The 43,330-nt window shown below is 72.9% G+C and carries 38 protein-coding genes and 2 pseudogenes (1 of these 40 cut by a window edge); 19 read left to right on the top strand and 21 right to left on the bottom strand.

Going from position 1 to position 43,330, the window contains the following annotated elements:
* Positions 1–129 precede the first annotated feature (129 nt).
* Positions 130–477, bottom strand: coding sequence for a hypothetical protein (locus tag ACGFZK_RS07360; protein WP_393847848.1), 348 nt, complete (start codon positions 475–477; stop codon positions 130–132).
* A 536-nt stretch (positions 478–1,013) separates the two neighbouring features.
* Here ACGFZK_RS07360 and ACGFZK_RS07355 point away from each other — a divergent pair.
* Complete coding sequence (locus ACGFZK_RS07355; RefSeq protein ID WP_393847847.1) at positions 1,014–1,676, top strand: class F sortase; 663 nt, start codon at positions 1,014–1,016, stop codon at positions 1,674–1,676.
* Between the two features lie 57 nt (positions 1,677–1,733).
* Here ACGFZK_RS07355 and ACGFZK_RS07350 read toward each other — a convergent pair whose 3' ends face one another.
* Both ACGFZK_RS07350 and lysX read right to left on the bottom strand, forming a co-directional pair.
* Positions 1,734–2,633: a polysaccharide deacetylase family protein gene (locus ACGFZK_RS07350; RefSeq protein WP_393847846.1), complete on the bottom strand. Its 900-nt coding sequence runs from the start codon at positions 2,631–2,633 to the stop codon at positions 1,734–1,736.
* A 101-nt stretch (positions 2,634–2,734) separates the two neighbouring features.
* The gene (lysX, locus tag ACGFZK_RS07345; protein WP_393847845.1) at positions 2,735–6,037 is read right to left on the bottom strand and encodes a bifunctional lysylphosphatidylglycerol synthetase/lysine--tRNA ligase LysX; all 3,303 of its coding nucleotides are present in this window, start codon (positions 6,035–6,037) and stop codon (positions 2,735–2,737) included.
* A 60-nt stretch (positions 6,038–6,097) separates the two neighbouring features.
* Here lysX and ACGFZK_RS07340 point away from each other — a divergent pair, with 60 nt between their 5' ends.
* Positions 6,098–6,559, top strand: a complete 462-nt coding sequence (locus ACGFZK_RS07340; RefSeq protein ID WP_393847844.1) for a universal stress protein — start codon at positions 6,098–6,100, stop codon at positions 6,557–6,559.
* A 77-nt stretch (positions 6,560–6,636) separates the two neighbouring features.
* On the opposite strand, the gene ACGFZK_RS07335 is transcribed toward ACGFZK_RS07340, so the two are convergent.
* A complete protein-coding gene (locus ACGFZK_RS07335; protein ID WP_393847843.1) occupies positions 6,637–7,836 on the bottom strand; it encodes a CapA family protein in 1,200 nt (399 codons plus the stop codon).
* 307 nt (positions 7,837–8,143) lie between these two features.
* Here ACGFZK_RS07335 and ACGFZK_RS07330 point away from each other — a divergent pair, with 307 nt between their 5' ends.
* The 3 genes from ACGFZK_RS07330 to ACGFZK_RS07320 all read left to right on the top strand — a co-directional run bounded on the left by ACGFZK_RS07330 (position 8,144) and on the right by ACGFZK_RS07320 (position 10,195).
* Positions 8,144–8,683, top strand: a complete 540-nt coding sequence (locus ACGFZK_RS07330) for a sigma-70 family RNA polymerase sigma factor (protein ID WP_393847842.1) — start codon at positions 8,144–8,146, stop codon at positions 8,681–8,683.
* A gap of 241 nt (positions 8,684–8,924) precedes the next feature.
* A complete protein-coding gene (locus tag ACGFZK_RS07325; RefSeq protein WP_393847887.1) occupies positions 8,925–9,389 on the top strand; it encodes a hypothetical protein in 465 nt (154 codons plus the stop codon).
* 98 nt (positions 9,390–9,487) lie between these two features.
* Positions 9,488–10,195, top strand: a complete 708-nt coding sequence (locus ACGFZK_RS07320) for a DUF4913 domain-containing protein (protein WP_393847841.1) — start codon at positions 9,488–9,490, stop codon at positions 10,193–10,195.
* A 19-nt stretch (positions 10,196–10,214) separates the two neighbouring features.
* On the opposite strand, the gene ACGFZK_RS07315 is transcribed toward ACGFZK_RS07320, so the two are convergent.
* From ACGFZK_RS07315 to ACGFZK_RS07285, 7 genes are all read right to left on the bottom strand, one after another.
* Positions 10,215–10,601, bottom strand: coding sequence for a hypothetical protein (locus tag ACGFZK_RS07315; RefSeq protein ID WP_393847840.1), 387 nt, complete (start codon positions 10,599–10,601; stop codon positions 10,215–10,217).
* 25 nt (positions 10,602–10,626) lie between these two features.
* The gene (locus tag ACGFZK_RS07310) at positions 10,627–11,487 is read right to left on the bottom strand and encodes an Fpg/Nei family DNA glycosylase (protein WP_393847839.1); all 861 of its coding nucleotides are present in this window, start codon (positions 11,485–11,487) and stop codon (positions 10,627–10,629) included.
* Between the two features lie 20 nt (positions 11,488–11,507).
* Positions 11,508–12,761, bottom strand: coding sequence for a hypothetical protein (locus ACGFZK_RS07305; protein ID WP_393847838.1), 1,254 nt, complete (start codon positions 12,759–12,761; stop codon positions 11,508–11,510).
* Positions 12,762–12,860: 99 nt separating this feature from the next.
* On the bottom strand, positions 12,861–13,571 hold the full coding sequence (locus ACGFZK_RS07300) for a hypothetical protein (protein ID WP_393847837.1): 711 nt from the start codon (positions 13,569–13,571) through the stop codon (positions 12,861–12,863).
* A gap of 162 nt (positions 13,572–13,733) precedes the next feature.
* A complete protein-coding gene (locus tag ACGFZK_RS07295) occupies positions 13,734–14,390 on the bottom strand; it encodes a class I SAM-dependent methyltransferase (protein ID WP_393847836.1) in 657 nt (218 codons plus the stop codon).
* An 83-nt stretch (positions 14,391–14,473) separates the two neighbouring features.
* Positions 14,474–16,537, bottom strand: coding sequence for a SpoIIE family protein phosphatase (locus ACGFZK_RS07290; protein WP_393847835.1), 2,064 nt, complete (start codon positions 16,535–16,537; stop codon positions 14,474–14,476).
* Between the two features lie 7 nt (positions 16,538–16,544).
* Positions 16,545–17,831, bottom strand: a complete 1,287-nt coding sequence (locus tag ACGFZK_RS07285) for a DUF6777 domain-containing protein (RefSeq protein ID WP_393847834.1) — start codon at positions 17,829–17,831, stop codon at positions 16,545–16,547.
* 167 nt (positions 17,832–17,998) lie between these two features.
* Between ACGFZK_RS07285 and ACGFZK_RS07280 the strand changes: the two genes are divergently transcribed.
* From ACGFZK_RS07280 to ACGFZK_RS07270, 3 genes are read left to right on the top strand one after another with little or no spacing between them, the layout of a single operon-like run.
* On the top strand, positions 17,999–18,943 hold the full coding sequence (locus ACGFZK_RS07280; protein WP_393847833.1) for a YndJ family protein: 945 nt from the start codon (positions 17,999–18,001) through the stop codon (positions 18,941–18,943).
* On the top strand, positions 18,940–19,473 hold the full coding sequence (locus ACGFZK_RS07275; protein WP_393847832.1) for a DUF1990 family protein: 534 nt from the start codon (positions 18,940–18,942) through the stop codon (positions 19,471–19,473). The genes ACGFZK_RS07280 and ACGFZK_RS07275 overlap by 4 nt, the downstream gene beginning before the upstream one ends.
* 20 nt (positions 19,474–19,493) lie before the next feature.
* On the top strand, positions 19,494–20,933 hold the full coding sequence (locus ACGFZK_RS07270; RefSeq protein WP_393847831.1) for a lipase maturation factor family protein: 1,440 nt from the start codon (positions 19,494–19,496) through the stop codon (positions 20,931–20,933).
* Here the strand turns inward: ACGFZK_RS07270 and ACGFZK_RS07265 are convergent.
* Both ACGFZK_RS07265 and ACGFZK_RS07260 read right to left on the bottom strand, forming a co-directional pair.
* Complete coding sequence (locus tag ACGFZK_RS07265) at positions 20,919–21,902, bottom strand: NAD-dependent epimerase/dehydratase family protein (protein ID WP_393847830.1); 984 nt, start codon at positions 21,900–21,902, stop codon at positions 20,919–20,921. The genes ACGFZK_RS07270 and ACGFZK_RS07265 overlap by 15 nt on opposite strands.
* Positions 21,903–22,096: 194 nt before the next feature.
* Positions 22,097–23,149, bottom strand: a complete 1,053-nt coding sequence (locus ACGFZK_RS07260) for an aldo/keto reductase (RefSeq protein ID WP_393847829.1) — start codon at positions 23,147–23,149, stop codon at positions 22,097–22,099.
* A gap of 139 nt (positions 23,150–23,288) precedes the next feature.
* On the opposite strand from ACGFZK_RS07260, the gene ACGFZK_RS07255 reads away from it, so the two are divergent.
* Positions 23,289–23,660, top strand: coding sequence for a MerR family transcriptional regulator (locus ACGFZK_RS07255; RefSeq protein ID WP_393847828.1), 372 nt, complete (start codon positions 23,289–23,291; stop codon positions 23,658–23,660).
* A gap of 365 nt (positions 23,661–24,025) precedes the next feature.
* Here ACGFZK_RS07255 and ACGFZK_RS07250 read toward each other — a convergent pair whose 3' ends face one another.
* Positions 24,026–24,196: a hypothetical protein gene (locus ACGFZK_RS07250; RefSeq protein ID WP_393847889.1), complete on the bottom strand. Its 171-nt coding sequence runs from the start codon at positions 24,194–24,196 to the stop codon at positions 24,026–24,028.
* Positions 24,197–24,539: 343 nt separating this feature from the next.
* Here ACGFZK_RS07250 and ACGFZK_RS07245 point away from each other — a divergent pair, with 343 nt between their 5' ends.
* Positions 24,540–24,995 (top strand): hypothetical protein, encoded by a 456-nt coding sequence (locus tag ACGFZK_RS07245; RefSeq protein WP_393847827.1) that lies wholly within the window; start codon positions 24,540–24,542, stop codon positions 24,993–24,995.
* A 29-nt stretch (positions 24,996–25,024) separates the two neighbouring features.
* Here the strand turns inward: ACGFZK_RS07245 and ACGFZK_RS07240 are convergent, their stop codons facing one another.
* Positions 25,025–26,536 (bottom strand): SDR family NAD(P)-dependent oxidoreductase, encoded by a 1,512-nt coding sequence (locus tag ACGFZK_RS07240; protein WP_393847826.1) that lies wholly within the window; start codon positions 26,534–26,536, stop codon positions 25,025–25,027.
* Between the two features lie 289 nt (positions 26,537–26,825).
* Here ACGFZK_RS07240 and ACGFZK_RS07235 point away from each other — a divergent pair.
* A pseudogene (locus ACGFZK_RS07235) lies at positions 26,826–27,560 on the top strand (DMT family transporter); the annotation flags it as partial.
* A 102-nt stretch (positions 27,561–27,662) separates the two neighbouring features.
* Here the strand turns inward: ACGFZK_RS07235 and ACGFZK_RS07230 are convergent.
* Positions 27,663–28,973: a transglycosylase family protein gene (locus ACGFZK_RS07230; protein ID WP_393847825.1), complete on the bottom strand. Its 1,311-nt coding sequence runs from the start codon at positions 28,971–28,973 to the stop codon at positions 27,663–27,665.
* Between the two features lie 196 nt (positions 28,974–29,169).
* On the opposite strand from ACGFZK_RS07230, the gene gndA reads away from it, so the two are divergent.
* On the top strand, positions 29,170–30,612 hold the full coding sequence (gene gndA / locus ACGFZK_RS07225) for an NADP-dependent phosphogluconate dehydrogenase (RefSeq protein ID WP_393847824.1): 1,443 nt from the start codon (positions 29,170–29,172) through the stop codon (positions 30,610–30,612).
* Positions 30,613–30,843: 231 nt separating this feature from the next.
* On the opposite strand, the gene ACGFZK_RS07220 is transcribed toward gndA, so the two are convergent.
* The 4 genes and pseudogenes from ACGFZK_RS07220 to ACGFZK_RS07205 form a co-directional block, all read right to left on the bottom strand.
* A complete protein-coding gene (locus tag ACGFZK_RS07220) occupies positions 30,844–31,476 on the bottom strand; it encodes an aspartate/glutamate racemase family protein (protein WP_393847886.1) in 633 nt (210 codons plus the stop codon).
* Positions 31,470–31,811 (bottom strand): GNAT family N-acetyltransferase, encoded by a 342-nt coding sequence (locus ACGFZK_RS07215; RefSeq protein ID WP_393847823.1) that lies wholly within the window; start codon positions 31,809–31,811, stop codon positions 31,470–31,472. Before ACGFZK_RS07215 ends, ACGFZK_RS07220 begins: the two co-directional genes overlap by 7 nt.
* 15 nt (positions 31,812–31,826) lie before the next feature.
* Positions 31,827–32,246: an aspartate 1-decarboxylase gene (gene panD / locus ACGFZK_RS07210; protein WP_393847822.1), complete on the bottom strand. Its 420-nt coding sequence runs from the start codon at positions 32,244–32,246 to the stop codon at positions 31,827–31,829.
* Between the two features lie 126 nt (positions 32,247–32,372).
* Positions 32,373–33,614: pseudogene (locus ACGFZK_RS07205) on the bottom strand (PP2C family protein-serine/threonine phosphatase).
* A 275-nt stretch (positions 33,615–33,889) separates the two neighbouring features.
* Here ACGFZK_RS07205 and ACGFZK_RS07200 point away from each other — a divergent pair.
* From ACGFZK_RS07200 to ACGFZK_RS07190, 3 genes are all read left to right on the top strand, one after another.
* Positions 33,890–36,718, top strand: coding sequence for a SpoIIE family protein phosphatase (locus tag ACGFZK_RS07200; protein WP_393847821.1), 2,829 nt, complete (start codon positions 33,890–33,892; stop codon positions 36,716–36,718).
* 122 nt (positions 36,719–36,840) lie between these two features.
* A complete protein-coding gene (locus ACGFZK_RS07195) occupies positions 36,841–37,986 on the top strand; it encodes an ABC transporter substrate-binding protein (RefSeq protein WP_393847820.1) in 1,146 nt (381 codons plus the stop codon).
* A 174-nt stretch (positions 37,987–38,160) separates the two neighbouring features.
* A complete protein-coding gene (locus ACGFZK_RS07190) occupies positions 38,161–38,733 on the top strand; it encodes a TetR/AcrR family transcriptional regulator (RefSeq protein WP_393847819.1) in 573 nt (190 codons plus the stop codon).
* Positions 38,734–38,756: 23 nt separating this feature from the next.
* Here ACGFZK_RS07190 and ACGFZK_RS07185 read toward each other — a convergent pair whose 3' ends face one another.
* On the bottom strand, positions 38,757–39,686 hold the full coding sequence (locus tag ACGFZK_RS07185; protein WP_393847818.1) for an MBL fold metallo-hydrolase: 930 nt from the start codon (positions 39,684–39,686) through the stop codon (positions 38,757–38,759).
* A 150-nt stretch (positions 39,687–39,836) separates the two neighbouring features.
* Between ACGFZK_RS07185 and ACGFZK_RS07180 the strand changes: the two genes are divergently transcribed.
* From ACGFZK_RS07180 to ACGFZK_RS07165, 4 genes are all read left to right on the top strand, one after another.
* Positions 39,837–40,046, top strand: a complete 210-nt coding sequence (locus ACGFZK_RS07180; protein ID WP_393847817.1) for a hypothetical protein — start codon at positions 39,837–39,839, stop codon at positions 40,044–40,046.
* Complete coding sequence (locus ACGFZK_RS07175; RefSeq protein ID WP_393847816.1) at positions 40,033–41,448, top strand: amidase; 1,416 nt, start codon at positions 40,033–40,035, stop codon at positions 41,446–41,448. The genes ACGFZK_RS07180 and ACGFZK_RS07175 overlap by 14 nt, the downstream gene beginning before the upstream one ends.
* A 128-nt stretch (positions 41,449–41,576) precedes the next feature.
* The gene (locus tag ACGFZK_RS07170) at positions 41,577–42,851 is read left to right on the top strand and encodes a pyroglutamyl peptidase (protein WP_393847815.1); all 1,275 of its coding nucleotides are present in this window, start codon (positions 41,577–41,579) and stop codon (positions 42,849–42,851) included.
* Between the two features lie 200 nt (positions 42,852–43,051).
* Positions 43,052–43,330, top strand: partial view of a mechanosensitive ion channel family protein gene (locus ACGFZK_RS07165; protein WP_393847814.1) — the 5' portion only. Its footprint extends 840 nt past the window's final position; the window shows 279 of its 1,119 coding nt (coding positions 1–279); the start codon lies at positions 43,052–43,054; its stop codon lies off the right edge, out of view.

Here is a 43,330-nt window from a genome sequence, read left to right as displayed (position 1 = left end):
CCGGGGGGCCCCCCCCCCCCCCCCCCCCCCCCCCCCCCCCCCCCCCCCCCCCGCGCCCCCCCGCCGGCCCCCCCCCCGGGGGGGCCCCCCCCGGCGGTAGCGGGGGATCTGCGTCCGGGGAGGTCCCCGTCAGACCTGGCTGCGGAGCGGGCGACGACGGCGCAGCACGTGAGCTCCGGCGCCGAGGGCCGAGGCGCCGACGAGGCCCGCGCCGATGGCGGTCTCGGCGGTGGACGGGCCGATGGATCCGCCGATGCCGCCCTGCGAGGGGTTGCCCTCGAGGATCGTGAACCGGTGGGTGGCGACCAGGTTGCTGTCGTTGCACTTGACCGACAGCGTGTGGTGGCCGGGCGAGGCGTGGTTGAAGATGCGGACGGTGGCGAAGCCGATCGAGCCGGCGGACAGGTTGGCGGGCGGAAAGTTACCGTGCGAGGTGACGGTACCGCCGTGACCGCAGCCCGCCGCGCTCACCTGCATCGTTGATCCCTGGTGCACGGAGTACGGGTTGACGGAGATGTTGCTGGGGCCGTTCCCACCCCCATTCCCACCCCGGCCCCCCGGGTCCTGGTTCGCGGAGGCGAACGGGGCACTGAGGCCGATCGCGGCGCAGACTGCCGCCGTCACGGTAAGAGCGCGCAAGACACGCATGGTGGAACCTCCAGCGGGAAGCGCCCCGGAGCGTCGGCCCCGGATGATCGACGAGAACGCCTCCCACGTCGAACCCTCCGGTCGTCCCGCAATCTCCGCATTTCAGGCTTTGGGCCGCCCGGTTGAGCGACACGCCGAAGCGCGGACGACGCAACTGACGGATCCGCAGGTCACGACCCGTCAGGCATTTATGTGACGATTACCTGGATGGGCGCACCCCTTCCGGCCCCCTCCGGGTGGCGGCCACCCGTTCGCCCTTCCCCTCTCGCCGTCCTGCCGGGTCGGCCTTAGCGTGCGTGAAGTAGGGCGTACAGGGGCGGGACAGGCACGCGGGTCGGGACCCCCGCGTCCGGGAAGGGAGAACGATGGGCGAGGACGAGACCGGGCAGTCACGCAAACGCTCACCGTGGGGCGTGCTCGCCCTGGTCATGCTCAGCGGCCTCGCCATGGTGCGAAACGGTGTGACCCTCGACGGCGGGCCGCCCCAGCCCACCGCGGCCTCGGCCGTCGCGGTGACGGCGGACCAGTTGCCGGCGCATCCACCGACGCCGCCGGCGGACATGGAGGTGCTGGAGCACTCTTCGGTGCAGCGCATCCGGATTCCCACGATCAACGTGGACGCGCCGGTGATGACGGTCGGGCTGGACGCGGAGGGCTGGATCGACGCCCCGCCCCCGCAGGACCGCAATCTCGCAGGCTGGTACCTCAACGGCATCTCGCCGGGCCAGCGGGGCTCGGCGGTGATCGTGGGGCACGTGGACAACGCGCAGGGCCCCGCGGTCTTCTACGGCCTGGGCTCGGTCAAGCCGGGCAACCACATCGAGGTGGAGCGCTACGACGGCCGCACGGCGGTGTTCGAGGTCTACGGCGTGGAGGTGTTCTCCAAGGAGGCCTTCCCCGGAGCCCGGGTGTACGGGGACACCGGTCACCCCGAACTCCGGGTGATCACCTGTGGCGGCGGATACTCGAAGGCCCGCGGCTACGACGGCAACGTCGTCGTCTTCGCCCGCATGGTGGAGGCCCGCTGAGCCCGGGAACATCCACCGGGGCCGGCGCCGGGTTCAGCGGGGCGGCAGCGCGGGGGCTCAGCGGGGCGGCAGCGCGGGGAGGGCCGGGAGGGTCATCCGGTAGCCCCGCGCGAGCAGTTGGGGCAGGTACGAGGAGATGGCCTGGACGCTCTGCGACCGGTTGCCGCCCGCGTCGTGCGAGAGGACGATCACGCCGGGGGCGGCGCCGCCCAGGACCCGGGAGATGATCGTCGGGGTCCCCGGCTCCTTCCAGTCCAGGGTGTCCACGGTCCAGGCGAGCGGCTCCATGCCCAGCTCGGCCCCAATCTCGAAGGCGGCGCGGTTCCAGGTCCCGTACGGTGCCCGGAACCACAGCGGCGCCTCGCCGACGGTCTGCTGGACGACCTCGCTCGTGCGGCCGATCTCGGAGGCGAGGGCGGGCCGGCTGAGCGTGGGGATGTGCGGGTGGGTCCATGTGTGGTTGCCGATGACGTGCCCCTCGGCGGCCATCCGGCGCAGCAGGTCCCGGTTCTCGGTGGCCATCTCCCCGCAGACGAAGAACATGGCGCGTACGCCGTACCGGGCGAGGGCGTCGAGGATGGCGGGGGTGTAGCGGGGGTCCGGGCCGTCGTCGAAGGTGAGCACCATGCCGTCCGACACGGCAGCTCCGGCGGGGAGTTCCAGGATGGGCCGGGTCCGTACGGCCGGCTTCACGGCGGCCGGCCGCACCGGCGCCTCGGCGGTCATGGGGCGCAGCCGGTACGACTTCTCGGGCAGCCCCTGCACCCGCACCCCGGGCGCGCCCGCCGCGGGCTGTGCCCCCGGCCCGCCCGGCGCCCCGGGCCCCCCGCCCGCTCCCGGCCCCGGCTCGCCGCCCTCACCACCCACGCCGATCAGTCCGGCCGCGGCGGCGACTCCGAGGAAGACGGCGGTACGCAGGACCGTGCGCCGCCCTACTGTCGGCTCGTCATTTTTCATTATTACTACGTATCAACGACATCGCCGAAGTTGTCGAGAGGCACGGACGCACCCTCTCCCCCTCACCCGGTCGGCCCACGCGGCAGCCGGTGACGCCGTGGTCAGCCGCGGCGGACCAAGGGGAAGGGGAGGGTCTCGCGGATCGTCAGGCCCGTGAGGAACATGACCAGGCGGTCCACCCCGATGCCCAGGCCGCCGGTGGGCGGCATCGCGTACTCCAGGGCGTCCAGGAAGTCGTTGTCGAGCTCCATCGCCTCCGGGTCACCGCCCGCCGCGAGCAGGGACTGGGCGGTGAGGCGGCGGCGCTGTTCCACCGGGTCGGTCAGCTCCGAGTAGGCGGTGCCCAGTTCGGTGCCGAAGGCGACCAGGTCCCAGCGCTCGGCGAGCCGGGGGTCACGGCGGTGCTGGCGGGTGAGCGGGGAGACGTCGGTGGGGAAGTCCTTGTAGAAGGTCGGCAGCTTGGTGCGTTCCTCGACGAGGCGTTCGTACATCTCCAGCACCACGTCGCCGCGGGTGTCCTCGGGGGCGTGCGGGACCGAGGCACGGTCGCACAGCCTGCGCAGCACGTCCTCCTCGGTGTCGGCGTCGACCTCCTCGCCGAGGGCTTCGCTGATGGCCCCGTACATGGTCTTGACCGGCCAGGTTCCGGAGATGTCGTGGACGACGAGCTTCCCGTCCGGTCCCGCCTTGTGCGCGATGGGTGAGCCGAAGGCGGCGGTGGCGGCGCCCTGGATCAGTTCGCGGGTGAGGTCGAGCATCACGTCGTAGTCGGCGAAGGCCTGGTAGGCCTCCAGCATCGTGAACTCGGGGTTGTGCTTGTAGGAGACGCCCTCGTTGCGGAAGGTGCGGCCCATCTCGAAGACCTTCTCCATGCCGCCGACGCAGAGCCGCTTGAGGTAGAGCTCGGGCGCGATGCGCAGGTACAGGTCGAGGTCATAGGCGTTGATGTGGGTGCGGAAGGGCCGGGCGTTGGCTCCGCCGTGGATCTGCTGGAGCATCGGGGTCTCGACCTCGAGGTAGCCGCGGTCGAGCAGTCCCTGGCGCAGGGCCTGGACCGCGCTGGAACGGGCCCGTACCACCTCCCGCGCCTCGGGGCTCGCGACGAGGTCGAGGTAGCGGCGCCGGACCCGGGCCTCCGGGTCGGCGAGGCCCTTGCGCTTGTCGGGCAGGGGGCGCAGGCACTTGCCGGTGAGCTGCCAGGAGCGGACCACGAGGGACAGCTCGCCGGCCTTGCTGGCGCCCACCTCGCCGCTCACGAGCACGTGGTCGCCGAAGTCGACCTGGGAGGTGAAGGAGTCCAGCACGCCGGGCCCCGCCTCGTCGCGGGTGAGCATCAGCTGGATGTCCCCGGACCAGTCGCGCAGGACGGCGAAGACCACGCCGCCGAGGTCGCGTACGAGCATCACGCGCCCGGCGAGGGTGGCTTCCGCGCCGGTCCGGGCGCCGGGCGGGTGGGAGGGGTGGGCCGCTTTCAGCTCCGCGACCGTGTGCGTGCGCGGGCGGATGCCCACCGGATAGGGGTCGGTGCCCGCCGCCCGGATGCGGTCCAGTTTGGCGTGGCGGACGCGGACCTGTTCGGGCAGCCGCTCGGCCGGGGCCCCCGCGGTGTCCTGCTCCACCTGGTCCAGGCCCAGGGAGTCGATGGAGGGCAGTCCCTCGGTGGTGGCGGGGGCAGTGAGGCCCTTGGGGTGGCCGTTGCCCCACAGGGTGCGCAGGCTGGGTACGGAGACGAAGCCCTCGGCGATGCCGGAGGCGAGGCTGACCCGGGCGAGCGAGCCGGCGTCCTGGTAGCAGAGGAACCGCGGGTACCACTCGGGGTTGTACTTGACGTTCGAGCGGTACAGCGCCTCCAGCTGCCACCAGCGGGAGAAGAAGAGCAGCAGCTTGCGCCACAGCTTCAGGACGGGGCCGGCGCCGATCCGGCCGCCCTCCTCGAAGGCGGAGCGGAAGACGGCGAAGTTGAGGGAGATCCGGTGCACGCCGAGGCCGGGGGCCGCGGCGCAGAGCTGGGCGACCATGAACTCCATGACGCCGTTGGGGGCGGTGCCGTCGCGGCGCATCAGGTCGAGGGAGATGCCGTCCTTGCCCCAGGGGACGAAGGAGAGCAGGGCGATCAGCTCTCCCTTGTCGTCGAAGGCCTCGACCAGCAGGCAGTCGCCGTCGGCGCGGTCGCCGAGCCGGTCCAGGGCCATGGAGAAGCCGCGCTCGGTCTCGGTGTCGCGCCACTTGTCGGCGCTCTCCACGATCATCTGCATCTCGTCCTCGGAGAGGGCGGAGTGGCGGCGGATGACGGTGGTGGCTCCGGTGCGCCGGACCCGGTTGACGGCCTGGCGGGTGACGCGCATGTCGCGGCCGTCGAGGTCGAAGCGGGCGACGTGCAGGATGGCCTCGTCGCCGAGCTGCAGGGCGCCGAGTCCGGAGCGGGCGTAGGCGGTGGCGCCGTCCTCGGAGGCTCCCATGACGGCGGGCTGCCAGCCGTAGCGCCAGGCCACGGCCAGCCAGGCGTCGATGGCGGCGCTCCAGGCGGCGGGGTCGCCCACCGGGTCCCCGCTGGCGAGGCAGACGCCGGCCTCGACGCGGTAGGTGACGCCGGCCTTGCCGTTGGGGGCGAAGACGACGGCCTTGTCGCGCCGGGTGGCGAAGTAGCCGAGGGAGTCGTTGCGTCCGTAGGCGCCGAGGAGGGCGCGGATACGGGGCTCCTCGTCCCCGTGCAGGGCGGCCGTCAGGCGCTGGGAGCGGAAGAGGGTCATGGCTGCGTTCAGCAGGGCGGCGGCGCCGAAGAGGCCGAGCAGGAAGGACAGCGGACGGGGCGGGCGGCCGTCGAACTCGCGGGCCGAGAAGAGGCCGCCGAAGACCTCCTTGGCAGCCCAGTCCAGCCACTGGCCCTTGGGCAGGGTGCCGGGGAAGAGCGCGACGAGCGCCCAGCCCGCGAGTACGGCGGCGAGCATGCCGAGGCCGAGCACGAACAGGGCGTGCCACAGGGCCCCGGGCCGGGAGGCGGCGTAGAACTCGTTGCGGGCGGCGATCAGCACGGCCATCGCGGCGACGGCGACGACCATGGAGGGGACGCCGATCCAGTACTCGCCGACGGCCATCTCCAGCACGTCGTCGACGATCAGCAGGGCCAGATAGGTGATGACGATCCACCAGGCGACCTTCTTGCGGGTGCCGAGGGCCGCGGCGAGGAGGAAGAGGAAGACGGCGTAGGCGAGGTTCGCGCTGACCGGGACGACGATCAGGTCGAGAAAGCGCACGATGTGCCGCAGGAGGCGCCGCAGCGTCGGGGAGAGCGCGAGCAGGGCGCACAGCAGGCCGAGCGCTCCGAAGAACGCGCCGAATCCGTCGGGCACCCGGTTCAGGAAGCGGTTCCGGGTTCCGTGCGTCTCCTCCACGGTGGCACTCATGGTTCGCACTGTAGGGAGGGCGGGGCCGGTGCGCGCGCCGAGCCGCCTATCCTCGGCAGGGTGACGGAGCACGTGAACACGGAATTCGAACGCGGTACCGACGGGCCGAAGGTGATCCTGGCCGGGGTGGACGGATCGGAGTCCTCGCTGCGGGCCGCGGCCTACGCGGCGGGGCTCGCCCGGCGGCAGAACGCCCTGCTGGCGCTGGTGTACGTCCAGCCGGTGATCCCGGCCGGGGCGGCGCTGGGCGCGCCGGTGGCGGACACGACCGGGGAGATCGCGGAGGGCCTGGTGGCCGAGATCCGCGCGTCGGCGGAGCGGCTCAAGGGCATCTACGAGGTGCGCTGGCAGTTCCACACCTTCCGCGGCGACCCCTACTCCGGCCTGGTGAGCGCGGCGGACGAGCTGATGGCGGACGCGGTGGTGGTCGGCGCCTCGGAGCAGGCGGGCCACCGCATCGTGGGCTCGGTGGCGATCCGCCTGGTCCGGGCGGGCCGCTGGCCCGTCACCGTGGTTCCCTAGGAAATGTCCTGCCGATCGGGCCGCGAGCCCGGCCTGATCGGAAAGCCCCCCAGGGTGTGTCCGCGAAGGAGCGGCGGCTACTTGGCCATGGTCAGGCCGTCCTTGGCGGCGCCGCGGCTGAGGACGGCCTCGCTGACGGCGTCCCGGGCGCTCTCGTAGTCCTCGCGGCCGGGGTTCTTGGCCAGGGCGTCGGGCAGGTGGACGACCCGGCCCACGGACAGGTCCATCATCTGCGGGACGAACTCGGCCTTGGTGACCTGCCAGCGCTGCCCGGCGGCGGCGGGCGGGGCGAAGGCGAAGCGGCCGATCGATCCGTAGTTGCCGCGCATGTCGCGCGCACCCGTGTGGTTGAACATCTCGCCCGCGACCTGGTCGCCCATGCCGTAGACGATCCAGGTCCCGTTGACCTTCTCGTACGGCTGCGGGATGTGCGCGTGCGTGCCGAGGATCATGTCGATGTCGGGGCGGCCGCCGGTCTGTGAGGCGGTCAGCGCCTTGCCGAGCGAGAGCTGGGTACCGTCCGGTTCGGTCTCCCACTCCGTGCCCCAGTGCAGGCTCACCAGCACCACGTCCGCGCCCGCCCTCCGGGCGGCCCGCGCATCCGCGATGATCTTGTCCTGCTTCATCAGGTTGACCGCCCACGGCTGGCCCTCCGGCAGCGGGTAGCCGTTGGTGTCGTAGGTGTACGCGAGGTGCGCCACCTTGGCGGAGCCCGCGGTGTACGTGGTCACCGTGGCCGCCTCGGCGGCCGTACGGGCGGAGCCGGCGTGCTTCAGGCCGACCTTGTCGAAGCGGTCCAGGGTGCGGCGCAGCCCCGCGCCCCCGTCGTCGAGGGTGTGGTTCGAGGCGGTGGAGCAGCCGTCGTACCCGGCGTCCTTCAGCCCGTCGGCGACCTCCGGCGGGGACTTGAAGGCGGGGTATCCGGAGAAGGGCCCGCCCTCCTCCCCGTAGATGGTCTCCATGTGACAGAGGGCCAGGTCGGCCCCGGAGACCACGGCCTTGACGCCGGAGAACATCGGCCTGAAGTCGTACCCGCCGCCCTCCGCGTCGTTCGACGCGCGCTGGATGACGGAGGTGTGCGGCAGTACGTCGCCGCTCGCAACCAGGGTGAAGCCCTTGGCGGCGGGCGATCCGGCGGCGCTGGAGGGGGCGGCGGGTCCGCCCGAGTCGCCGAGGCGGGCCGGTGCGGAGCCCCCGCCGGCCGAGCATCCGGCGGCGGCGGACAGCAGCAGGGCCGACAGGAGGGCGAGCGCCTGCGGCCGGGTTCGCATGGTCATGTGCCCGACTCCCATTAATACGACTATCTGACTTGTGATCACATGCAATCCATATAACTACACGCCGTAAGTCAAGGAACGGATCCGCCGCACAGGCACGGACCCACCCGATCGGCGGACACGGGCGGCGCCGCCTGCCGTTCGCCGCGCCGTTCGACCGTTCACCGACCCGCACGGCCGCCCGGCGGACGACCCGGGTGCTTGGGCGCAACGCCGGGGCCGGACGGTTCCGGGTCGGCTCCGTGCAGGTCAGGGTGGACGGGTCACCACCTCCACGGCCCCCCACGCACCCCGGAAGGAGCCCCTCGTGCCGCTCTCCCCCACCCTCGCGCGTACGGATCCCGAGGCGCTGGCCGAACTCCAGCGCGACCACGGGCGGGCCCTGTTCGGATTCCTGCTCGGCCTCACCGCCGGGGACGCCCAGCGCGCGGAGGACCTCGTACAGGAGACCCTCGTACGGGTCTGGCAGCACCCGGAGGCCCTGGCCAGCGGGCACGACTCCATGCGGCCCTGGCTGTTCACGGTGGCCCGGCGCCTCGCGATCGACGCCCGGCGGGCCCGGCTGTCACGGCCGCTGGAGGTGGATCCGGAGGGGCTGGAGCAGGCACCCGAGCCGCAGGACGCGGTCGCCGGCTCGGTCACCGCCATCGACGTCCGGCGGGCCGTGGGCTCCCTGGGGCCGGAGCACCGCGAGGTGCTGATGCAGGTCTACTTCCGCGACCGGTCGGTGGCCGAGGCCGCCGCCGAGCTCGGCATCCCGGCCGGGACCGTCAAGTCCCGTACGTACTACGCCCTCCGCGCCCTGAAGAAGGGCCTCCAGGGGTACGGGTACGGCCTCGGAGCCTGAGACTCCGGCACGGACGGGGATCGGGTGTCGAGATCGGGTATCGCCGTGAACAGACGCGGACCGGACATAAAACGCGTCGATTTCGGCATTAGACCGTGCAAGTTGAGTAAACATCCCCCGCTCCGCGAGCCGCTCGGTGAAGGCTCAGGACCGACGACGGGACGCTCGAAGCGCGGGAGAAGGTGGAACGGTGCAGCCCGAGGGTAGTAACGGCACCAGTGACGGCGGGCTCGCGGTGCCCATGGCCTGGCTGTACGCCGAGTACATCGCGGACGAACTGCTGCGCACGGGCCGGCTCATCCCGGTCAGCACGCTGGAGTTCCGGGCCGGACGGGACACGCTCGCCCTGACGATCTACCTCTCGGACGCGGCCGGCGAGCTCTCCGGCATCCGGGTGGTCTCACAGCTCGACGAATGGCTGTCGCTCACGGCGTACGGACACCCGTGGCGGGACTGGGTGCACACCCGGTTCCTCGCGCTCGGCGAGGAGGCCCGGGAGCGCGGCGACGGCGAGGACCCCGACCTGGAACTGGCCCGGGCGGCGTGGCGCTGGCTGGACGGCACCGAACTGTTCGCCACCAACCTCGACCCCGGACGGCCGGATCACACCGACCTCCCGCCCGGACTGGACGAGAACGCGCGCGTATGGACCCCGGCCTGGCAACTAGGCCTGCCTCTGGGCCACTTGGCGATGCACCTGTTCTGAGCCAGGGGCCGTCCGGGGGCTCGTCACCCAGGCACAGGAGGCTGAACTCGTATGATCAGCACACTCCTTACCTGGCGTGAAAGGCATTCATCAGTTCCATGGACAGCAAAGCGATCCAGAACGCGCAGCGGGTGGCGGCGCGGGTGACGGCCGAAGCCGATGGCGACGCCTGGAAGGAACACCACTGGACGGTGGCCCGCTTCCTGGCCGGTTCCCGGTCGGCCGCGGAGGAGGACCACTGGAGGCGCCGGCTGGACGACTGGAGGGAGCGGCTCGTCGCCTCCCTCGCGGCGGACGCCTACGCCGAGGTCGCCGAACTGCAGGAGCTCCTCCTCGGCTGGCTCCTGACGGAGCTCCGGCGCAGCGACGACGCCCTGGGCTCGCTGCTGGCCCTGTACCCGCTGCCCAGGCCGAAGCGCGAGCCGCGTTCCGTCTTCCCCATGCCGGCGTCGGACGTCTACGGTGACGGCCCCGAGTTCTACTTCAGCGACGTCTTCGCCTTCGTCACCGACTATCTGGCGGTCACCATCCGCCGCCCCTTGGACGGCGCGTCCGCGACCTGGTGTCCGCTCTGGTGGGAGCACCCCGAAGCGGGGGCCCGGCTGTCCGCGCTCTGGCTGGCCTGGGAGCACCTGCGGCACGATTCGGCCCTCGGTATGACGACGTGGTGGATCCAGCACGCCGATCCGCACCTCAAGGTCCTGATGGATCCCCGGCAGGGCCCGTTCGCCGACTGCTCGCCCGCGAAGGGGCACACGCAGACACCTCTCGGCCCGCTCCCGGTAGACCCGTACGAGCCGGCGTAGCTCCTGGGTGTCTCGCCGATCAGGCCCGGTCCGCCGGATCCATCACCAAGCCGGTGAAATCGGCCTCGTTGCGCTCCGCCCGGGTGACGTACCACCGGGCGATGAGCCACATCACCGGATACACCAGCAGGCCGAGAGCCACCCAGACCAGCGGCCCCGACGCGTCCCGCGACAGCGTGAACACCAGCGGCAGTGTCCCCACGAGCGACACGAGCGCGGCCAGTGCCCCCAGAGCGGCGCGCAGCTGGCTGCGCATGAGGGCCCGTACGTACGTGGCCCCGAGGGTGGTCTGCTCGGAGATCTCCGAGCGGGCGGGGGTGTGCGCGGGCGGCCGACGGCGGGTGCCCCGGGGGACCCCGGTGACGATCTCGCGCCGGGGCGGCGACGCTTGCTGCTCCTCGGCCATGTGCGGGAGTCTACGCAGCGACCGGCTATTTGAGGAGGCGCGAGAGCCTCCGGTCGGCCAGCGGCTTCCCGCCGGTCTGGCAGGTGGGGCAGTACTCCAGCGAGGAGTCGGCGAAGGACACCGAGCGGACGGTGTCCCCGCACACCGGGCACGGCTCGCCGGCCCGGCCGTGCACCCGCAGCCCGCTCTTCTTCTCGGCCTTGAGCCTGCCGGCGGCCACCCCGTGGGCCCGGCCGACGGCCTCGCGCAGGGTGCCCTGCACGGCTTCGTGGAGCTGGGTGACCTGCTCGTCGGTGAAGGACGCGGCGAGCTTGAAGGGGGAGACCTTGGCGGCGTGCAGGATCTCGTCGCTGTACGCGTTGCCGATTCCCGCGATCACGCTCTGGTCCCGCAGGACGCCCTTGATCTGGCGCCGCTCCCCCGCGAGCAGCGCGGCGAAGGCGTCCCGGTCGAAGTCCCCGGCGAGCGGGTCCGGGCCGAGGCGGGCGATGCCGGGCACCTCCTGCGGGTCGTGGACCACGTACACGGCGAGGCGCTTTTGGGTCCCGGCCTCGGTGAGGTCGAAGCCGCCCCCGCCCTCGAGGGAGACGCGCAGGGCGAGCGGCCCCTTGCCGGGGCGGGGCGGCTGCGCGGGCAGGGTGTCCTGCCAGCGCAGCCAGCCGGCCCGGGCCAGGTGCGTGACGAGGTGGAGTTCGCCGATCGCCAGGGCCAGGAACTTGCCGTACCGGGCGGTGGTGCCGGCCGGTTGCCCCTGGAGAGCGGTGAGCGGCGGTTCGTAGGTCTTGAGCACGCTCACCGCGAGCGGGAGGACGCGCTCGACCACCCGCCCGGTGAGGTGCTCGTCGAGGTACTCCCGCAGGGCCTCGACCTCGGGCAGCTCCGGCATGGTCCCAGCCTGCCGCCGCCTCAGGCGAAGCGCGAGCTGAGCACCGGGCCGGGTGAGGCGACGCGGTCGCGGGGGCCCGTGAGCCAGCTGTCGCCGACGGCGGTGACGAAGGCCCGGAAGGCCTCGTCCGGGTCGGGCGGGGTCGCGCCGTCACCCTCGTCCGGGCCGGCGGCGGCCTGCGCGATGTCCCGGACGATCTCCTCCTCGGGCCGCTGGTCGTCCTTCCACGGCGGGACCACGATCTGGCACAGCAGCGCGCTGAAGTCCGCGCTCACCGCGGGCGGATCGGTCCAGCAGGTGGCGTGCTCGGACAGGATCTGGCCGTCGGCGCGCGCGTGCAGGGTGCGCAGGAGGTCCGGGTGGACCGCGTTCAGGTCGTACGCGACGACGAGGGTGTCCGGACGGCCGGGCTCGTACGGTACGGAGGGCAGCCCCAGCACCCGGCCGGCGGCGAGCCCGAGGATCCGGTCGGAGCGGCCGGGCAGCAGCGAGACCGTGGCGGGGCGGCGCCCTGCGGCCTCCAGGGCCAGCGCCAGGCGGGCCAGGCCGTGGCGGCACGTCTCGTGGGTGTCCCCGAGGTAGGCGAACCGGCCGGTCATGCCGGCGTCCCAGCCGTACGGGGAGAGGATGCCCAGCAGGCCGCCGGTCAGGCCGTAGTGCCAGCCGCGCAGGTCGGTGTGGCCGAGCGGGTCGGTGTGGCCCACCGCCCGCTGGGCCCGGCGGGCCCGGTCGGTGCGCCGCAGCCGACGCTTCTGGCGGTCGTGGGCGCCGGACCACTGCGGGTCCTCGGGGGCGGGCAGGGCCGTGCCGATGCGTTCGGCGGTGTCGAGGTCCCCGGCCAGCAGGGCGTGGTGGACGAGGAGGTACGTCTCGGGCCAGGCGGGCAGTCCCGGGCCCCGGCCGGAGAGCAGCGCGGCGGCCTCGGCGTGCCGGTTCTCGTCCTCCAGGGCGGAGACCAGCTCGGCGAGGAGGGGCCGCGAGTCGGGGAGGAGCCGGAGGGCCTCGCGCAGCGGGGCGACGGCGAGGAAGGCGACGCCGCGCTCGACGCAGGCGTAGCCGAAGTCGTAGAGGGCCTGGGGTTCGCCGGGCCGCTTGGCGGCGGCCTTGGCCGCGCCGGCGAGGTCCTTGAACCCGGCGGCGTCGGCCAAGGCCCGGGTGGCCTTCGCGAGTTCGGCGATCGATGCCGTTTCGGCGTGCGGCCGCAGGGACCGTACCGCTCCGGGCAGATCGTCCGTCTTCAGGAACCGGCGTACTTCATCAAGGGTGGTGGTCATCGCCCCCGATCCTCACGGACCCCCGCCGCGCCCGCAACGGACTTTCCGGGGCGGCGGGGTGGCGGGGGTCCGCGGGTGTGGCGCCCGACGGGGTGCGGGTCAGCCGGTGAAGATCCAGCCGAGCTGGCCGCCGGAGGTCTGGCCCTCGCAGTTCGTCGCGTTCGACTCGAAGAACTCCCGTTGTTTGCCGACCATGCAGCGCATCAGCGGCGCGCTCCCCACGCCGGCCGGCTGGCCCGGATAGAACCAGCCGAGCCGGGAAACGTAGGTCTGGCCCTCGCAGTTCACGTCGCCGGAGAGGAAGTTGTCCCGGCGGACGACGCAGTGGTAGAGCGGCACCGCGCCCTCGTGCGGGGTCGTGTAGAGCTGGCCGAGGCTGCCCTCGACGTGGTAGCCCGGCGGAACGTTCCAGACGGTGCTGATGTGCTCGCCGTTGGGCCCGATCAGGCGGTTGAGGCTGCGGGTGGGGGTGGTCACCGCGGGATCACCGCTGCAGGTGGCCTTGATCATGGCGTTGTAGTAGTTGGCGGTCACGTACTGGAAGATCGGCCCCTCCGTGACGCGGCACTGGGAGCCGGCGAAGCCGAGCTCGGCGGCCTGCCGGCGGAGATGGTCCTGAGCGGCGGCCGCGGCGATGTTCTGGGGGCCGCTGCCCATGCCGGTGAGGTGGACCACGACGGGTCCTGCATCGGTGGCTGCCGCCGGGGCGGCCCCGGCGGGTGCGGCGGCCGTCACGGCTCCCGTCAGGGTGGCCGCGAGGGCGACGGCGAGGGAGAGGAGGGAGGTGCGGAGGCGAGCGGTGCGGTGCAAGTCCGGACTCCTGGTCGTCGGCCGCGGCGCCGGTGGGCGGCCGCGGGGCTGAGCGACGGTGCGTACCGCTCTGTCGGGCGGCACACGGACATTCCACCCGCCGCGTGCGTGTACGTACCAGCGACTCTTCGGCCGATCGGGGACGGAAAGCCGCCAAGGGGGTCAGGTGCGGGCGATCAGTGCGTACCGCTCGTCGGTGACGGGTCCGCCCCACAACTCCGTGTCCGCGCTGAGCGGTTCGATGTGCAGGCCGGACACCAGGGGCCGGACCGCGGCGGCCAGGTCCTCGGCGGTGATCCCGCCGTACCAGGGCAGCGATTCGGCTCCGGCGACGTACGGCACGCCGCTCTCGCCCGCTTCCCGCCACCGCCCTTCGACGAGTACCAGCCGGCCTCCCGGGGCGAGGCGCGCGACCCACTCGCGGAGCGCGGCCTCCGGGTCGGGCAGGGTCCACAGCAGGTGCCGGCAGAGAACGACGTCGTAGCGGTGGTGCCCGGTCGGCGCAGCCGCGGCGTCCCCGACGAGGAACCGGCCCTCGAAGCCCGCGGCCGCGAGCTTGGCCCCGGCCCGCTCCACCATCCGGGGCGCCAGGTCCACCCCGGTCACCCGGTGCCCGGCCTCGGCCAGCAGCAGGGACAGCGACCCGGTACCGCAGCCGACGTCGAGTACGTCGGCGGGCCCGACGGGAAGCCAGGCTCTCAGCAGCCGGTCCCACGCGGCACGGGTGCGCTCCTGCCGCAGTCCGTGATCGGGCTCGTCGTCGAACGCGGCCGCGGCGGCGTCCCAGTAGTCGGTGATGGCATGGGTGCGATCGGGCATGCCGGCGATCCTGCCAGCCGCCGCCGACAACCGGGGCCCGGCCGCGCCACCCGGGCCGGATGCGGTCTCGGCCCCTTGCGCACTCAGCCCATCACGAACTCGCACCACACGCACTTGCCGCCGCCCCGTGGTTCCACGCCCCAGACGTCCGCCAGGCGGTCCACCAGCATCAGGCCGCGGCCCGAGACACCCGATTCGCCCGCCTCGCGGCGGCGCGGCAGGGCGCTGGAGCGGTCCTCGACCTCGACCCGGAGCCTGCGCTGGGGGCCGGCCAGGACCCGTAGGGTCACGATCGCCGGGCCGTCCGTGTGCATCAGGGCGTTCACGATCAGTTCGTCCGCGACGAGTTCGATCTCGTCGGCCCGTTCCCGCGCGCCCCACGCCCGCACCGCCGCCCCGGTCATGTGGCGGGCCGCCACCAGGGCTTCCGGGTCGCCCGGTGCCACGTGCTGCTGGAGGCGGCCGCCGCCCGCCGGGGCGGCCACCACCTGGCGGCGCAGCAGGAGCAGCGCCATGTCGTCGTCCCCGCCCCGCTCGTCGACGACCTCGCACAGCAGGTCCGCCAGCAGGTGCAGGTCCGCCGGGCCGCCGCGGATGTGGTTCGTCAGGAGCTGGATGCCGTCGTCGAGGTCGGCGCCGGGCTGTTCCACGAGGCCGTCGGTGCACAGCAGGAGCGTTTCCCCCGGGTCCAGTTCCACCGTGGTGACCGGGTACTCCAGGCGGCCGAACTCCGCCGAGAGCCCGAGCGGCATCCCGCCGCTCACCGGGAGCCGGTGGCAGTCCCCGTCGCGGGTGCGCAGCAGCGGGTCGATGTGGCCGGCCCGGACCACCTGGAGCACGCCGGTCGCGAGGTCGGCCTCCACGTACGTGCACGTCGCGAACCGGTCGGTGTCGAGTTCGTGCAGGAAGACGGAGGCCCTGGCCATGACGGTGCCGGGTGAGTGCCCCTCGGCGGCGTACGCGCGCAGCACGATCCGCAGCTGGCCCATGACGGCCGCCGCGTGCGTGTCGTGGCCCTGGACGTCGCCGATGACGGCGCCGACCCGGCCGCCCGGCAGCGGGATGACGTCGTACCAGTCTCCGCCGATGTCCTGGCCCATCCGGGCGGAGCGGTAGCGTACGGCGATCTCCCCACCGGCCACCGACGGGATCCGCCGCGGCAGCATGGCCTGCTGGAGGCCCTCGGCCAGGTCGTGCTCCTGCTCCAGCAGCATGGCCCGCTGGAGGCTCTGCGCGATGCTGCTGCCCAGGGCGACGAGCAGGTTGCGCTCCTCCTGTGTGAAGCCGTCCTTGTCCCGGTAGAGCAGGCCGATCGCGCCGATCGGGCGGGCCTGGGCGATGAGCGGCAGGTAGGCGGCCGCCGAGATCCGCATGTACGAGATCTTGGCCCAGAGCCCGGGGTAGTCGTGGGCGAACTCCTGCGCCGAATCCAGGAAGCGCGGCTCCAGCGAGCGGACGACCTCGCTCATCGGGTACTGCTCGTCGATGCGGGTGTAGCGGGTGCCGGGGACGAAGCTGCCCTCCGGCCCCTCCGCGACCAGGTGGATCCGGCCGGCTTCGACGAGGCCCATCACCATGCCCATCGAGCCGAGCCGCTCCAGGCCGTGGGCGTCGCCGAGCGCGTCGATGACGTCCTGCACGGTCCGGGCGTGCGCGAGGGCGGCGGTGGTGGACTCGACCACCGAGGTCTGGCGACGCCTTTCCTCGTCCAGGCCGAGTCGTTCCGCCGAGTGGCTGAGCTCGTCGGTGGCGTCCCGGACGATGCCGATGATCCGGTACGGGCGGCCGTCCGTACCGCGCATGACGCGGCCCTGGGTGTGCGTCCAGCGCAGTCGGCCGTCGTGGCAGCGGATGCGGAAGTAGGCGCCGTAGCTGTCCTCGCCGCTCTTGAGGGCGGAGGAGACCAGGGCGTCGAGGCGGTGCCCCTCGGCGGCCGGGACGCGTGGGTTGAGGGACTCGGGCCGGCCGTCGTACGCGTCGGGAGCCGTGTCGAAAACGTCGAGGGCGGCTTCGTCCATGTGCATGAGACCCGTGACCAGGTCCCAGTCGAAACTGCCCATGCGGTTCAGCGAGAGCGACCGGTCCGGGTGTGCGGGCCAGTCGTCCGGCAGCGATACGGTGGTCGGCACCGATCCACCATGACACACGGCCCGGTCAGGCGCTCTCCAGCGGGAAGCCGTCGTCCGACGGCTGCGGCTGCAGGTCCGGGTCCACGTACGGGTCGGACGGGTTGTAAGGGGCGTACGGGTCGGACGGGGTGTACGGGTCGGCGGGGTCGCTCGGCAGCTGCTGGGTCGATCCGTCGGGCTCCTGGTAGCCAGGCTCGCCGGGGTCCAGCGGCGGCATGCCGGACTGCGCGTCGGACGGCACGTCGGACGCGCCGTCCGAGGGGATGCCGGAAGGCGGCTCCTGCTGCGGCCGGGTGGCCGGGTCCGACGGCGCTCCCGGGGTCTGCGGCTGATTCTCACCCGGCGAGCGCTGCGGGGACTGCTGGTCGGGCGGGCAGTCCGCCGCCCCGGGAGCCGGCGCCGCCGGTGCGTTCGGTGAGGCAGGTGAGGCAGGTGAGGCCTGGGTGGGGCAGGGGTCGCCGGTCGTGGCCCCGGGCGGGGTGACGGGCCCGTCCGGGATGCCGGCCGCGGGATCGAACGGGGGCAGCGTCTTCGGGGTCCGGTCCTGGGCGCCGTCGTCGCCGCGCTTGCGCTCGATCCAGGTGTTGTCGGCGATGTTGACGATCACCAGGTTGTTGATCACGTGGGTCGTGGGCTCGATGACGACGACCTGGTTGGCCTGGTAACCGCTCCACGGGTCGCCCTTGTGCACCGGTGACCCCTTGGCGGCGCGCGGTGAGGCCAGCGGGTTCCCGCAGCCGCAGCGGACCCGGGGCATGCCGTGCTCGTCCACCAGGACGGCGGTGCCGGCCTGGAGGACGGACTGGAAGCCGTCGGCGGCGCCGTCGCGGAAGGCGTGGTTGGTGACCCGGGTGTCGGCACGCAGGACGACGGGCGTCAGGCCGCGCAGGAAGTCGGGGATCTTCTCCGCTTCGATGTTCGAGGCCTCGGCGAAGGCGCGTGCCTTGGCGCTGTCGGCGGTCAGGAAACGGACCTGCTGTTCCACGTCGCAGCTGCCGAGCCGCTGGGTGCCGCCGTACAGGCCGGGGGTGGCCGCGTTGACGGTGCGGATGCCCTGGCCGCTCGCGTTGGGCAGCGGGGGCTGCACGGGGGCGGACTCGGCGGTGGCCGAGGAGGCGGTGAAGGGGTCGGGGCCCGCGGAGGAGACGGGCTGGAGGTGGACCTCCTGGTTCTCCGCTCCGGGGGCGCCCACCGTCTTCTCCGGTCCGCCGCACGCCGCGGCGAAGATGCCGAGGAGGGCGAAGAGGGCTGCGCCGGCGGGTGCATGACGACGCGACGCCTGACGCGGTGTCGGAAGTGACGATCCGTTCACTTGAATCTCCCTTTTCGCCCCGGTTGCTCCCTCCTGTCTGCCGCATCCGCGCAGCAGCCGCAACCGGAGCGCTTCTTGAACATGTTCAAGGAAAGCCGTAGGCTCACCACTGCGAGTTGAACGCGTTCAAGGCATTCGGCCGCGGTGTGCGTCGAGGGGAGTCCACGGTGACGGTACTGGTGAACATGATCGTCACCTTGGGCATGCTCTACGTCGTCCCGGCCGGCCTGCGGCTCATCGATCCGGCCCGGTTCCTGCGGACGGCCCGGCTCTGGCCGCTCGCGGCCGCTCCCGGGGCCCTGTGCCTCTGGCTGCCGCGCGGAGCGCCGGCCACCGCGCTCGCCGCACTCTACGCGGCGGCCTGCCTGGCCCTGGCGGCCCGGGCCCCGGCCCGGCTGCTGCGCACCCGCTCCCCCGGGCCGCCCGAGATCGCCGTCGCCACCGCGCTCGTCTCGCCGTCGATCGCCGCCACCGCCCTGGTCGCCGAGCGCGCCGGGTACCGGCTCTTCGGCTTCGACCTCGACATCCTGGCGCTGACCGTGCCCCACTTCCACTTCGCCGGCTTCAGCGCCGCCCTGGTCGCCGGGCTGGTCTGCCGCGCCCTCGGCGGCCGCGCCGGGACCGGCGGCCTCGCGCACGGGGCGGCGTACAGCGTCCCCGCGGGCACCCTGCTCGTCCTCCTCGGCTACTTCGTCGACGACTGGGCCGAGCTGCTGGGCGCGGTGGTCCTGACCGGCGGAATGTGGGCCGTGGCGCTGCTGACCTGGCGGGAGGTCCGGCCCGACGGCCGGGACCGGACCACACGGGTCCTGCTCTCCACCTCGGCGGCCGTGCTCGTGGCCACCATGCTGCTCGCCCTGTGGTGGGCGGTCGGCGAGGCCACCGGGATCACGCACCCCACCCTGGCCTGGATGGCCGCCACCCACGGGCTCGGGAACGCCCTCGGGTTCGCCCTGTGCTCGTTGCTCGCCTGGCGCCGGCTCGCCGCCGACGGCCGGGGCCCCGCACCCGCCGGCCCCCGACCGCGCACCACGGCCACCACCACCACGGCCACCACCACCACCGCCACCGCCACCGCCACCGCCACCGACCGACTGGAGACCTCGCCATGACCCGCCTCATCAGCGCCGGCCCGGGCACCGTCAACTACCCCGACCGGGGCGCGACGGCCCACCGGCCGCTGCCCGCCGGATACAACCACCTGCACCACCGCACCCGCCTGGGGCACGGCCGCACCGTCTTCGAGACCGCCGGGACCGCCGTCACCACCTTCCACGCCCACCGGACCTCGGGCATGCACGTCCAGGCCGATGACGGCGCGGTCCGCCCCGGCAGCCGGGTGGTCGTCGGGATAGGGCTCGGGCCGCTGCGGATCGACGCCCCGTGCCAGGTGATCTGGACGGCGTACGAGCCCGCCCGCATCGGGTTCGCCTACGGAACCCTGGCCGGCCACCCCGAGTGCGGGGAGGAGTCCTTCGTCGTGGACATGGACCCCGACGGCACGGTGTGGTTCACGGTGACCGCCTTCAGCCGCCCGAACACCTGGTACACCCGCCTCGCCGGCCCGGTGGTCCCCTTCCTCCAGCTGAGCTACGCACGCCGGCTGGGCCATCACCTGCGCAGGCTGGCCACCACCGGCTGACCGGTCCGATACTGGAGGCGATGGACTGGTTCACGGCGCCCGGCTACTGGCTCGCCCGGCTGGTCTTCCAGCGGGCCCTGGCCGGGCTCTACCTGGTCGCCTTCGTCGGGGCCGCCCTGCAGTTCCGGGCCCTGATCGGGGCGCACGGCATGACGCCCGTACCGCGCTACGTACGGTACGTGCCCTTCCGGCGCGCCCCGAGCCTGTTCCAACTGCGCTACTCCGACCGGCTCTTCGCGGGCTGCGCCTGGGGTGGCGCGGCGCTGGCCGCGGCGCTGGCCGCCGGGGCCGGGGACGAGGTGCCGCTGGGCGCGGCCATGGCGATGTGGGCCGTGCTGTGGGTGCTCTACCTCTCGATCGTGAACGTGGGGCAGACCTGGTACTCCTTCGGCTGGGAGTCGCTGCTGCTGGAGGTGGGCTTCCTCGCCGTGTTCCTCGGCAATGCGCGGGCCGGCCCGCCGGTACTCGTGCTGTGGCTGCTGCGCTGGCTGCTCTTCCGCGTGGAATTCGGGGCCGGGCTGATCAAGATGCGCGGGGACTCCTGCTGGCGCAAGCTGACCTGCCTGTACTACCACCACGAGACGCAGCCGATGGCGGGACCGCTGAGCTGGTTCTTCCACCACCTGCCGAAACCGCTGCACCGGGTGGAGTGCGCGGCCAACCACGTGACCCAACTGGTCGTCCCGGTCTTGCTGTTCACCCCGCAACCGGTGGCCTCGTACGCCGCCGGGATCATCATCGCGACGCAGCTGTGGCTGGTGCTGTCGGGCAACTTCGCCTGGCTGAACTGGCTGACGATCACGCTGGCCGTGTCGGCCGTGGACTTCACCGGCATCGCGGGCGCTCCCCCGGCGGCCGCCTCGCGCACGGGTCCGGTGTGGTTCGTGGTCCTGGTGTGCGCGGTGACCGTCCTCGTCCTCTTCCTCAGCCGCCACCCGGTGCTCAACATGGTCTCGCGCCGCCAGGTGATGAACCGCTCCTTCGACGCGCTGCACCTGGTCAACACCTACGGGGCCTTCGGCTCGGTCGGCCGGGTCCGGATGGAGGTGGTGGTGGAGGGCACCGCGGACCGGGTGCCGCGCCCGAACGGGAACTGGCGCGCGTACGAATTCAGGGGCAAGCCGGGCGAACCGCGCCGGATTCCGCGCCAGTTCGCCCCGTACCACCTGCGGCTGGACTGGCTGATGTGGTTCGCGGCGATCTCCCCCGACTACGCGCGGGACTGGTTCGGGCCGTTCGTGGAGCGGCTGCTGGCGGGCGACCGGGACACGCTGCGGCTGCTGCGCGACAACCCGTTCCCGGACGCCCCGCCCGTCCATGTCCGGGCGCTGCTGTACCGCTACCGGTTCACGACCTGGCGGGAGCTGCGCGAGACGGGGGCCTGGTGGCACCGCACGCTGGTGCGCGAGTACCTCCCGCCGACCCGCCTCGCGGACGCGCGGCGCTCAGAGCCCGAGTAGCTCCGCCTCCCGCTCCGGGGAGAGGCCCGGGGCCGGCCGGTCGGGCCGCTGCGGGGCGACTCCGCCGAGCGTGCGGAGCCAGGCCCAGGTGTCGGCCACGGTCTCCTCGACCGGGCGGCACTTCAGGCCGGCCGCCAGCGCCTTGGAGACGTCCCCGCGGTGCATGTGGTCGTGGCCCTCGCCCTCGGGGGTCCAGACCGGAAGCTCGGTCCAGGGCTCCACGCCCGCCGCGAGGAGCCGGTCCGGGTCCGTCCAGCGCAGTTCGGCGCCGCCCGCGGTGGTGGCGGCGCAGGCCTCGAGAAGGCTGCCCATCGTGGCGTGCCCGTAGGGGGAGACCACGTTGTACGTGCCCCCGAGCCCCGCCGCGGCGGCGTCAAGGGTCCAGCGCGCGAGGTCGCGTACGTCGATGTACTGGAGCGGGAGGTCGCGCGGTCCGGGGGCGAGCACCGGGCCGCCGCGGGCGGTGCGGTTCAGCCACCACGGCAGCCGGCCGACGTTCTCGTACGGGCCGAGGATCAGCCCGGCGCGGACCAGCAGGGCGCGGTCCGCGAAGGCGTCCACGGCGGCGAGTTCGCCGCCCCGCTTGTCCTCGGCGTAGGCGGTGGACCCGGCGTCCGGCGAGCCCCCGACCAGGAGGCCGTCCTCGGTGAGGCCGGCCGGGGCGGGGTACGCGTACACCGAGCGGCTGGAGACGTACGCGTACCTCCCGGCCCGGTCGCGCAGCAGGCGGGCGCTGTCGCGCACCGCGGTGGGGGCGCCGCCCCAGGTGTCGACGACGAGGTCCCACTCCCCGGCCGCGAGGGCGGCCAGGCCCTCGGGGGCGGTGCGGTCCCCGTGCAGGGCGGAGGTGCCCGGCGGGGGCGCGTGGTGTCCGCGGTGGAAGACGGTCACCTCCCAGCCCCGGTCGAGGGCGTCCTCGGTGATCGCGCGTCCGACGAATTCGGTACCACCCAGCATCAGCAGCTTCATGCCCGCCAGCCTGCCGGGACGGGTGGGTCGGCGGAAGCGGTGATCGCCGTCGGCGATGACGCTCAGGGCGTAGCGAAGAGGGGAACTCGGCCGAACAGGGCGGGTGAAGCCCGCCGGGGCGGGCGGGCTTCACCCCTGCGTGTGGGCACGGCCGGCGAGGGCCGGCCGGCCGAGGGCGTGACGGGCATGGCCCGTCAGCCCGCCGCGCGGTCGCAGGCCCGCGGTCGGCGGCGCCGCGCGGAGTCGGTGAGGTGCGCCGGACGCCAGGCCCCGTCGGGCTGGTAGACGTTGGTGCCCGGCGGGACGATCTCGTCGATCCGGTCGAGGGCGGCGTCGTCGAGGACGACCGAGGCTCCCTTGAGGGTGTCGTCGAGCTGCCCGAGGGTGCGCGGTCCGATGATGACCGAGGTCACGGCCGGGTGCGCGAGCGGGAAGGCCACCGCCAGCTCGGGGAGTGTGCAGCCGAGCCGCTCGGCCACCCCCACCAGTTCCTCCACGGCGTCGAGCTTGGCCGCGTTGCCGGGCAGCGCCGGGTCGAAGCGGGCGGGGTGGAGCGCGGGCCGTCCGCTGCCGAGGTCGATGGGGCCGCCCTTGCGGTAGCGGCCGGTCAGGAAGCCGGAGGCGAGCGGGCTCCAGGTCAGCGCGCCCATGCCGAGCCGCTCGACGACGGGCAGGACGTTGGCCTCGACGCCGCGCGCCAGCAGTGAGTAGGGCGGCTGCTCGGTCCGGAACCGCTGGAGCCCCCGGCGCTCGGCCACGTGGTGGGCCTCGACTATCTCCTCGGCGGGGAACGTCGAGCAACCGAACGCGCGGATCTTGCCCGCACGGACCAGGTCGCCGAGTACGGACAGGGTTTCCTCGACGTCGGTCGTGTGGTCCGGCCGGTGTACCTGGTAGAGGTCGATCCAGTCGGTGCGGAGCCGCCGCAGGCTCTCCTCCACCTCCCGTACGATCCAGCGCCGCGAGTTCCCGCCGCGGTTGCGGCCCTCGCCCATCGGGAAGTGCACCTTGGTGGCGAGCACGACGTCGTCGCGGCGCCCGTGCAGCGCCTTGCCGACGATCTCCTCGGACTCGCCCGCCGAGTACATGTCGGCGGTGTCGACGAAGTTGATGCCCCGGTCGAGGGCGCTGTGGATGATCCGCGCGCAGTCGTCGTGGTCCGGGTTGCCGATGGAGCCGAACATCATGGTTCCGAGGCAGTACGCGCTGACTTCGATGCCCGTGCCGCCGAGAACGCGGTAGCGCATGGTCGACCCCCCTTGTCGGTGACGGGCGTTGTCCGCCCTGGTGCCCGGGACTCTACGATCTAGAGTGGGGTCTAGATCAAGTACGGCGGGACGGGGGCGGACGTTGACGCAGGTCGAAGCGGGTCTGGGGATCGGTGAGGTGGCTGAGCGGACGGGCCTGAGCGTGCACGCCCTGCGCTTCTACGAGCGTGAGGGCATCCTGCTGGCCGCCCCCGCCCGGCGGCCGGGCGGCCGCCGCGTCTACACCGAGGGCGACGTCGGCTGGCTCAATCTCTGCGTCGTCCTGCGGGCCTCCGGCATGCCGCTGCCCGCCATCCGCCGGTACACGGAGCTGGCCCGGTCCGGGGCCGGCAACGAGCCCGAGCGCCTCGCCCTGCTGCGCGAGCACGAGGCCCGCGTCGTCGCGCAGATCGCCGGGCTCGGCCGCAGCCTGGACCTGGTGCGGCACAAGGTCGCGGTGTACGAGGACCTGATCGGCCACGAGCCCCCGCCGGCCCAGGCGCAAACCTGAGCCCTGTCCGGGCGTGCAGGGTGGTGTCCGTCCCGGTCCCGCCGCCGGCCGCGTGTGCGCAGTCGTGCCCGTGGATGAGGGCATCCCGCCCCCGGGGCCTGGAGGCGGCCGGGAACCGCGGCAACCGGGAGGCGTGCGTGGCCCGTTCGCCGTCCTGATCATCGCCTGCTCGCCCGGCCCCGAGTGCGGCCGTCAGCAGCGATTTCGTACGGGACTTCCAGGCGCTGGGATCAAGGGCGCGGCGGCGGTCAGGCCGCCGACGGCCGTGGACCGGATCGGCCGGCATGAGCGGCGCGATCCGGTCCCACATCGCATCAGTGGTCACCCACCGGACAGGTACGTCCGGTCGACCGATCCGACGCGCTTCAGTCGATGCCGGGCAGGATGTGCGCTTCCGCCAGGTCGTCCTCGTAGCCGGCCAGCCGGATCGGGGCGGATCGGGCCCAGACCTCAAGGCTGCCGAGTTCGTCGGTCCGGGGCTTCGCCCGCGTGGCCGTCCGCTCCATCGTCGGTTCGGGCTTGGTCTTCTCAGTCACCGCGCACTCCTTTGTGTCGCGTAACCCGGCAGGCGGACCGCGCGCCGGGCAAGGGATGTAAAGGGTTTCCGGACGCGGTGGCGCCTTAGTGGAGCGCGGCCCGGATGGGGGCCGTCTTGATGCCCCAGAGTACACATATGAGCGGACCTCCGCTCGATAGGAGGGTAAAAACCGGTGCGCCCTCTTACTTTCGCTCCTGGTTCAGCAAGTCGTGGGTCTGCGGGCACATGACGGGTGATCTGCTCGGCCCCGGACGTGCGGGGTGTGACGGAGGGGGTCGGCGGTGGCGAGGTCCGGAGTTCCCGAGGCTCAAGTCCCTTACGTCACGAGCGTGTTGGAGCTGATGGATCTTCTGCACGCCGGCCCCGGCGACCACGGCCTGCGCACCGCGGCCCTGCTGCGCCGCTCGCACCCCTTCGACAAGGAACTGCAGATCGCGGGCTTGGTGCACGACATCGGCCGGCTGCTCCGTCTGAGTGACGGAACGGTTACCGCCTGGGTCGCGGCGGAATCGATCCGCCCGCTGCTGGGCGAGCGGGTGGCCCTGTTGGTGCGGCTGGCACCTTCGTGCGCGCCCGACGGCGTGGGCGAGGACGCGGAGGCGGTGGCCACCCTGCGCCAGGCCCGGGAGGCGGCCGCCGCGGCCGGCCTGGACGCGGGCGTCCTGGAGGACTGGCGGCCGCTGCTGGAACTGGTCGCCGCCGGGGCCTGCCGGGTCAGGCCCGCCGGGAACGCACTCGACCCCCTCGGTTCCGGTCCGCCGAGGGGGTCGAGAAGGCCGGTCACGGGCCTCCCGTAGGAAGGGGAGGCTCCGGGAGACCGGGCGGGCTACCAGTTCGCCGGGGCGTAGTCCTTGAGGAAGACGCCGAACAGGTCCTCGCCGGCCTCGCCGCGGACGATCGGGTCGTAGACCCGCGCCGCGCCGTCGACCAGGTCGAGCGGGGCGTGGAAGCCCTCCTCGGCGAGGCGCAGCTTGTCGAAGTGCGGGCGCTCGTCGGTGATCCAGCCGGTGTCGACCGAGGTCATCAGGATGCGGTCGGTCTGGAACATCTCCTGGCCGCTGGTCCGTGTCACCATGTTCATCGCGGCCTTGGCGGCATTGGTGTTCGGGTGCCCGGCGCCCTTGTAGCCGCGGCCGAAGACGCCCTCCATCGCCGATACGTTGACGACGTACGCCCGCCCGTTGGCCGCCTTCCGGGCAGCCTCCGCCATGGCCGGCCGCAGCGCGCTGATCAGGATGAACGGCGACGTGTAGTTGCACAGCTGGGTCTCGAGCAGCTCCACCGGGGAGATCTGGTCGATGGTCTGCACCCAGGTGTTGCTGTCGACGACGTCGGGCAGCAGACCGCCCGCGTCGATGGCGGTGCCGGCGAGGTGCCGCTCCAGGCTGGCGTTGCCCGCGACCAGGGCGAGGTCGGCGACCTTCTGCGCCTCGAGTCCGCTCGCCCCGACGGGCAGCGCCGCCAGGCCGTCGACCGCACCGGAGTTGAAGGCGCCGATGACGTGGTGGGCGGGGAGCTCACCGGCGGGGAGCGGGGCGCCCTCGCCGTCGACCAGCGCCGCGTAGGCGCTGGGCAGGCGGCGCACGGTCTGCGTCGCGTTGTTGATCAGGATGTCGAGGGGACCGGACCCGGCCACCTGGTCGGCGAGGGCCACGGCCTGGGCCGGGTCGCGAAGGTCGATGCCGACGACCTCCAGGCGGTGCATCCAGTCCGCGGAGTCCTCCATCGCCTTGAAGCGGCGGATGGCGTCCTTGGGGAAGCGCGTGGTGATCGTGGTGTGGGCGCCGTCGCGCAGCAGCCGCAGCGCGATGTACATGCCGATCTTGGCCCGGCCGCCGGTGAGCAGCGCGCGCTTGCCGGTCAGGTCGGCGCGGGCCTCCCGCCTGGTCCGGTTCTCGACGGCGCACTGCGGGCAGAGCTGGTGGTAGAAGTAGTCGACCTCGACGTACCGCGTCTTGCAGACGTAGCAGGAGCGCGGGCGCTGGAGTATCCCGGCGATCCGGCCGGCCTCCGTGACCGAGGAGGGCAGGATGCCCTCGGTCTCGTCGTCGATGCGCTCGGCGGAGCCGGTGGCGGTGGCCTCGGTGACTGCCTTGTCGTTGGCGGTCTTGGCGGCGCGGCGCTCCTGACGGCGGCGCTGCTTGACCGTGCGGTAGAGGCCGGCGGTGGCGCGGCGTACGGTGATTGCGTCGGGGTGGTCGACGTCGAGCTTGTCCAGCTCGTCGAGCACGCTGAGGCAGAGGGCCAGCCGGTCGGGGTCGATGCCGGGCCCGAAGGCGTGCCCGTAGTCGTGGCCGTAGTCGTGGCCGTAGTCCTGACTGTCTTCGGTCACCGTCATTGCCGCTGCCGTTCCTTGATCACTCGTCCGCATCCGCCTGCTGCGGAAGTCCTCAAAAGGGCAACTGTACGGATCCCACGCGCCCGGAGCCAAACCCGCTCCCGGGCCCTCACACAGCGCGAGGGGAGCGTCACCGTACGGGCCGATCCGGTGACTCAGGGGCACCGCGGGAGTCGCTTTCGGCTGGTGGAATCACCACGCTGCGTACTCCCGTACTACGTCGGGAGTATGACTGATCACCATCTGTGGGCGGAGGAATAGCGCAGATGGGTCGGGCATTGTGGACCTTATGAGTGCACTGGCGCTGTCGGTCCTGCTCTGCCTCGTGTCCGCCTTGGCGTACGCGGGTGGCGCGATCGTCCAGGAACGGGTCGCGGCGAGCACGCCGGGCCGCCGGTACGCCCCGCTGCGCCGGGGTGGCTGGTGGGTGGCCGTGGGGCTGAACGGGCTCGGTGCGCTGCTGCACGTGGTGGCACTCGCGTACGGGCCGCTGAGTCTGGTCCAGCCTCTGGGCGCGCTCACCATCGTCTTCGCCCTGCCGATGGCCGCGGTCTTCGTACGGCGCCGGGCGGGCGCGGCCGCCTGGCGCGGGGCGGTGCTGGCCACGGTCGGCCTGGCCGGGCTGCTGGCGCTGACCGGCGGGAACGGGCGGACGGAGCAGTCGCTGGCGGGGGGCGAGCGGAGCCTCCTGCTCGGGGTGACCGGGGTGGTGGTGCCGGTGCTGTTCCTGGCGGCGCACCGGATGCACCGGGCGGTGCTGCACAGCGTGCTGCTGGCCGCGGCCGCCGGTACGGCCTTCGGCATGGCGTCGGTGTTCACCAAGTCGGTGGCCGAGGCCGTCGGGCCGGGCGCGCTGCCCGGCCTGTGGCCCGATCTCGCGGCGATCGCGGTGCTTGCGGCCGGCGGTCTGCTGCTGTCGCAGGCGGCCTACCGGGGCGCGGGCCTGACCGCGCCGCTGGCCACGGTGACCGTGGTCAACCCGGTGGTGGCGGCGACGGTCGGCATCTCGCTGTTCGACGAGGGCTTCCGGTACGGGGCGGCGGGCGCGACGGCGGCCGTGGCCAGCGCCGCGCTCGCGGCGGCCGGCCTGATCCTGCTCACCGTCGTGCCCTCGCACGTGCGCGGGTCAGATGCGGACCCCGTGGCTGCGGAGGTACTTCAACGGGTCGATGTCGGAGCCGTACCCGGGACCCGTGCGCATCTCGAAGTGCAGGTGCGGTCCGGTGGTGTTGCCGGTCGACCCGGAGCGGCCGATGCGCTGGCCGCCCGAGACCTGCTGGCCGGCCTTGACGCCGAGCGCGGAGAGGTGGGCGTACTGGGAGTACCGGCCGTCGGTGTGGCGGATGACGACCTGGTAGCCGTAGGCCCCGGCCCAGCCGGCGGAGACGATCTGGCCGGGTCCCACCGACTTGACGGTGGTGCCGGTCGCCACCGGGAAGTCGACGCCCGTGTGGTAGCCGCTGGACCAGGAGGAGCCCGAGACGCGGTACGCGGTGCCGAGGGCGGCGTCGACGGGGGCGGAGAATCCGCCCGCAGCCGGCTTCTGCTGCGCTGAGGCGGGCTCCGGCGCCGGCTTCTCGGCGGGCTTCTCGACCGGTTTCGGTGCGGGCGCGGGCTTCTCGGCCGGCTTCGGCGCGGGCGCCGGCTTCTCGGCGGCCGGCTCCACGGGCTTGACCGGGTCGGCGGTCCGCGGCGGCTTCTCGGGGTTCCGGTCGGACGGCGGGGGCGTGACCGGCGCCGTGGTGACCCGCAGGGTGAGCCGCTGGCCGGGGAAGATCAGGTTCGGGTTGCCGCCCACGGTGGCCCGGTTGGTCTCGTACAGCGCCTGCCAGCCGCCTTCGACGTGCTGGTCGGTGGCGATCGCGGAGAGCGAGTCGCCGGGGGCGACGACGTAGGGGTTCGGCAGGACGGAGGTGCCCGTCGGGCGGGTCACGCCGCCCTGCTCGGGGGCCCGGGTCTGCGCCTGGCTCTGCGCGCTCTGCGTCTGGGACCGGGCCTGTACCTGCGTCTGCGCCTCGGGCTGCGCCGGGGCCTGCGGGGCGACGGCGGGGGCCGGCCCGCTGCGCGAGAGCCCGGCCTGCTTCCCGCAGTTCGGCCAGGCGCCCGGCCCCTGACCCTTCAGCACCTTCTCCGCCACCGCTATCTGCTGGTCCTTGGTGGCCTGGTCGGCGCGCGGGGCGTAGGCGGTGCCGCCGAAGGCACGCCAGGTGCTCTGGCTGAACTGGAGGCCGCCGTAGTAACCGTTACCGGTGTTGATGCGCCAGTTGTTCGTCGACTCGCAGGCCGCGACCTTGTTCCAGGTGTCCACGGAGGCCGCCTGGGCGACTCCGGCGCCCACGAGCGGGAGCGCAATCCCGGCGCCGCCGGCGGTGACGGCCAGCGAGGCCCGGTTGATGCTGCTCGGCTGATACCGGCGGTGCCGGCCCCGTACACCCATGGGAGCCCCCATCGAAGACATCAGGAACCGCACAACCTAACGGTGCGATCAGAGCATGACAAGAGGCGCAACGGGGCGCATGCCAAAGGAACTTGACCGTGTCTCGACGGACGGTAGATCCGTTCGGGAGCGCGTGGGGGTAGCGTCGGTGTTCCCCGCCCACCGAAGGCACACCGAAGCACGCAGGAGCGCAACGATGAGCACCAGCACAGCCCAGATCGGCGTCACCGGACTCGCGGTGATGGGCAGCAACCTCGCCCGCAACTTCGCCCGCAACGGATTCACCGTGGCCGTCCACAACCGCACCGCCGCGAAGACCACGGCGCTGGTGGAGGAGTTCGGGCACGAGGGCTCCTTCGTGGCGGCCGAGTCGGCGAAGGAGTTCGTCGACGCGCTGGAGCGCCCCCGCCGCATCGTCATCATGGTGAAGGCCGGCGACCCGACCGATGCCGTGATCCGCGAGTTCGCCCCGCTCCTGGAAGAGGGCGACGTCATCATCGACGGCGGCAACGCGCACTTCGAGGACACCCGGCGCCGCGAGCGGGAACTGCGCGAGCAGGGCATCCACTTCGTGGGCGTGGGCATCTCGGGCGGTGAGGAGGGCGCACTGCTCGGCCCGAGCATCATGCCGGGCGGCTCGACGGAGTCGTACGCCTCCCTCGGCCCGCTGCTGGAGAAGATCGCCGCGAAGGCCGCGGACGGCACGCCGTGCACCTCGCACATCGGACCCGACGGCGCCGGACACTTCGTCAAGATGGTGCACAACGGCATCGAGTACGCCGACATGCAGCTCATCGCCGAGGCGTACCACCTGCTGCGCGAGGTCGCGGGCTACTCCCCCGCGAAGATCGCGGAGACCTTCCGGGAGTGGAACCGCGGGCGCCTGGACTCGTACCTGATCGAGATCACGGCGGAAGTGCTCGCGCACACGGACGCCGCGACCGGGCGCCCGTTCGTCGACGTCGTGGCCGACGCCGCGGAGCAGAAGGGCACCGGCCGCTGGACCGTGCAGATCGCCCTCGACCTCGGCGTACCGGTGTCGGGAATCGCCGAGGCCGTCTTCGCCCGCGCCGTCTCCGGCCACGCGGACCTGCGTACGGCGGCGCGCGGGCTCGCGGGCCCGACGGCCACCGCGCTGGCGCCCGCGGAGGCCGAGGCCTTCGCCGCCCAGGTGGAACAGGCGCTGTACGCGTCGAAGATCGTCTCGTACACCCAGGGCTTCCACCAGATCCGGGCCGGCAGCGAGGAGTACGGCTGGAACGTGGACCTGGGCGCGGTGGCCTCGCTGTGGCGCGGCGGCTGCATCATCCGGGCCGCGTTCCTGGACCGGATCCGGGCGGCGTACGACGCGCAGCCGGAGCTGCCGAGCCTGCTGGCGGACGCGCGCTTCGCCGAGGAGATCGCGGCGGACCAGGAGGGCTGGCGGTCCGTTCTGGTGGCGGCGGTGCGCCAGGGCATCCCGGTGCCGGCGTTCTCGGCCTCACTGGCCTACTACGACGCGCTGCGCGCGGAGCGGCTCCCCGCGGCCCTCACCCAGGGGCAGCGGGACTTCTTCGGGGCGCACACCTACCGGCGGACCGACCGCGAGGGCTCGTTCCACACCCTCTGGAGCGGCGACCGCTCCGAGGTCCGCGCGTAGGGACACTCCCTAGCTGAGGGGCCCGGGCTGAGGGATCGGCGCGGGTCCCGGCGGGGCGGGGACCGGGTCGGGCTCGGGCACCGGGCCGGGCACGGGCGGCACGGGCCGCGGCACGGGTTCGGGGTCGGGGAAGGGGGTCGGCCCCGGACCGGGCACGGGCGGCTGCGTATCTTCTTCTCGCTTTGGCACCATACGGCCCACCTTCCCGTGATTGCGGCGGCTATGCCTGCGCTACGGGGCCGAACGCATGGCCAGGCCCGCGGCCAGGCCCGGAGCCGGGCTGGACAGGACGGGGATCCGGCTCGTGACCAGGTCCGCGGCCCCGGCCATGGAGGCCTGGGCCAGCACGATGACGTCCGCGCCGGTGACGGCGTCGGCGGCCTCGGCGACGCGGGCGAGGTAGCCGGCGCTATCCCCCGCCTCGAAGCGGTCCCAGGCCCCGGCGACCAGGTGCGTACGGATCGACACGGACCGCTCACCGGCCTCCTCGGCCAGCAGCTCCCCGGTCGGGGCGAGCGTCGACTCCAGGGCGGCCAGTACGGCGATCCGCGCCCCGGCCCGTACGGCGGCGGCCGCCATCGGCCGGTCCACGCGCAGCACCGGGACGCCGAGCGCCGGAGCCAGGGACTCCGCGGTCGCCCCGATGGTGGAACACGTCACCAGCACGGCACCGGCTCGCCCCTCGGCGAGCAGCCCCCGAAGGGCCGGAGCCACCGACTCCGGCCCTTCGGTGCGGGCCCGGTCCAGCAGCTCCGGCACCACCATGTGCCGTAGTACGGCCCCGGGGTGGTTCCGGTCGCGCAGGGCGTCGAAGACCGGGACGTGCACGGGTGAGGTGTGCAGGAGGAGCAGACCGCTCACCAGAGGTCGGAGGCGGAGGTGAGCTGCACCTTGGCCGCCTGCACGACCTCGGCGGCCGGCTCGGGCGCCTGATCGGGGTGTTTGGCGGCCCAGCTCGCCGCGTACGGGCAGAGCGGCACCACGGGAACCCCCGCGGCTGCGGCGATCCCGTAGAAGGTCTTCACCAGACCGCCCGCGATGCCGCGGCCCTCGTGGTCCTTCTCGACGATGGTGTGCACGGCGACCAGGGCGTGCGGCGCGTCGGCGAGCACGAAGTACGCGATGTAGCCGACGACGGTCCCGTCCTCGACGGCGAGCAGCCGTCCGGTCCCGCGGTCGTCCTGGAACTCGATCGGCATGATCCCCGACTCCCCTCAGACGGCCACGGCGTGGGGGCTGCGCCGCTGATCCGTACCCGGCACCGGAGCGGAGGCGTCCGCACCCAGCTCGACGATCCGGTTGTCGCCGTCCACGTGCACCACGCGAGGCTTGAGGACCCTGGCCTCGGCGTCCTCGACCTGCGCGTAGCTGATGAGGATGACCAGGTCCCCGGGGTGCACGAGATGCGCGGCGGCGCCGTTGATCCCGATGACCCCGGACCCGCGCTCGCCCTCGATGACGTAGGTCTCGAGCCGCGCCCCGTTGGTGATGTCCACGATGTGGACGAGCTCCCCGGGCAGCAGATCGGCCGCGTCCAGCAGATCGGCGTCAACGGTCACGGAGCCGACGTAGTGCAGGTCGGCCTGGGTGACGGTGGCCCGGTGGATCTTGGACTTGAACATGGTACGAAGCATGAGAAATCTCCCGGAATGTCTGCTCCCTGCCTGCTTCGCGCAGGTCAAGGGCGGTCTCCGGAGCCTACAACGATTCGCCTGTCGGGTCAGCTGTCCCCCCAACCTTCGAGGCGGGTGCATCCGGGCTCAGTCAAGGGTGGTGAGGTGATCGGCCTTGCCCCCGCGCCACTCGATGAGGAGGATGGTCGCGTCATCGCTGGTGATGCCACCCCGCTCCCGTTTCAGGGCGTGGGAGAGCGCGCGCACCACCGGCCGCACTCCGGTGTGTTCACGGACGACGCGGTTGGTCCACTCGATGAGTTGCCCCTCGCCGAACTGTTCCCCGCCGGCTCGGCGCTCCTCGATCAGACCGTCGGTGAAACACAGCAACCGGTCTCCGGGTCGCAGCATCCGCTCGCCGACTTCCGGCTGCTCACCGCCGAAGCCGACCGGCAAGGTGGTCGGGCTCTCCAACCGGTCCGCCACGGCGCGGTCACGGATCAGAAGCGGAGCCGGGTGACCTGCGTTGACCATTGCAGCAGGCCCGTAGTGATGTTCAGACACATCATCTGCGCGGTGACGAAGTGTTCGTGGCCGAACTGCTCGTTGATGGCCCGGTCCATGAACGCGTACACCTCGGACAGACCGGTGTCGGCCCGTCGCGCGTGCCGATAGGCCCCGATGGCCACCGTCGCCATGGTCGCCGCGTCCAGGCCGTGGCCCATCGCGTCGATCATGGCCACATGAAGGATGTCGCCGTTGAGGGCGTAGTCGAAGCTGTCTCCGGCCGCCTTGTACGCGGGCTCCGGGATTCCGGCCACCTCAACCTGCGGGACGGTCATCGACAGCGGTGGCAGCAGCGACCACTGGATCTCGGCGGCCAAGCTCATGGGGGCGCGGCGGCGGGCCTGGAAGAACAGGTCGGTGTAGGAGTCCTTGGTGACGATCATGTCCGCCACCAGACCGGCGAGCCTGCGCAGCAGCCGCCGGTCGTCGTCATCGACGCTGTCCAGCGTGACTGCCATCACCCCGACCTGGTCACTGCCGCCCAGCAGTGGCAGGTACATCCGCACGCTGCCGCCCTGCGGCACCTCCACCGTTGTGCGGTCCCAGGAACGATTCGCCGGCCGGGGAGCCCTCGACCGGTGCGGGGTCGCCGACCGTCAGCCGCCGGCCCGGCAGCGGCACGAGCAGCATCTGTTCGTAGTCCTGCAAGAGGATCGAGAGGTCCCGGCCGCCGACCCTGGCCACTTCCTCCGCAACGAGCGGGGCGATCAGCTGCGGCGGCATCTCGTGCGCCCGGTCCAGCAGCACGCCCAGCAACCGCTCGCCAAACCCCTCCGACCGGTCCACCCCGGACGTGCTCGGCTTCCGCCCGCCTTCGGCCATCGCTGATTGCATCCCTTCGCCCCACCACTTCGGGGGAACTCACTGGGTGACTGTCTTCCCGGGGTGCCAGGTGACCTCTTCACCGGCGTGCGGAAGGCCATGCCAGCGTAGACCTGCACGGGCTTGACGCTGTGGTTCTCCCGAGAGGCGCGGTCGCGTGTCCGGCGCGGTCGGCCGACCTGCTTCCCGCACGGCGTGGGTGTGGGATCCACAGCAGTGTGGCGGCGGCCCCCGCTCCCTGCTGCCGACGGCGCGCGGAGGTTAGAAAATGGAGTATGGGCAACCTCCTTGGATACTTCCGGCATCGGCTGCTCAGCTCGACCACGAGCTCTTCCTCTTCCCGGCACCGCTCAGCACACCACCAGGAGCAGCAGGAGCACGCCCGGCCCCCCGAGCGAGGGGCGCGGCGGCCGCAGCGGCTGTCCTCCCTGCTGAGCGTACGCAGCGTGGCCGGCGAGGTGTTCCTCCTGCAGCTGGCCGTCGTGGTGCTTCTCGTCACCGCCGCAGTGGTGGCGCTCGTGGTGCAGGCCCGGAGCGCCGCCATGCTGGACGCCCGGCACCGTACCCTCGCCGCCGCAGGAACCTTCGCCGCATCCCCGGGGATCATCCCGGCCCTGCGCAGCGCTCATCCGAGCGCGGTGCTACAGCCGAGCGCCGAGGCGGCCCGCAAGATCGCCGGGGTCGACGGCATCAACGTGTACACGCTCGACGGGGTGACCCTCACCCACGGCGACCCGCGTCAGATCGGGAAGCACGTCGTCGGCCCCTTCTCCAAGGCGGCGGCCGGCACGTCCTTCACCGAGACGTTCGAAGGGTCCCTGGGGCGGTCCGTGGTCTCGGTGGTCCCCGTCAAGGACGCCGACGGCCGCGTCATCGCCCTCGTCTCCTCCCCGGTCACGGTCCAGAACGTCCAGAGCATGGTGAACCGGCAGCTGCCGGTCGTCCTCGGCAGTGCGGCCTTGGTGCTCGCACTGTCGGCGGGCGGTACCGCTCTGGTGAGCCGCCGGCTGCTGCGCCGGACCCACGGCCTGGGACCGGCCGAGATGACGAGGATGTACGAGCACCACGACGCGGTGCTGCACGCCGTACGGGAGGGCGTGCTGATCATCGGCAGCGGCGGACGGCTGCTGCTGGCCAACGACGAGGCGCGGCGGCTGCTGGATCTGTCGGCGGACGCGGAAGGACGCCCCGTGACGGACCTGGGTCTGGAGGAGGAGATCACCGAGGCGATCGCAGCGGGCCGTTCCGTGACCGATGAGCTGCACATGGCCGCCGACCGGCTCCTGGCGGTGAACATCCGGCCCACCGCCCCCTACGGTCAGGCCGGGACCGTCGTCACGCTGCGGGACACCACCGAGCTGCGGGCACTCTCCGGCAGGGCCGAGGTCGCCCGCGAGCGGCTGAAGCTGCTCTACGACGCGGGTGTGCAGGTCGGAACGACGCTGAACGTGGAGCGCACCGCCGAGGAACTGGCGGAGGTGGCGGTCCCGCGGTTCGCCGACGTGGTCACGGTGGACCTGGTGGACCCGGTGCTGCGCGGCGAGGAGCCGCCCGAAGCGATCACCGAGATGCGCCGGACCGCCGTCGTCGGCCTTCACGGCGACCACCCGCTCTCCCCCGTCGGCGAGCTGATCCGGTTCGCTCCCACCGGTCCCATGGCCGCCGGGCTGGCAGGCGGCCAAGCGGTCCTGGAGGCGGACCTGCGCGTCACCCACCGCTGGCGGGCCCAGAACCAGGCCAACGCCGTGCAGATCCTGGACCGCGGCATCCACTCCCTGATCGTCGTGCCCCTGCGGGCCCGGGGCGTGGTGCTGGGGATGACCGGCTACTGGCGGGGGCAGGACTCCCCGCCGTTCGACGAGGAGGACGTGTCCTTCGCGGAGGAGCTGACCGCCCGAACGGCACTGTCCGTCGACAATGCCCGCCGCTACACGCGCGAGCACAACATGGCCGTCACCCTGCAGCGCAGCCTGCTGCCCCGGGGCGTACCGGAGCAGTCCGCCGTCGAGGTCGCGCACCGCTACCTGGCCGCCCAGGCCGGGGTGGGCGGTGACTGGTTCGATGTCATCCCGCTGCCCGGTGCCCGGGTGGCCCTGGTGGTCGGCGACGTCGTCGGCCACGGTCTGCACGCCGCCGCCACCATGGGCCGCCTGCGCACCGCCGTGTACAACTTCTCCACCCTGGACCTGCCTCCGGACGAGCTCCTCGGCCACCTGGACGAGCTGGTCACCCACATCGACACCGACAAGCAGGAATGGCAGGGGATCACCGGAGCCACCTGCCTGTGCGCCATCTACGATCCCGTCTCGGGGCAGGTGACCGCCGCCACCGCCGGGCATCCGGGCCCCGCTCTGATCCTCCCCGACGGAACGGTGTCCTTCCCCGAGGTGCCGGTCTCCCCGCCGCTGGGCCTGGGCGCGGGTCTGCCCATCGAGACCATGACGGTCACCCTGCCCGAAGGCTCCCGGCTGGCACTCTTCACCGACGGGCTGATCGAGAGCCGCGACCGCGATCCGGACGCGGGCCTGGCAGCGCTGCGCGCCGCCCTGGCCGGGCCCACCCGCACCCCGGAGGAAACCTGCACCGTGGTGATCGACGCGATGCTTTCCGCCCGGCCGAGCGACGATGTCGCGCTGCTGGTGGCCCGCACCCGCCGGCTGGACCCCGAGCGGATCGCCGAGTGGGACGTGCGCCCCGACCCCGCGGCCGTGTCCCCGGTGCGCAACGCCTGCGCACGCCGTCTGGCGGACTGGGGCCTGGAGGACATCGCCTTCACCACGGAGCTCATCCTCAGCGAGCTGATCACCAACGCCATCCGCTACGGCACCGAGCCCATCCGGGTGAGGCTGCTGTACGACCGCTGCCTGGTCTGCGAGGTCTCCGACGGGTCCAGCACCTCCCCGCACCTGCGCCGGGCCGCGACCACCGACGAGGGCGGCCGCGGCCTGTTCCTCGTCGCGCAGTTCGCCGAGCGCTGGGGCACCCGGTACACCGCCCGCGGCAAGATCATCTGGAGTGAGCAGGCCCTCCACGACGGGGCCGCACCGCCCGCGATGGATCTCGGGGAGGCGCTCCTGGCCGGGTGGGACGACGAGGGGTTCTGAGAACGTGCCGGTACGGCAGCCGCAGGGAAGACGGCGGACACCACCATCCGGGACTGCGCTGGCGAGGCCGCCGACCGTACGCTGGCCCCGATCAGTACGCGACCGCCCGTTATGGAGCCTTTGTGCCCGCACCCCGCCTCCGGACAGCCTCCGTCGCCGTCTACCTGGCCCTCGCGGCGGCGCCCCTCGGCGCCTGCGGAGACAAGCCCCCCGCCGCGCCCAGAGCACCCGCGGTGGCCACCTCCGCCGCGGACGCCGGCGGCATGGCAGCACTGACCGCGGCGGCGAAGAAGGAGGGCTCGCTCAACACGATCGCGCTCCCCCGCGACTGGGCCAACTACGGCGCACTGATCGACGGCTTCGAGAAGAAGTACGGGATCAAGGTCATGGTGGAGAACCCGGAAGGCACCAGCCAGGACGAGATCAACGCTCTGAAGGAGCACAGGGGCGAAGGCCGCGCCCCTGACGTGATCGACGTGGGCGGCTCGTTCGCGCAGTCCGCGGCCCGGCAGGGGCTGCTCGCTCCGTACGAGGTCGCCGCGTACGACGAGATCCCGGAGGAACAGAAGGACCCGCGGGCCCGCTGGTACAACAACTACGGCGGGTACGTCTCGATCGGCTGCGACGCCAAGCGCATCAAGACCTGCCCCTCGACCTTCGCCGATCTGCGCAAGCCCGAGTACAAGGGCCAGGTCTCGCTCAACGGCGACCCCACCAAGTCCGGCTCCGCCTTCGCCGGCGTGTACGCAGCAGCCCTGGCGAACGGCGGTTCCTTCGACGACATCCAGCCCGGCATCGACTTCTTCGCCGAGCTCAGCAAGAACGGCAACTTCAACCCGGTCGAGTCCTCACCGGCCTCGATCTCGAAGGGCCAGACCCCGATCAGCATCGACTGGGACTTCCTCAACCTCGGATACGCAGACGAATTCCGCCGGCAGGGCGTGGACGTCGACTGGCGGACCGCCATCCCGTTCGACGGCAGCTTCGCCGAGTACTACGCGAACGGGGTGAACAAGGTCGCCCCGCACCCCGCGGCGGCGCGCCTGTGGCAGGAGTACGTCTTCAGCCCCGAAGGCCAGAACCTCCGGCTCGGCGCCTTCGCACGCCCCGTCCTCATGGAGGCGATGAAGGAGGACGGCACCCTCGACAAGGCCGCCGCGGAGAAGCTGCCGACGGTCGAGGGCACGCCGACGTTTCCGACGGAGGCACAGACGGAGAAGGCGAGAGAGACCGTCAACCGCGGCTGGGCCGAGGCCGTCTCGGGCTGAGGACCGGGCTCCGGCTCGATCGCCCGGTGGAACCGCTCGGCGTCCACCGGTGGAACCGCTCGGCGTCCAGAGGGGCGATCCCGCCGTCGACGAACCTGAGCCGGTAGATGCCGTAACTCACCGGCCCACCCTGCGCACGCCCCTGATGCAATGGATTTGCTTTAAGCTGGCCGCATGAGCCGAAAAGCGATGGTCCGCCCGGGAGGTCGCAGCGCGCGGGTCCAGCAGGCGGTCCACACCGCCGTGCGGGAGCTCCAGGCCGAGGTGGGGCGGCCGGAACTGACCATCCCCCTGGTCGCGGCGCGGGCCGGCGTCACCCCGTCGACGATCTACCGCCGCTGGGGCGACCTGCAGGAACTGCTCTCGGACGTCGCCGTCGAGCACCTGCGCCCGGATGCTCCGCCGGAGGACCACGGCGATCTGCTGACGGACCTGCGGGGATGGGCCGAGCAGTTCCTGGAGGAGATGGGCTCGCCCACGGGGCGCGCGTACATCCGTGACGCCCTGCTGGGGGACCCCGACGGCGTGAACGCGGGGCAGTGCTCGGCCTACGCGGCGGATCAGATCGCCATCGTGCTCGCCCGCGCCGCGGAGCGCGGCGAGGACGTCCCGGACGTGGAGACGGTGCTCGACCGGGTCGTGGCGCCGATGATGTACCGCATCCTGTTCCGGCCCGCCGTGCTCACCGACGCGTACGCGCACCGGCTCGCGCGAGAGGCCGTGGAGGGCTTCGGCGCACCCCGCTGACCGACCGCGCGCGCAGCTGCCGGTCAGTGGCGCGCCGGGAGGCCCGCGACGGGTGCGAGCCGGTAGGCGTCCCCGTCGGCGACCACCCGGCCGGCCGTCGGCGCGGGGAAGTGCGTGCCGAGGATCAGGGCGCCGGTGCCCGCGAGCCCGGCGAGGAGCGCGCGGCGGGTGGCCTCGGCCTGGACGGGGTCGATGTCGACGCAGCTGCCGATCTCCGGATGCGCGAGCTGGACGGGGTGGTGGACGGCGTCCCCGGTGATGAGGGCCGAGGCGCCCGCGCTGCCCACCCGTACGGCGATCTGTCCCGGGGTGTGCCCGGGGGCGGGCAGCAGGCGCAACCCGGGGGCCACGTCGAGCCCTTCGGCCGGTACGTCGACCAGGTCGAGCAGTCCCGCCTCCTCGATCGGCAGGACGGAGTCGAGGAACATGCCGCGCCGCGCCTCGTCCATGTCGTAGGCGGCCCAGAACTCGTATTCGGTCCTCGCCGTGAGGTAGCGGGCGCGGGGGAAGGTCGGCACCCACGCGCCGTCGACCTCCCGGGTGTTCCACCCGACGTGGTCGGTGTGCAGATGGGTGAGGATCACCAGGTCGACGTTCTCGGGAGTGAAGCCGATGTCCGCGAGGCGTGCGAGGTAGTCGGTACGGAGGTGGTGCCAGGCCGGGTTGGCCCTCGTCTTGCCGTTGCCGATCCCCGTGTCGACGAGGACGCGCAGTCCGTCCACGACCAGCGCGAAGCTGTGGCTGTCGAGGTGCAGGACACCGTCCGGGGCGGCGAAGTCGGGCCGCAGCCAGGCGTGTTCGGCCACCACGTCCGGGGTGGCGGCCGGCAGCAGCCACGGTCCGGTCGCCGGCGGCAGGGGGACCTCGTCGATGCGGTGGACCGTGATCTCCCCGACGGACCAGTGGGCAGCGGCTCCGGACGGGGCCGGCTCGGTGAACTGTGCGGGGCTCATGAGCGTGTTCCTTCGTCTGCAGGGGATCGACGAGTGGCAAAAGCGATTCGATTCGCTTTAAGCGACCGTAGGCCCTACCGTCGACTAAGGCAAGCCATTAGCTTTTAGGCGGCGTGATCCTCCGCCGTCCACCCTGAAGGAAGGCAGCACATGTCCGCCTCAGACCTCACCCCTCACGAAGCCGCCCGCTGGTCCGCACGGTCCGGGCTTCCGCTGGCGCGGGACCGCCACGCGGGAGTGGCGGCCACCGCCGACCACATCCATGCCGTCGTATCGCTCCTGCGCGAACTGGACTTCGGCGAGACACCGCCCTCCGCGGTGTTCCGCGCGGGAGGGGAGCAGCACGATGCAGCCGTATGAGCTGACCGTGGCCCAGGCGGCCGGGGCCGTACGCACCCGGAGCATCTCGCCGGTCGAACTGGTGGATGCGGCCCTGGAGCGCATCGCACGGGTCGAACCGCGCCTGCGGGCCTTCGCCACCGTCACGGCGGAGCACGCGCGCGCGGCGGCGCTCCGGGCGGAGACCGAGGTCGCCGATGGCACGCACCGGGGCCCCCTGCACGGGATTCCCGCCGGGCTGAAGGACCTCATCGACGTCGCCGGGGTGGCCACCACGGCGAGCTCCCGGGTACGGACGGGGCATCGGGCGGAGCGGGACAGCACCGTGGCCGCGCGCCTCGCCGCGGCCGGGGCGGCGTTCGTGGGCAAGACCCACACGCACGAGTTCGCCTACGGCCTGACCACCCCTCAGACGGCCAACGCCTGGGACCCGGGCCGGGTGGCCGGCGGCTCCAGCGGCGGGTCGGCCGTCGCCGTGGCCGCGGGCACGGCCGCCTTCGCCCTGGGGACCGACACCGGCGGTTCGATCCGGGTGCCCGCAGCCCTGAACGGGGTCGTCGGGCTGAAACCGACGTACGGCCTGGTTCCGCGCCACGGCGTGACCTCGCTGGCCTGGTCGCTGGACCACGTGGGCCCCCTCACCCGCACCGTGGAGGACGCGGCGCTGGTCCTGACCGCTCTGGCCGGACACGACCCGCGCGACCCGGCGTCCGTCGCGGTCCCGGCCGTGGACTACCGGCCGGGCCCGGGCACGGATCTGACGGGGCTGCGGGTCGGGGTGCCGGGCAACTACTACTTCGACCGGGTCGACCCCGAGGTCGAGGCCGCCGTCCGCCGGGCCATCGCGCGGCTGGAGGAGCTCGGCGCCCGGCTCGTCGACGTCGAGATCCCGATGACGCGATACGTCCGGGCGATCCAGTGGGGCCTGATGGTGCCCGAGGCCTCCGCCTACCACGAGCGGACGCTGCGGACGGTGCCCGACCTGTACGGGGCCGACGTCCGCGTCCTCCTGGAGGCGGGCGAGCTCATGACCGCCGGGGACTACCTGCGGGCCCAGCGCGCCCGCACCCTCCTGCGGCAGGCCTGGCAGAACATGCTGGAGGCCGTCGACCTGATCGCCGCACCGACCGTGCCGCTCACCGCCGTGAAGTCCGGCCGGACGGACGTGGTCTGGGCCGACGGCAGCGTGGAAAGCGTCGCCGAGGCGTACGTTCGGTTGTCGGCCCCGGCCAACCTCACCGGCGTTCCCGCGCTGACCGTGCCCGTCGGCCTGGACTCGGCCGGCCTGCCGATCGGCATGCAGCTGATGGGGAGGCCCTTCGGTGAGGCCGCGGTGCTGCGCGCGGGCCACGCCTACGAGCGGACCGGCACCACGCTCGGTCCGCCGCCGGAACCGGCGCCGGACCCCGGACCTGGCCCCTGACCCGGCCGCGTAGCCGGATCGTCCTCACGCGCCGAACCGGCCGTATCTGCGGCGGAGTCGAGCCAGTCGCGGCGGCTGCGGCCGGTGTGTCTGGTGGGGGTCGCGGGCGCTATGTAATGTCACATCGCATGATGCTCTTACGGCGTGCGGCGTCGGCCGCCGCCCTTCTCGCCATCGTCCTCCCGCTGGCCGTCGCCTCGCCCGCGCACGCAGCCGACGGCGCGTCCGCCTGCCGCACCTCCGCATCCGTACCGCTCGACGCCGAACAGGCGCGGCTCGCGGACGCGCGGACCACGGCCCTCGTCGAGCGCGGCGGGTTCGGGGACTTCGTACGGCGCTTTCCTGCCGCGCTGTGCTCGTCCCGCAGCCCCGCCGAGGCCGGCCGGCTGGTCGGCTCCTGGGGCGAGGCGCTCTGGCAGGCCTCCGTACGGCGGGCCCAGGGGCAGCGGCCCGGCGGCGACCTCGCCCCCGGGGACGACCGGCCGCTGTACTGGGCCCGGCTCGGCATGACCGCCGCACTCGCCCGCTGGCAGCCGGAGTTCACCGTCGACCGGGCCGCGCTCCGCGCCCGGCTCGAGGACGCCTCCCGCGGCCTGACGAACAACGCCTTCCGGACCGCGCCCGGGGTGCGCCGCGTCTTCATCAGCGGGTTCGACCCCTTCGGGCTCGACGCCGAAATACGCCGCGCCAACCCGTCCGGATCGGCCGCCCTCCAGCTCAACGGACGGCGCGTGACCCTCGCCGACGGCAGCCTCGCCGAGATCCGCGCCGTCGTCCTCCCCGTGCGGTACGCCGACTTCGACGCCGGCATGGTGGAGCGGGCGTTCGCCGCGCGCTTGGCCGGCGGCCCGGCCGCGGCGGACATGATCACCACCGTCAGCCAGGGCTACCCCGGGATCTTCACCCTGGAGGCCTGGGCGGGCCGGGCCCGGTCCGCCGACCCGTACCCCGACAACGTACGCGCCCTCTCCGGCGGTACCCGCGAGCGTCCGGTGACCGCCCCCGGCCTCGGCCCGGGCCCGGAGTTCATCCCGACCACGCTGGCGACCGACGCGGTCACCGGCGCGGTGCAGACCCCGTACCCGGTGCTCCTCAACACCGACGTGACCGAGATCCCGGCGGGCGGCACGGCTCCCGTCGACCGGACCGACGGCCCCACGCCGGGCTCGCGGGCCGTGGAGGGCGGCGGGGGCGGCTACTTGTCCAACGAGGTGGCCTACCGCTCCAACCGGCTGCGCACCGAACTCGCTCCGCACCTGCCCGGCGGACATCTCCACACCCCGGTGCTCACCGGCCTGCCGGCCGATCCCCAGCAGCTGACCGGGCCCGAGTTCGAACGCAACGAGAGCGCGATCACCTCGGAGGTCCGCGCGGTCCTCGAACACGCCGCGGCCCGCCGGTAGCAGCAGCCCCGCCTGCGGCGCGTCGCCCTGCCATGGGGCAGGATGGCAGCCCGTTCCGGATGCGTACACACGCCCGAACGCGGCTTCACGCACGACAAACTGACAGGTGACAAGGTGACGACACACCCCATACGACGACGGCCGGCAGCGCCCGTCGCCACCACTCCCCCGGGCCGGCGCCGCGCAGCGGAGGGCGTCCGTTGACCCGGGATCTCGTCCTGCACGACTGGCTGGTCGCCGGTATCGCGCTGGCGGCGGGCGCCGCGGCCGGGCTGCTGCTGCGCGCCCTCCTGCGGTGGCTGGGCCGGCACGCCGAGCGGACCCGGTGGCGGGGCGACGACGTCATCGTCGACGCGCTGCGCACCATCGCCCCCGGCGCCGCCCTGATCGCCGGCGCCGCGGTGGCGGCCACCACCCTGCCGCTCACCGCGCGGGTCTCGGGGTTCGTGAACCAGTCGCTGACCGCACTGCTCGTCCTG

It is taken from the genome of Streptomyces sp. NPDC048257 (assembly GCF_043201855.1).
Lineage (GTDB): Bacteria > Actinomycetota > Actinomycetes > Streptomycetales > Streptomycetaceae > Streptomyces.
This window is presented reverse-complemented; position numbering and strand designations above follow the sequence as displayed.

Coding starts and splice junctions, on each gene's coding strand:
- ACGFZK_RS07215 (WP_393847823.1), bottom strand. CDS start 31,811: ATGCCGATCGAGTTCCAGGACGACCGCGGGACCGGACGGCTGCTCGCC.
- ACGFZK_RS07320 (WP_393847841.1), top strand. CDS start 9,488: ATGGACAGCAAAGCGATCCAGAACGCGCAGCGGGTGGCGGCGCGGGTG.
- ACGFZK_RS07315 (WP_393847840.1), bottom strand. CDS start 10,601: ATGGCCGAGGAGCAGCAAGCGTCGCCGCCCCGGCGCGAGATCGTCACC.
- gndA (WP_393847824.1), top strand. CDS start 29,170: ATGAGCACCAGCACAGCCCAGATCGGCGTCACCGGACTCGCGGTGATG.
- ACGFZK_RS07350 (WP_393847846.1), bottom strand. CDS start 2,633: ATGAAAAATGACGAGCCGACAGTAGGGCGGCGCACGGTCCTGCGTACC.
- ACGFZK_RS07185 (WP_393847818.1), bottom strand. CDS start 39,686: ATGAGCCCCGCACAGTTCACCGAGCCGGCCCCGTCCGGAGCCGCTGCC.
- ACGFZK_RS07245 (WP_393847827.1), top strand. CDS start 24,540: ATGGATCTTCTGCACGCCGGCCCCGGCGACCACGGCCTGCGCACCGCG.
- ACGFZK_RS07180 (WP_393847817.1), top strand. CDS start 39,837: ATGTCCGCCTCAGACCTCACCCCTCACGAAGCCGCCCGCTGGTCCGCA.
- ACGFZK_RS07325 (WP_393847887.1), top strand. CDS start 8,925: ATGGCCTGGCTGTACGCCGAGTACATCGCGGACGAACTGCTGCGCACG.
- ACGFZK_RS07305 (WP_393847838.1), bottom strand. CDS start 12,761: ATGACCACCACCCTTGATGAAGTACGCCGGTTCCTGAAGACGGACGAT.
- ACGFZK_RS07260 (WP_393847829.1), bottom strand. CDS start 23,149: ATGCGCTACCGCGTTCTCGGCGGCACGGGCATCGAAGTCAGCGCGTAC.
- ACGFZK_RS07240 (WP_393847826.1), bottom strand. CDS start 26,536: ATGACGGTGACCGAAGACAGTCAGGACTACGGCCACGACTACGGCCAC.
- ACGFZK_RS07190 (WP_393847819.1), top strand. CDS start 38,161: ATGAGCCGAAAAGCGATGGTCCGCCCGGGAGGTCGCAGCGCGCGGGTC.
- ACGFZK_RS07230 (WP_393847825.1), bottom strand. CDS start 28,973: ATGGGTGTACGGGGCCGGCACCGCCGGTATCAGCCGAGCAGCATCAAC.
- ACGFZK_RS07295 (WP_393847836.1), bottom strand. CDS start 14,390: ATGCCCGATCGCACCCATGCCATCACCGACTACTGGGACGCCGCCGCG.
- ACGFZK_RS07265 (WP_393847830.1), bottom strand. CDS start 21,902: ATGAAGCTGCTGATGCTGGGTGGTACCGAATTCGTCGGACGCGCGATC.
- ACGFZK_RS07270 (WP_393847831.1), top strand. CDS start 19,494: ATGGACTGGTTCACGGCGCCCGGCTACTGGCTCGCCCGGCTGGTCTTC.
- ACGFZK_RS07275 (WP_393847832.1), top strand. CDS start 18,940: ATGACCCGCCTCATCAGCGCCGGCCCGGGCACCGTCAACTACCCCGAC.
- ACGFZK_RS07355 (WP_393847847.1), top strand. CDS start 1,014: ATGGGCGAGGACGAGACCGGGCAGTCACGCAAACGCTCACCGTGGGGC.
- ACGFZK_RS07335 (WP_393847843.1), bottom strand. CDS start 7,836: ATGACCATGCGAACCCGGCCGCAGGCGCTCGCCCTCCTGTCGGCCCTG.
- ACGFZK_RS07170 (WP_393847815.1), top strand. CDS start 41,577: ATGATGCTCTTACGGCGTGCGGCGTCGGCCGCCGCCCTTCTCGCCATC.
- ACGFZK_RS07310 (WP_393847839.1), bottom strand. CDS start 11,487: ATGCCGGAGCTGCCCGAGGTCGAGGCCCTGCGGGAGTACCTCGACGAG.
- ACGFZK_RS07360 (WP_393847848.1), bottom strand. CDS start 477: ATGCAGGTGAGCGCGGCGGGCTGCGGTCACGGCGGTACCGTCACCTCG.
- ACGFZK_RS07200 (WP_393847821.1), top strand. CDS start 33,890: ATGGGCAACCTCCTTGGATACTTCCGGCATCGGCTGCTCAGCTCGACC.
- ACGFZK_RS07175 (WP_393847816.1), top strand. CDS start 40,033: ATGCAGCCGTATGAGCTGACCGTGGCCCAGGCGGCCGGGGCCGTACGC.
- panD (WP_393847822.1), bottom strand. CDS start 32,246: ATGCTTCGTACCATGTTCAAGTCCAAGATCCACCGGGCCACCGTCACC.
- lysX (WP_393847845.1), bottom strand. CDS start 6,037: ATGAGTGCCACCGTGGAGGAGACGCACGGAACCCGGAACCGCTTCCTG.